The organism is Niallia sp. M35 (genome assembly GCF_050971705.1).
Classification (GTDB): Bacteria; Bacillota; Bacilli; order Bacillales; family Cytobacillaceae; genus Niallia; species Niallia circulans_A.
Map to the genome: position 1 here is coordinate 1 of NZ_JBPCEP010000005.1, position 55507 is coordinate 55507.

Consider the following 55507-nt stretch of genomic DNA (forward strand, 5'->3'; position numbering starts at 1 on the left):
TCCAGCTGCTTTAAGACTTGCGGCATTATCGTTTATCTTTGCTAATAGGTCATCGGCTCGGCTGTTTACGCTAGCAAAATCATCTATTATTTGTGACTCTAATTCACTAGCTTTATTAATAGCATTTGTTGCGCTTTGTTTCGCTGTATTAGCAACATTAACTGCATCAGCAGCTATACCATTAACCGCGTCTGCTTTATCGAATGCTTCTTGTGCTATATCAAAAGATTCTTGTGCTTCAACGATAGCCTTTTGGGCATTTTCGGTTGCTTCATTAGCTCTGTTAAAAGCATCCTCTGCTCGTTCTGACGCTTCTGCTGCTTCTTGTTTTGCTGTGTTGACATCTATATCCACGATAAGCTGCCATTGTTCTCCATTCCATCGATACGTTTGTGTATACTCTCCATCGATTACCTTAAACCATAAATCGCCTTCTATGAACTCTCCGACTGGCTCTACTGCACTGTAATAGTTTTTATTTTTCCCATTAGCTGAGTCGATTACTTTAGTAGCTTTATCCCAAATGCCAGAGCGATCATTGATTTTGCGTTCTAGCTGGTCAATACGATTATCTATCTCCGTGTCATATAAATTAATAAACTGTCCAAGTTCGACTTTTCCACTGTTATCTGGATCCGCAACATCATACTCAAACGAAATTACCCTTTCTTCTGCTTCAATTGGTTTGGCAAAAGAACGATCTATAGCTACTGTAATATCCCCTAAGCGAACTTTCTCATGTTCATATCCCGTAAGTTCTTCCATTAAAAAAACATCCATTTCATAATTATCGAGTGGATGCTTCTGTTCTTGAAGTGCGTTCCAGGTTTCTAATAATAATTGGGCTGGGTCTTCCTGTTCACTGGATTCGAAAATTCCGAATCGATGGCGAAAAGTACCGTCTTTATTTGGACGGCCATGAATACTTAAAGCTTCCGGATCACCAACCCACTCCTGTCCTTTCGGCTTGTCAACTGGATCTCCTTTAGCTTTTTTCCATTCTACATCGGCAAAAGAAATTTTCCGAGAATATCCACCAGTTGCATTGCCGTCCCCATCTTCTAATTCAAGTGAAGCACCACGGCCATAGAGAGCCGTTTTGGGATAGGATTGTACTTGGTGACGGATACTTAGGATATCTTTATCCATTTCCCAACGCTTACCTGTGTTCGTTCCACGCATGGTTAAAACATCAATATATCTGCCTACAATTCTATTACCCTGTATTTCCACTCTATCGCGGATTTCTCCACCCCAAGTGTTAACGATATTCTCTATCGCTTCTGTTACACTTATATAATAAAAGTTTGTAGAGTTTAATCCAAAGCTATCACTGGTTTGTCCGACTTGCCATCGTACTCCGTTTAATGCTCTCGCAAGCGCATCTCGTAAAGTTGTATTAAACGGTCTTACATCTGTGATAATCTCGTCATTTAGCTCAAGCATAGCAGGCTCACAAATGGCGTGTATCTCTGGTCCATATTCTCCATTGATGCGCTCTGGTTCTTTTATGACAAAAAGCCGAAATGCGCCATCTTTATCCATAAATGCAACTTGGTTTTCAGCAATGATGTATTTGGAGTCTTCATGCGTTCCATCCGCCATAAACTCATATGTTGAGCCTTGATTGATCGCCTCTTTAAAAGGAGCATCCCAAAATGCACATGCTTCTTCGGCTTCATTTGATAAAACAGCAAGCAAATTGTCTGCAGGATCAAATATTAATAAATTGGACATAGGTTTCCTCCTTTCTTTGATATTTATTTCATCATACTATAACCATCTCGGGGTATAGGTTATAGTTGTGGTAGCGACACTAGAAGGCGTAACCGTCAATTTGTTTTCTCCTGGTCTCAATTCAAACCAGTTACTGCTAAAATCTAAACTTGTCATTCTTACAGTATAATTAATCGTGATTTTCCGTTTCTTAAAATCAACCACTAACTTATCACCTGCAACAAATGCCCATATTACTCTAACAAACTTTCCATCTTCATTCTGGACACGAAATTCATTAGCTGCAGAAGTAAATTCGACATTAAAAATCGGTGTACATGGTGCAGATCCCTCGTTAAAGATGGTTGTCGAAGCTGTCATTTTTTCTTGGCCATATTTTAATGGATCAGGACAAAGAAAAGGTAGGGTTCCCCTACCTCTAAAAACAATCTCATCCCATTCAGGATTTCCATTCATTAAACCATAATAAGTTTTGTCTGGTTCATCAGAAAAAATAATCGGTGATGGTTCTGTAACATATAAAACACTATTTAAGGCATCTATTATTTTTCTCGTTTGACTTAATCCCCTACTTGGCAACACAAAATCAACAGGTATCTGTCTTTCTATTAATCTTCTCTTTAAAAAATAACTACCTGGGGAATTGGGTTTAGATTGGCCGATAACTTCTTGATGAATAGGACCTCTTCCCCCAACTTGTCTGACTTTAATAGGGAGAATATGTCCATTAAAAGTAATATTAAAACTCAATATGAAACACCCCCATTAAAATTTCTTTTATCTCTTTTTTTGTTATTACTTTGTTGAGATGAAATATATTCAATCAATCCTCTAGCTTGATATCCTGCAATATTTATCACAGCTTCAACCTTCTGAGCAATGTTTGATTTAGTGTCAGAATTAGAAGAATTATTAACCGTAGCACTTCTAACACGATTTCTTGCAGATAATTGATTGTTTAGCCCAATACCGTTAATACCTACAGCACCTTCTGCAGTAAACTTAGGAATAGATAGCATATTCTTCATCGATTTTTCAACTCTGGATGCATCTGCATCTATTCCGACAGCTACACCCGCAGGAATCCATTTACCGATTTCATCTCTCATAACTCTAGATGGAGAGTGTATACCTAGAACGCTGGAAGCCCAATCTGTAATTTTTCCACCAAGTGAGCTAATTTTATCCTTAACCCATCCAAATCCATTTCCTATTCCTTCTACAATACCTGAGACTATATCCTCACCGATTGAAACCATCTTAGAAATGGTGCTAGTTATACCATCAACAACTTTTCCTGTTATTTCTTTTCCTTTGTCCTTGATTTTTGAAAGCTTATCACCTATCGCTTTTGCTAATTTTATAATCAAGTCTGCTCCTGCTTTTAGCAAAGTACCTATAATACTTAAGATTCCTTGCACAAGCATCTTTAAAATTCTTACTCCTGCAGAAAGAATTTGTGGTAAATTCTTTATTATTGCACCGGCTAAAGTAATGATTAATTTTAAGGCACAGGCAATTAATGCTGGTATCAGCTGAACAATTCCTTGAATAAGAGCATTTAGAATTTTTATACCAGCTGAAATGATCTGCGGCAAAGCTTTTATCAAAGCAGTAGCAAGAGTAATAATTAAAGTGAGCGCAGTTTCGATAAGCATAGGAAGAATTGAAATAATTCCATCAATTAGGGCCATCAGTAATTCAATTCCAGCCTCTAAAATTTGTGGTAAATTGTTTAGAAGAGCTGTTGCTAAAGATATTATAATCGTTAGGGCTGCTGTAAGTAAGGCAGGTAAAGCAGCAATTAATCCGCCAATTAGCGCATTCAAAATTTCAACTCCAACTGATAAGAGTGTTGGCAAGTTATCGATCAAAATACCGAGTAAAGAAGTGATAATTAAAATTGCTGTATTGATAACCTCAGGAAGTACAGTTAAAATACCTTCCAGTAAATTAGTAAGAATTGTTATTCCAACACTAATGATTGTTGGCAAATATTGAGCGATTGTATCCACAAGAAAAGTCACTATGGAAATAATTGCATTAATCATAATCGGCAAATATTGAACTATTCCATTTGCTATTGCTGTGATGATTTGGAGACCAGTTTGAATAATCATTGGTAGATAAGTTGTTATCGCTTCATTAAGCATGTTCATTAATTGTCCTGCGACAGAAACCAATTTTGGAATGCTTTGAGTAATCCCTTCCATCAACTTAACAATTAAATCGGCTCCGATTTTGATAAATTGTGGAATTAAGACTAGTGCTGTATCTAGGATTCCCATAAGCATTTTACCAATATCTTTTAAAGCATTATTTATTCCTTCCGCTGAAAAACCTCCCATTTTAAGGAGTGTAGCAGCGAACGTGATAGCTAAAGAAATTACTAATCCGAGTGGGCCAGTTACTCCTATAAATCCTAAGGCTAATCGACTTAAGAAAGGCACAAGAGTTAATAAAACGTTCGTAATATTTTCAAAAGATAGTTTCAAAGCATTTAAAACTGCTTGTCCGACAGCACTGTTTGCTAGATAATTAAAGAATGTCGAAATTGCATTTCCAGCAATAGTCATTCCTGTAGCAATTGAATTTATTGCTTTTACACCAACAGATCCTAACCATGCAAACCCAGCAATTAGTTTATCTGCTGACCAACTACCGAATGCTTGGAGTGCTGGCATTATCGAAATTAAGGCGGTTTTTATACCATCTATTGATTTTGAATACATGTCAGTAATAAATGCCCACGTTTTCTGAACAGCATTTCTAAATGTTTCATTCGTCTTATATAGAGTAACCAGCATAACAGCTAAACCAGCCAATGCTGCTACAATGGCCACAACTGGATGTGCATTTATTGTAAATAACAAACTTGCAATAGCTGTACGCAAACCAAAAACAGCCTTAGTCAATCCCATATAAGCACTAAATATTGCAAGAGCAGTTACTACTCCTAATAACGCTGGAGATAGTAATTTCAAAGCGTCTACCATTCCTCTTAAACCATTCGCAAACGTTTCACTACCCGTTACACGAGCTACAGCTTTAAAAGCATTTGTTAGACCTTTTAAGGCATTGATAATATCGCCTTTTAATACGTCTGCAACGTTGGCCATTATTTTAACAATCGCAGTTCTCATATTACCGAATGAACCAGAAATTGTGTCTCCTGCTGTTTTGGCTAATCCAGCCATAGCAGCAGTACTTCCTGCTACGCCATCTGTTCCATGCTGGATACCTTCAACAAGCATATCGATTGCTTCGTTTGATTCCAACAAACCTTTAGATGTGTCTTTCTTAATATCAGCTACTGATTGGTTGGTTTGATTAGCGAGCATTTGCCATGCTGGTATCCCAGCATCTACTAATCTATTAATATCATCTGCATAAACCGTCCCAGCTGATTGCATGGAAGCTATAGCGCTTGTAATTTGGTCTATAGATTGAGCGCCATCACCAACTCCATAGGCAGCATCTGCGATGGACTTGAAAACAGGTTTTACCTTTTCAGCTTTCATCCCTGCAGCCACCATTTTCTTTGCTCCAAGGGCAACATCATTTAACGCTATTGGTGTACCGTCAATTGCATCTACAAGGTCGTTCATGACTAGCTTTGCATCTTCTGCAGACCCTGTAAGGACTGTTAATGATTTAGTTGCAGTATCTATCGTATCTACACGACTTATAGCCCGCCCCATTAAATTCATGGCTCCGGTTATTCCAGTTATTGTTGCTGCCATTTTCAGCATGCTTTTAATTGGACTTTCTACAGTACGATCTAAAGATGAGAATTCTTGTCTCATGCGACTGATTGAGTTGCTTGCTGCAGTTCTCATACGACTGAACGCATTCGAAAAACCGCTTGTCATCCGAGAAGTTATACCTCTAGTTGCTGATTGCAATCCAGTAAACATCGAACGAAAGGGATTAGATCGGGTAAATGTATTACGGATTGAGTTGGCTGCAGCGGAAAAAGTATCACTAATGCTAGTTCGTATTTGTCCTAGACTAGTACGTATTTGTCTCATGTTATTACGAAAAGTTTGTGGAAAGTTACTTCCTACACGGTTAAAGTCACGGTCTATATCTCGTATCTGACCAGATACGTCTGAATCATCAAGGGATATCTCAATAACAACTGATCCATCTGCTGCCATCTACTCACCCCTCTCAGCCATCTTTTGTTTGATGTAAGCTTGCTTCTCCGCCAAATCCATTGCCTCAAACTCAATTTCTTCTTGGGATTTCTTTAATGCATATAATTTTTTAAGTTGCATAAGATTGCTTTTCTCTTCAGCAGTCATGTGTTTATTTGGCTTACGTTGTCTAATATCAATAACCCGCTTAAACATCGTGTCATCACTTAAAGAAGCTAACAGTGCATTAAACTTAAACCAATGCATCTTCCCTTGTTGATCGATCAAGTCAATTTGATAATCATATAAAAAAGACGCATAGATATACTGTGCGTCTTCTTCTAGGCTATATAGTTTTTTGTCATCCTCGTCTTCATCAATAACATTACCGGCAAGATCTCTTTTAACCTCTTGCTTTTTCCCTTGAAGTATAACTGTTTCCATAATTAATGTATAAAGTTCCACCATTTGTTCATCTTCAAGTTCATGTGGCTGGGTTAATAACAAATCCATTACCACATCTACTTTAAACAAGTCATCAATATTTTCATCTTTTAGCACATCAAACACTAAAAGGACATTATCAAAAGCTAAATTCAATTTGTAAGTAACGCCATTATAGTCAATTGAGTTCTGTAATTTTCGAGCAAGGGAAAACATTGCCCTCACCTACTTACTTTTTTAGATTTGCTACATAATTATCTTTTTGTTCTCGTCTTGTACGTTTTTCGTACTCGGCCATTACACCATTTGCAACATCGATAAAACTATTAGACAACAAAGTTACATCTGGATACTTGTTGTAAATCTTATCAAAAGCACCTTCCCCGAATAGCGGATCATAGATGCTTTTTAATATAGATTTGGTTTCTTCAATCGCTTTTGTAAATGACTCTTTATCTTTTACTTCACCGATATCTGTATTTCGATTTTCAAATTCTTCGATTAATCCCATTAACTTCTGTTTACCAGCATCTGAGATATCTACATTAAAATCAAACTCCCCAAATCTGACGGGGATAATGGATTGGTTACTTAAATTAATATTAATAGACATATGTTACCTCCTAATTATTCTTCTGTTGTTTGTGTTCCTGTTTCACTAGGCTTTGTATCAGTTGGAAGACCTTTAAACGTAACTGTAAATTCAAAGGTTGCACGAGCATTCGCATCACCACCATGAGGAGTGATATCTTGTAATGTTGCAGGACCTTCAATTACACGTCCATCCGGCTCTGTTACTTGAAAATACACTTCTCTACCTTGACCAAGCGTAAATAATTTGTTTCGAATCAATTCTTGTGCAGGATCATCAGCGTATTTACGGTTACCACTGAATGCATAAGAAGAAGTTAATCCAGTAGTTTCTGTTTCTGTTCCGCCTGCTCCATCATAATAGCTGTATTCTTCCGTAGATTCCTCATTTGATGGATCAACAGTAGAGATACCTGCAGCTAATGGTAATAGTTCTTCTTTTGTTTCACCGATTTTATAGGTAGTCAAATAGTTTAAATGAAATGGCATTGTTAATCCCCCTTGTAAACTAGTAAATTTGCGCTTAGTTGCGCTGTGAAAATGTAATACTTATCATCCTTCATAAGAAGGTTTGGGCTTGTTTGTATGTCTATTCCTTCAAATTCGTAGGAGTTATTTTCACTAGGTATAGACTTTCTAGCCTTTAAAAAATCAACAATCAATTGGCATGTATTATAAGCAACTAATTGTTGATCGTGCTTTGTGCTGATTTGGAAAGCATATCCTTGGCTATATGATCCATCCATGTAGTATTGATAAGTTCTCGAAGGTAAAGTTGTTACAGCAATACTATTACCTGTACCAAGGATTGGAGATAATACTGTTGAGTAATACTTTTGGGCATCTAATAAATAAACTAATCTTTCTAAAAAATCCATTGTCATAGGTTATCTTCCATTTCTTTTTGTGCAAGTCTAGTCCAGTCATCTCCATATGCTGCTTTAGCACGTTCATGCCATAGACCACCCGCTTTTGGATTCTTATCCAAAGAAAAGTTATATTGCGGGTTATAGTATAGATTTCTTGCGTATGGGGTTGACCATTGCAATATTCCTTGCCCAATAATAGAACCACGTATTGAGGAATCACGTAAATTCCATGTATCTGCTGGAATGAATTCGTTATCGTCTTTTAAAATCTGATTATCCAGTGCGTATTGGGTTCTTTGTTTTGCTCTTGATATTTGTCTAGCTATACCGTTTAAATTAGTTCGAATTCTGACCCTACTCATATCAAATTCACCTCATAATGGTGTGGTATATCTGGATCTAATGCATATAAGCTATCGCATTGAATAACTCGATAATCCTTTTCTTTAAATCTAACCTTGGACTTTTCTTTCAAAGGCTTAAAATTTGGTGTGTTCACCGCGTCTAAAAAGATAACTCCAAGCGTTTGGACTTCTTCTCCATTACCATCCCTTCGTAACTTACTGGATGGTTGCACCAATACAAAAGAGATGGTCTCAACTGGTGAAAATTCTTCACCAAACGAGCCATCTCTTACAAATTCCTCATATTCTATTGTGTGAATCAATAACTTTTTAGGAATTGGTTTAACTTTAGCCATTTACATCAATCCCATTATAGAGTAACCCTGTTGGTTTTAAATAGCTTATAACTGCAGGAGACGTACGTAATTGCTCTCTTGTTAACCTAGTAGGGTTTTGCCCTTCGGAATAGTTAAACTTTCCAATAGTGACGCTGGAAATGTCTGAATCACCATGTTCTACTCCTTCACCTTGCAGAATCATGTATTCCACTTGTGCAGCAGTAGCTTTTTTTACTTGTTCTTTAAAGAATGCGTTTAATTTATCGAATGGGAAGGCTTGTTTTAACTTATATCCTGTTATTCCATCAACAATTTCGCTTCCTCTTTCTGATAATCTATTGAAAGTTACTTCGTCCACTTCTGCCCCTTTATAGACATCTTCATAATACCGCTTATCAATGTAAGCCATGATTATTCACCAGCTTTTTCTTCTAAAGCCTTCTTTAATTTTGTGTTTTCTGTTTTTAATATTCTGATTTCCTTTTTCGCCTCTTCTAATTCTTTGGCAGCACCATCACTTTTTAATGATTCTAATTCCTCAACAACTTTATTATACTCAGCTAAAGACACTGATTTGCCACCAGTAGCTTTTTTTACTATCTTTCCCTCTTTATTAATCTGATCAAATCCTTGCACTAAATAACTTTCTAACCGTGTATCTTCAATATTTAACACTTTATTGTTTTTTCTTACTGTTACTTGTCCCATTAGATTACCTCCAATTAATTAAGTAACAAGAGCGTTAAGCCCCTGTTCCTGCCTCTGTAACGTGGATTTTAACACCAGGTACTTTCTTTTCGAATAAGAACACATCCCAATACTTACGCTCGAAGTAGTAGTACTTACCACCAGTTGTTGCACTTGGTGCTGCAAGGTCCACGAAATCATATTTTTGTGGTGTGATAATAGCTGATGGATGAATTAAAATCATATTAATTTGTCCTGCACCAGTAGCTGGGACCGCACCACTTGTAAAGTTATAAGCTGTCTTCATTCGAGAAGTTGGAACAGAAATAATTGTAACCTCATCTAATGAACGAAGATTTCTATTAGCATCATTTGCTGCTGATCCTTTAATGTCCATGTTACGTTGGATTTTTTCAGCGTTTTTCAATAACGTTTTTACTGGAGAAGTAACGTATAGTTTACGACCTTCTTGTGGTACTTCCGCTTCATCCATGTCTTCCATCATTTGATCAAAAACAGTGAGAATGTTATCTACTGTTAATTCTTCTGTTAGAGCCTGTCCTCCATAGTTTGTATACTCACTATAAAGTTTAGATGCTAAGTACTTATCCATTTCTGGGATTTTTTGCTCTGTGTTAAATACTCTTGTGATATTAGCGATAGATAAAACTGTGTTTGTTTCATCTACGTCTTGTGGATCTACAAACATTGGGAATTCACGATCATGTGCTAATGTCTTAGGTTCCCAATCATTATCTGCACGACGTGCAAAATTGCTAGCTACATCTCTATCAACATCAATAAAACCACCTACTGTGATTCTTGGAATTTGAATCGTTTTAGCACCTGTCCATTTAATGTTTTGGTTATTTGGTGTTTCATATAAATCTCGGAAGTAAAGACCTCCAAAGTATGCTTGTTGTACAGCTTGTTGGTATTGTTCAGCGTAATTTACTGGCATTCATATCACTCCATTTAATTTATTGTTTTTTAACTCCAAATGCTTCTAACCAAGCATCCATTTCAGATGATGGTTGTTTTTCATGCTTTCCAAGAGAGAAAGATGGCTTAGGCTCATCTACTTTCTCTTGTTTCTGCGCAAAATGAGGATACTTCTCAACTACCTTTGCAATAGCAGCATCCATGTCTAAATCATCACTTACCATTGTTTTAGCAAGCGTAACTACATCTTCGACCGATTCAGCAAGGACACCAGCTTTCATAGCACTAATTTGTGCTTTCAAAATAGCATTCTCATTGCTTGTATTTGAGTAGTTAGCCTCTAGCTCTTTTAATCTCTCTGCTTGCTTTTCCGCTTCAGTCTTTTGTGACTCTTGCCATTCTTTGAACTTGGTAAGCCCCTCTTTAGCATTGTTAAAATCCTCGACCCCAAGTTGCTTTAAAAGCTTTTCTTGTGCCTTCTTCGCTTCCTTTGCAACAAGGTTATTTACATCTTCTTGTGTAAATGTCTTTGATGGTGGTTCAGGATCCGCTGTCTTTGGTTCGGTTGGTGGTGTCGGTTCAGCAGGAGGAATAGGTTCTCCTGGTGGTGTTGGTTCTGGGTCCGCAAATGTTTGTAAATTTAATCTCAATAACTTCCCTTCAAGATTAGCTGCTTGATCAGCTTTATTTAAAAAACACATATTAATAACCTCCCGTATGGGTAATAATCTTCTGTTTGATTTATAGCGTCCACTACAGATAAAAGGACAAAGAAAAAAGCCATCAAATTTTAGATGACTTCCCAATAACTTTTCCAAGATTCATAAATTCTCCCTTTTAGTACTTAGTTGTTGTATAATAAATCAGTTATTAAAAAAATAGATCTAGGTGATTGCTATGTCAGACGAGAATAACTACAAAGGTTACGACACATCAATAATTTATGACTACAAAGAATATCCAGATGTGCAGGCAGGAATCTGCGATAACTGCGGTAATGCTCAATTCAAAAGTTCAGTTAAAAATTACGTCTTTCTAAGAGAATGTCGTAAATGTGGTATGAAGAAAACTATATGACCCATATTCGGGTCTATTTTTGTTTTATATAGCTAATTGCTCTCGGTTACGTCTTCTTGTTCTTCCTGTTTCATTTATGAACTGACGCATATTCTCTTGTCTAGCTCTCACAAGTTGTTTAGCTGCTTTTATCCCCACTTCATCTCCCATTACACCCATGATATTTAAATCACGTTTTGCATATCGAATCTGTCTTTCTAGGTATCTCTGTTTTTGCGATAGTTTGTAAGATATATCATTTTGCTCATCGTTTATTTGTACTGGTCTTTTAATTGATACACCTTCAATAAACGGATATTTTACATGACCACAATTAATGCCAAATAAACCAGCTATTTCTCCATAGCTAGTTTCACTAAACGGTGGATATTTTGTGCTTTTTCCACTTCTAGAATATATCTTCCCTTGGTATGGGGCACACCGTGGTCTTGCGCCCATATGTGCTGATACTTCTATTAAATCCACACCATATTCATCCATACGATTATCTTGCATAGTATTAGCAACATTATTACTTAACGATCTAGTGACAGTACTTACATATGCTTCTGTTGACCATTGTTTCCCAGCTTTATCTATTAATGCTGGTATGCCTTTCTCAGACCACTCATGCACAGTTTCTCTAAGTGCCTGTTGAGGTGTTATGGTGCCAGTTAATACTTTCCCTACTGTCTTGTTTAAAGTATCAATATAGATTTGTTGCGATTGGTCTAACATCGTTGTATTTATTAAGTTAAATGTATTCATAGCTTGTTGCTGATAACTTAATAATATCGGATGTAGATTAGTTTGTGGTTCTGTTTGTGGCATGACAAGAAAACCTTGTCTTACCGCTTCTTGCAAATCTTTATCTACTCCATTTACTGCATAAAAACCAACTTCTTGAAGTAGCTTAGTAATTTCATCGATTGCTAGACCGCTATATTTAGCAATAGTGATAATATTTTCTTGGAACAAAGAACCAACTTCTAATAAATTGGCCACTTCCCAAGCTTGAATATCATCCAGCAAATGTTTATTCTTTTTCAGCCGCTTAGCAAGATTAATTAAGAGTTGCTCTTCAATAGCTAAATAAACATCTATTGTGGGTTGCGCTAATTTTTGATTTAAACTTGGATTCATTCTGCATCAGCTCTACTCATACCAAAGAAGTCAATCGCTTCTGCTGTAGCTGTTTGATTCTCCTCTGCTATTTCTTGTATTAGTTGCTCTGCTTCTTCTTCGGTTAATCCATGCAGCTTCATGATTGCTCGCTTCCGAGAATTAAGCTTATTAGTGACAAGTTGTATCTGTTTAGCAATTTCAGCATTCTGATCCTCAGCAATAGAATCATCAAAAGTTACTGTTACTTCCCATCCATCTGCTGGCCTATTAAACAGGTTATATAATTCGGCTAACTGTACAATAACCTCAATCAATTCCGTTATTCCAGCTTCAAGAATATTTTCATGAGATTGCTTCGATTTAAATGTCTTACTGTTTTCACTTACAACCTCTGTTGCAGTTTTGACACTTTTTCCATCGAAGTTAAATGTGCCACCACTAAATCCAGTTTGCATGGATAATAAATCTAAGAGTGCGTTTATTGCTGCTATATGTTCTTCCGCTCTAATTTCTACGGTATTGTCATGAATTTTATTAGCATCCATATCACCGAAGTCCATTGCTTGGTATGCTTCATCATCAGCATCGAAATAGCGTTGAGCATTACCATTTTCATCGATTACTACTTTAACTGCAGATGCAGGAACAAGGATTCTTCTTTTTCCAAGCCTAAATTCACGTTGAAAGGAATCAAATGCAATATCGATGGAATGAAGCGTATCAAGTGCGTTAGCAAACAACGGTATTCCTAAAGGGCTTGTCATGTCAATGTTATTAGCAAGGTTTGGCTTAAAATAAACAAAGCACGAGCGCTTTAAATTTTCTATCCTTACCTCTTCTGCCAAATCAGGGAATAAAGTCGCTAAAGGTACTTTCTTGCCAACCTCACCAGAGTTCTTATCAGATACAAAAAGTTCGTTTTTAATGATGTACACTTTTTTATCCCATAAGTGCCACTCTAAGTGAGTATATTTCTTGTCTCCTTTACGGATTTCATTCAAGAACACAGCTTCATGAATACCTTTGTTATCCCAACTAACAGGGATAAAGCAATCGGCAGTTACATAGGAAAGCTTTATTTGGTCATTTTCTACATATGGTTTAATAACCATCCCGCCAATAGCAAATTGAAACTCTAGATAATCTTGAAAGGTTTTAACGAACTTGTTTTCCTTCATGATCTCTTTAATTTCTTTTGACAATCCTTCATCTGAGATATTGATTTCACATCGTTCATTAAAGATTAGAGAAGCCATTTCTTGCGATACCACTTTAGGCATATTCAAGGATGCCATACGACGTTTTTTTGGTCCATTAACTGTTTGATAAGTTAAGTCATGCCAGTCGCTAAAATAGCCTTGGTAAAGTGCTTTCCATTGTTCGATTAACTTGTAAAACTGGTCATCTACTGGAATGTTTTTGATATCAGATAATTGTTTTACTGTTTTCACTATCCCCATTTTCTGCAACACCCCCTTTACTTTGCTTATAAGTGATTTAAACATTTAATCACCGCCTACTAAAATTTAAGTCCTAGCTTTTTCAAATTGTCGTTAACAAAGTACTGGAATCCATCACAAGTATGGTCATCTACTTTAATAACTTTTGGATCATCTGTCTTTTTAGACTCAGCATCCCATTGATACTTTTTGTGCTCTTCGATAAATATCTTGTTGTTATCTGTGTCCAAATAAAAAAACCTACCCTGCGCGAGTAAGTCTTGTACGTTATCAATCATATCGATTTTCTTTTTCTTAGCAACCGGATTTAACCGAAGGTGATAATCTTTGTATATTTGGTTTCTTAATGCTCCTTCTGCGCTATCAATGGTCATTTTATCGATAGGACGATGATATTCTTTTCGAATCTTATCAAGCCATTCTTTATAATCCTTTGATAGTTCACTTGGTGCTTTCTTTTCCACTTTGTTATCTGGACTGTAATACCAGGTATCTAACAAAATAACGTTTCTCCGCTTAGTAAAACCAAAAGCTAAGTGAGTTGTAGCAGATACTTGGTGCCCTGTATCGGATGCTGTACTAATCATTAAGATATCATCATTAGTTGGTAATTCGCTTAACTTGTTGAAATGGTTCATGTTGTATACCATTTCACCTAAGCCTATTACTTCTCCGTTGTACATCCAGCGCCAGTAATCATAATCATTTTCTTTGTACTTCTCGATTTTCCTAATCATCTGGGCAGAAAGGAAACCTTTTGTATCATCAAGATATGTTGAATGATGGATGAAATAATCATCATCAGAAGACTTTCCATCTAACCATTCATTTATCCAACTATATGGATTTCTAGGCGGGTTATAAGAGAAATAAACCTTTACCTCTTTCCCTTCAATCTCTTGACGGATGAATGTATCTTCTACAATGTCTATATCTTCAACACCAGCAAATTCTGCGGCTTCTTCAAACCACAATGCCATTACATAGCCTTTAGCAATCTTTGCTGACTTTAGTTTCATTGGATCATCACAGCCATAGAAGTAAAAGGCTGTATTTGTTGCCTTATGTTTTATCATTAATGGACTCTTACCAAAGTAAAATTCCTCTTCTACTTTAAGCATATAAATGGCCCATTTTATTTGTTCGTAAATAGAAGTTGATAAGTACTTACCGACTTTTCTTAAACATACAACATTGCCCAATGGATCATTTAAAAAATCTGTAACCAGCTTTAAGCTAATTACAGACGATTTCATAGAAGAACGTCCGCCTTTAGCAATTATATGAGATTGTTTAGCCAACCATAAGGAGTAGAAGTTCTTATTGACGAGATCGGTTATCTTAATTAGATTCATCTTCTAAAACCTTCCTCATCTCATCTTCGTTGGTTACGATAACCGTTTTAGATGAATCGATATCATCAATCTTCGTTTCCAGTCTGATTTTCTCAATCTCTGCTTTAATCTTTTCTTCTTGTAATTTGGACTTCTGATGTTCAGGTAATGTCTCGAAGTATTTAAGCAGCTTATCTAGCGCCCACTTTCTATCTTCAAGCTTAATAGACACTCCGTCTTTACCTTGCTTCACTTCTGTTATTAAGGTTCCATCTACAACATTAGAATGCTTGAAATCAACGAAATTAACTTCTTGCGTTATCGGATTATCATTGTCATCTGTTAAAGGACCGAAAGCTCCGATAACAGGCTCTTCTCTTTGACCAAAAGTAAGGAAGTCTGTTATATCAGAGAATGCTATTTTGATTATCTTATTCAAGACATCTACACCCTCTATAAACAGCTCATTGGCCATAGATTGCTTTATTCGTTTGATTTCTTCTCTAACTCTAACATTTGATAACAAGCGTGGACCTTGCACATGAGCAGTTGCTGGAGAGTACCCTGCATTGATTGCTGACTGCGTTGCATTAAATGATCTAACATAATACAAACAAAAAAGACCTTGTTTAAAGGTCAATCCACTATCGTCTATGAAATTGTCAATTGATAAATCTTCGGTTAGCTCTTCTGTCGTAGTAGGCTGTTTTACCTTTTGTTGTACAACATTCTTTTTTTTACTCTTTTTTTGTTGTACAACATTATCTTTGTTATCCTGTCCCCATTTATCACGTGATTTCCAGACAGCTACTTTTTTCTCGTCTATATCGAGTTGATTAGCTATCTCTCTGTTTGTTATTTCTCCATTATGCTCTTTCCACAAGTTATATGCTTTATCTCTGTTTGGATCTCTTGCTCTCGCCATATTACATTCACCTGCCACCTCCGTATTTTAAGATAAAGAAATAGCACTCTTTTATGAGTGCTATTCTAAACCAAACAATGATTTTAGCTGCATTTTCGCTACATCTATTACCATGTCTAATGGGATATTAGATACTTCAATACCTTTTTTTCTGATTGTTTCTTTTGTCTTATTCCAAATACCCTCATCCGATATCGCATCTAGATAGTCGTTACCAATCCATGTTAATTCAGGGACATTTAATAGGGACATTCCACCTTTAAATTTACTTTCTTTGTAGTTAATCAATCCTGCTTGTCTCATAATTTCAAGATGGTAGATGTATTCTTTATCCTCGAGTGAGTTTGCAAAACTGGTTCTTCCCTCACCATTCGAAAACTCAAATAACATCGTTCTAACTTTTTCCATATCTCGCTTCATAACTTTATTCTCCAAAATTAAAAAGTTTTATTGCTGTTGTAATAGTTTTCACCTTTTTCAGTAAGGTGGGTAACGCCTTTTGTAATCCAGGGTCTATTATCAGCATAAAAAACCCCGCCTATATAGCCTTCTCTTTTTAGAAAGTTTACAGCATCATCAAAGTCATTTTCACTAACCCCTAATATTTTTTCGTCCACCTCAGATTTGCTCTCTATTTCTTCTAATATCTTTATTCTTAATTCAATCTTATTCATTTTATCATCTCCTCTTATTCTTTGATTCGACAAAAGGAGATGTTTTCCTGCGTTTTATTATTTCTAAACCAGATATTAATACTACAAGTAAAGTTTCTACTCTTTAGTTAATCATATAGGTTTACTTAATATCTAGTTTACAGATAACAAAAAACATCCCGAAGGATGTTATAGGTTCTGACTAATTTTATCATACTTTTTCAGTTCAAATATATTGTTAAATGTTTGTTCAACTATTTCCAAACTCGATAATATCAATCTTCTTTTCGGAACATTTAATTCATGAACTGTCTGATTACCAATCTTTCTAATGATATGTAGTATGGAAGTTTGTCCCTCAGTTAAAACTCCCTTTTCAATCAATCCATTAATTCTTCCATTAAGACTTTCACTACGTATTACAGTGCCGTCATTTTTCACTTTAATCTTTTTACTTGTTTCATCTATAACATAACCATCTATTATTCCCAAATGATTACATATCCCTTCAGTAATCATTCTTAATCCAGCAGCAGCTAAAAGATAATATTTTAATTCAAAATTAGCAACCACTTGCTTATATAGAGTTTCAAGTAATTCAGGTAAATGCTGAAACTCAACTAATTTATAGTCATCTTGTTTTTTGTTAACTACTGGCTCAGGTGGATATACTTTTATATCATCAAAATCTACATTAATAAAGGAATCACTCTGCTCCTCATACACTGAAAAATGCATAGTACTATCATCGTAATCCTTTATGAATGCAATAGTATCACATCCTAGACATTGAGAAATTATATAATTTTCTGACCAAAAATAACCTGCTTCGTCATCTCCACCACTAATTTCATAGTCATGAATAATCCCATGATTTGTTTTATTATTGCATCTTCTACAATAAACCTTTTCTCTAAACTTCTTTAAACTTTCCATACTTACCTCCTTAATATCTTCAGAATAAGATTCGACAAAAGGAGATATTTTCCTGCACGATAGTTTTTTTAAATCAGTAATGTTTAATACCCAATTGGTAATAAGTAAGCACAGTCTTAGTTATTTTCATCCTCAAAGGTTACCATAACTTGAGGTTTCTTATTAGGCTTATTACTAATCCGATTTTGAATATTTTCTATTTGTAATGGTAAATTGTAAACATAATCCAAAATAATCTTAGTAAAATCAATTAATGAAGGAATTAAGTCGCCCCAATCTTCTTTTTCATCCGCGTGCGCTGCCGCATTCCCAATTTTTCTTAACACAGTAGCCATTTCGTTTAAAATAGGAGGTAATATCCCTTTACTTGATAAAAAAGATAGCATTGAGTATAAATCTCTTCCTTCAGCCTTTTTATCTTTACACATTGTTTCTAATGTTCTACGAATAGCTATAGCGCAGATTGAGCTATCTATTAATCTAACTTTTAAGGCAGCTTCATAGGCACTTAATACATTTTCAGGAACATTACTTACATCAGAAGTACGATAAGGATATAAAATTTTCTCATCAACAATCATTTCTCCGTTATGATCAGCGTCTTCACTATTCGAACTTTTCTGTTTTAAGGTTACGTTATTACATACTTGGCAAAGAAATAATTCCCATTTGTCTTTAAAACTAATTACATATTTAAAATTACTTCCCAAAACATTATTAGTGATTTTTTCTTCTTTTAAGTCTTCATAGGTAGCTATTAGTTTCATTACAGTTTTATTACCACAATGATAACAAGTAAGTACCTCTTCAGCCTTTCTCAACATAATAAATCTCCTTAAATATTCATAATTTTTTATTATTTTGTTAAACTATATTTAATAACTAATTTATCATTAATAATTTCCTTTTTTATACTACCTAATTCTTCTAGTAATGATTTTTTCATATCTTTAAACATCTCTCTCATTTTCTTATGTTGATAAACTGTTCCTTTTTCTTCTCCATTATACTGCTCTACTAAATAAGGAAATACTTCGTATTGTAGTTCTAGCGATTCCTTCACTAACTCATAACACGCTTTCTCAACCTTAGAATTTAAGAAGTCTTCTCCCTCTACAGTTACTACATGCTCGAAGATCTTAGTAAAAACAAATAAAGTAAACACCCTAGATAGCAATGGATAATTAATTTTTTTTAAAGTAAACAATAAATTATCATCCATATAACATTGAGATATCCCGAAATTACTGTGACTAAAAGTAGATAAAAATCCATAAAAATAATAATAGTAACCCTTATCTTTTCCTGCTTTAAATACTGTTGGGTTTAATTGTTCACCTACTACTTCTTTATCTCTATTCACTACTTTTCCATCTTGTTGGACAATGAAATTACCATAAAACACATTTAGTGGGTTAGTTAAAAATTCGTCCAACTTATCTTCATTTTCGTTTAAGTATCTGCAACTTAAATAATTTTCAAAAATGCTCCTAACCAATATGAACACATCTTCATTATTACCCAACTTTAATAAACTTCTAATGCTTTCTAATGTTTTAGTACTTTTTAATATGGAGAAATATTCATGATCATAAGTTAGTTTTTTTGTTTTTTTACCATGAATCAATAAATCTGCCATTCCGTATGGAAACGCTCCCCATTCAGCAAATCCCCTAGACCTATGCAAAAATTTTTTCATTAATTTATCTATTTTTATAATATATTTTTCTTCCACTGACTTTTCTCCCTTTTATTAAGCTAAAAATACCATATATCATATAATTAATATACAAAAAGACTCGTACAATTGCACGAGTCTTTTCTAAAAGTAGATATTAGGAGTTATCAGAAGAATAATCAAATAACAATCAAAAGGTTGTCGAATACTTTAGATAATTTATTTTTGATAATGTTATTATCTTAGACTAGTCTTATCGTTTCATTAATTTATAAGGAAAAATATGATGTAACTTTTAACATCCTCTTCTCCATTTTACACTGCATATTTTTCACCACGCAAAAGTTTGGAAAAAGTCGTATTTGTGCCGATTTGCGCCTTTATGTCAGCTCTTAATTTATCAACAGAATCTCTAGATATCTCTAAATGTACCGCTATTTGTTGCCTAGTCATTCCGCTTAGCATACAATCATAAACAATTTTGAGTATTTCTTTATCTAGAAAGTCTCCAGCACTTTCAATTGCAAAAACTTTTCGTCGATATTCTTGTAATCTCTTAATCTGCTTCTGTTCTCGAATATCCATATCTCTTAACTCAGCTTGGCTTTTTCCAGAACTCCCCTGCGGTAATGTTGCTTCAACTCCATATTGAGCAACTCCCCAGGATCTCATAGGAACAGATTTTCCATAAATAATTCTTTGAAGCCTTTCAATCTCTCTTTTCATCATTCGGTAATCCCTAATTAAGTCCGCAATATTTATCTCCATACATGATTACCCCCTTTGTCTTAATGCACCATTATGCCTTCTATATGTAGGTTTTCTTATGCCCATTAGCTCTTCTAAGTCTCTTTGTGAAAGGATTTCTTTCTTTTCTGCTACAGCCTTTTTCTTAGGTGATTGAGTCTTAAGATGTTGTTTTTCCCATTCTTTAAACTGTGTTTTTAATGGCGGTTTCATCATAATCACCTCAATTGGATAAATAAAAAGGACACCAAACGAAACGGTATTAACCGCTTGTTCAGTGTCCTCCAGCTGGCTGGTAGAACTTATTTATTGGAATATTTCTCTTTTAGTTCTTGGTATTCTTGATAAAAAGTGAAATCTGATTCCTCATAAACATTTTCAATATCTCTTAATTCCCTTATTTTTTCCAATTCATCATAGAGTTTTTTCTTTAAATCTTCATCCAACTGTGTATCCTTTATTAAAATTATTAAACTAAGAAAATGTAGATATAGATTTGTTCTGTAATTTTCTGATTCATACCAATATTTTGTTCCTATGCGCTCTCTGTATATCGGATAAAGTAATGCTACCAATAAAGACAGAGTCGAAAATGTAATTGCTTTAGTTGCTGTATCTAACGAACTATTCCTTACAAATAAAATAAAAAATATTACAAATGCTAATGTCACAACGGACATACGCATTACTGATTTATTAAATGGTTTGGCAAACTTCTTAAGTCTGTACACTAAGAATAGTTCATTATTCAACTTCCTTAACATCTTTTTATTAATTTCCTTACTCTTCAAAAATCTTCCCCCTCATCAAACTTAACCCGCTTCACCTTCCCTTGATGAGTAATGATTTTTGTCTCCCCATGTTCCGGTAGCCTAGCAAGCTTAGCTCGTCCATCACACACAACAATGGCAAAGCTTCCTTTTTGTTCCATTATATCAATTTCTAGGCGCATTGTACTAGCATTTATCTCTATTTCTTTAAGTCTCATGAGGATCACTTCCCTAGATTTATTTATCTGTTATTCTTGTTTGTTGGGTAAAATCCTATTTAATCTTTTACTTTCCTGAAATACGATTTTTTTATTTACTGCCCTTTAGTTATCTTATTTGCTTAAAAATCTAATTAATGGCGGCACTATTAACAATAGCGCAAGTGCTAAATAAGTAAGTTTCTGGTGTTTTTTATTGGATTCCAAACATATTTTTTAAAAAGAATCATCAATTTCCTTCACCCTTCCTTTCTGCTTCCAATATTACTAACTATCCTTCGTATAAATTCTTCTAATTTAGAAAAGATAAACTTAGAAGGAGGTGTACCGTTATGTCAAAAAATAATTCTGCCTTAGGACTTGGTGTATTAGCTATTCTTTTAACAACTTTTTATACTGCGATATTGGCCTCTCAATTAATGGCTACAAAACACAAAGTTGACTACCTTTACTTTAAAAACAAATTTAGTCATAAAGAAAAAACAACTAATTAATTGTTCTAAAAGCCTTCTTTATAAAAAGTGGGCTTTTTATATAGTCCTGTTCCTTTCTGCGGATAAGTTTCGAATTAAAAAGATTAGTCAATGATCTCCCAATATCTATTGGAAATCCCGTAAATAAAAATATCTTCTCCATTAATTTTCACTTCATATGCTTTTCCGTTAGGATAATCGTCTACTCCTTTAATAACGCCAATGTCATTTGGTTTTATAATTGTCGGTGGAATTGATTCGTCTTCTATATCTCTAACGTTCATTATTTTTATTGCTTTAATCTTTTTTCCTATCAATATGACACCCTCTTTCTTAGGTCTCTTACGCTTAAATTTTAAAGGTGGTTCGCCAGTACCCTTACAATTCTGACAAACCTTATTCCCAATCATCCCATGTCCATTGCACATCAAGCATACTGTCATATCTAACAGGTTTGTTATGCTCATAAAGGATCACTCCTAAAATAACGATTCTTGAAAACTTCCTTGTACTGCTGCAATCGGATTTATCCATAAAACTTCTTGCCTTTTTGCTCCTGCTTCGGCAGATACTTCCATAGTTACTCTTCGCCAATGAATTAAGCGTTCATCATAAACCTGATGTGCATATCCCGAAAGAATAACTGGACCAGGATGTTGGTCTAATATATCTAACAACTCAATATGATCTTCTATTGTCATTTCGTGTTTATAGTGTCTTTTAGTTCGAGTTTCCAAAATATAAGGAGGATCTGCATAAATGAGAACTTCTTTTCTCTGATACCTTTCAAGCAACTTTACAGCTGGTTGATGCTCAATTTGTGCTTCCTTTAAACGTTTAGCAACTATTATTATTTTTTCAGGAAGTTTACTCCATTCTTTTGCTACATCTGGACCATTTGAAGAAATAAGACTTCTCCATCCTGTTCTATCACTTGTTTTAGCTCCTATCGCTTGCCAGCACCTAACTAGGAATCTTCTTGCATCTTCGAGTTCATTTCCTGTCTCAAATTCATAGGAGGAATAATATTCTTCTCTTGAAAAAGGTGTCCATTCAATAAGTTTGGCTAACTTTTCCGGATTATCTCTTATGACTTTAAAAAGATTAACCACACTGCTATCCATATCATTTATTGTTTCAATACTTGATTTTGGTTTATTAAAAAACACTGCTCCGGATCCAAAGAAAGGTTCCAAGTATGTCTTATGTTCAGGCATATGGCTAATTATCCAGCTGGCCATACTCCATTTCGAACCTGGATAATGTAAAATTCTTGGTATCACCATTTTTACTCCTTTCTAACCCACATAAATTACTAAACTTCTTCAAATTCACATTTTGTATAACTAGATTCTTTTATTCCTCTCATTGCTACTAGTGATGGTGATCCGTAATGAACCTAGTAAACTTAATAATTCTTATATTATTTGAATAAAATAAAGGAAATTTTATCTTCTTAGCTAATAATTAAATAACGATTAATTTTAGGAGGTCTTATAATGGGTAAATTCACACCACATGTTGCAACCTTGGAAATTCCGGTTTCGAATCTAAAAAAATCACTAGATTGGTATTTAGCTATTTTTGACTTAAAAGTTCATTATCAAGATAGTGTTACTGCTATGCTTACATTTGAATCTAAAGGCGTACCAACAATCTACTTGGTCGAAACAGAAGAATTAAACAAACTATCATTCAAAAATACAATTACAGAAAACGTACATAGCATAATCGACTTCTTCACTCCTTCATTAGCCGAGTTTCATAGTTGGCTTAAAGAGCAAGACGTACTTGTCGGTACATTAAATATTGATCCCAACCACGGCTATGGAGGTTTTAGTTTTCAAGATCCTGACGGAAATTTACTTGGTGCAACAAATGTTTTGCATCCTGGGCAATAAATAAACTGCTTATCATATTAGAATTTCATATTATTTCTTTATCCTCTGTATTTTCCAAAGCATATCAAGTGGTAAAATCACTTGATATGCCTCCATCATTAAATATGTGTTTCTATCTTTACCATAGGTAATCCCAGATTTTTTCTATTTTCATTGATGCGTTCTAACCCAACCTCGCAATATTCTTTCTGTAATTCAAACCCTATCCATCTTCTATTTGTATTGTCACAAGCTACCGCCGTTGTAAATCCGCCCATACAATTATCCAAAACTATTTCCCCTTCATCTGTGTATGTTTTAACGATGTACTCAAAAAGCGACAAAGGTTTTTGAGTGGGATGAAAGGTTTTACTATCTCTTGGAAAATCCAAAACGCTCTTAGGAAAGTTTTTGTATCTTACATAATGTGATTTTGTTAATGTTGCATTTCGTTCGCCTAGAACTTTCATTTTAGGACTTTTTTTCACTTTCTTAGCCTGTATTGGTATTAAGCCCTGCGGATGATACGTTGGTAGTTTTTTATAAAATACACATACATTTTCATGATTTTTCAATGGCATTCGGTTTGCATTTGGAAATCCTGTTATATGATTACCTTTCTTCCAAATCCATTCGTATCGAAACCACTTCATATTTGATGCAATTAATGCCGTAGTAAACGGTTGACTCGCCGTAAGAACAATAGCACCATTTTCTTTAATAACCCTTTTGTATTGTTCCCAAAGTGGTTCAAACGGAATAATGCTATCCCAATTACATTGTGTCGTTCCGTAAGGAAGATCACATAGAATAAGATCGATTGAATTATCAGGAATAGACTTCATTCCTTCTAAGCAATCCATTTGATAAATAGTGTTTTCTTTTAAACTCATTTTCTTTTCTCCTCTCAAAGATGTATAATAGGTATTATCCGAACACCTGTTCTATCTTTGAGAGACTTTTAAAGTCTCTTATTCTATTAATCCCTCTTCTTTTAATCAAATAGGGATAACTGTTCATATCCATTTATAACTCGTTCTGTGACAACTATTTGCTCCTTCTCACTAAACTCTTGGTTATAAGTGTCTAGTACTTCCTCCATCTCTCCAAACCAATGGAGTGGAAAACATCCTCTAAAACCTTCGAATTGTCCGTTTTCGTATTGATCATAGAAGTAGCAGCTATCCACCAAATTAATCTTTAATTTCTGTTCTGGATACTCCACTTTCAAACGAATAAAATACTCTTTTAGCTCCGTTCCTCTATATCCTGGCTTCCTCCATACCAGCTGTGCTTTATAGACCTTCTCTTTGTCATAATCACTTACCAAACATGGTCCTTTCGGTTCTGCTGGCCATTCTTCTTTAATCTTTTTTATGATTTGAAAACACCTTGATTGGTAACAGCCCTTATGCGCTTTACTATCTGGGAATACCGATACATAAAAGTAGTTAGGACCATTAGGAAATAAAAAGTATGTTTGGCCCTCTATTAGTACTGTTGTATTGGCGGTATCCACGCATATTCCTTGGATTATTTCACTTGTATTCATAACTTTTACCTCTTGGGTATAGCACCCCATGTTGCTTGCTATACGGATTTTCCTTACGTACTTCTTGTTTGCCTAATCCTTCCTCGTATACTGTTAGGACTTGTAATACTTCGCAATCGAGACTGACTGCTTTTGTTACTACGACTCTTCTTGCCACTAACAGCACCCTTTCTTAGTTTTTTTAGTTTATCTAGCTCAATAAAGCCCAATGATTCCTCGTAAGCTAGTACCTTTAGTGGAATATCGAACTTGTATTCATAAATCTTTTTCTTAAGCAAAAACTCCTTTGTCTCTGCTCCTTTGATATCAATCACTTCCACGGATCCATCCAAGTTATGAATCTCAAAATCTGCTACATATTCAATCTTCCGGACTTTCTTTCCATCCTGTTTTGTATATGCTTCCTGAAGAAGAAATCTTGGTTGGCATTTAAAAGACTTAATTTGTTTTGCTTGTAATAGCCATTTGAGCTGCAAGTAATATGTAGCTTCGGCTTGGCTGTCAAAGGTGATATTATCTACCACTGTCTTTTTATTGCCATACTTATTTCTTGCCATATATGTGCTCCTTTCAGGCTCACTTCAATGCTCTTATACGTTCTTGTAGTGCAACTCTTCGTTTTTCTAATTCGTCAGAATCCATTTGCTGCTCTTCGTGAGAATTTTCGCTGTCCCAATACTCTGGTATTTTTTCTTTTCGTATAGGAGCAAAGCCCTTCTTTTGGCTAACTTGTTGCTGACGATTAGCCTCAAATTGTTCTTGCTCTTTTTGGACATCCTCAGCAGTTCGTATTCCTTTTTTAGACCAGCTATTTAAGATAGACCTGGCATAAGGATACTTGGCTCCATTCTCTGAAGCTTTACGGAATGCTAAGCAAATTACCTCTTCTTGTAGACCATCTTTGTCTATAAAGCTATTTATCTCCTGAATCTGTATTGGAGAAGGTTGTCCACTAAAGCAGATCATGTATTCATCAAAATAATTTGAACGCTTAGTAACAGCAGCTGTATTTGTTTCGTTTGGTTTAGTTTCTTTTCTTTTATTTAATGCGGAACTATCTCCGGCACTACCTACGGAACTACCCTCGGCACTAACCCCGGCACTATCTGCGGAATTTATTTCCGTAGGTTTATTTTCTTCGGAACTATCCGCGGAATTATTTTCCGTAGAGTAGAAGGAAATGACTCTATATATTGGAGCCCTTCCTCCTTTTCTAGAAATAAAATCAATTCTATTCTTTTGCTTCAATTCGTTTCTTACTTTTCGAAGGGTACGATCGGTTAAACCTGTCTTAACGCATAACACCGATTCGGCTACCGTAAATGTTTCTGCCCATGCAGCCTTATTATTTATGTGCATCAATGCATACCATAAATTAATCGCTGATGGTGACAGTTCATTTATTTCGAGCCAATCATAGAATGCGTTAAGCTCTTTTATGTAGTTCATGCTGTTTAACCCCTCCTATCTCCTATAACATATCGCAAAACCATCTCTAACAGATTTCACAACATAATCTGGATAATGTCGCATATACAGTAGGACAAGTGTCTTTAAATGGTCCCTATCCTGCGCTTCTTTAAACAGTCTTTCTGGCAAGAGCACACGATAAGGAACTTTATTACCTATCATTCAAAATCAATACTTCCTTGATCAAAACTAGGCTTTTCTTCTTTTGATTCATTATCTATTTCATAATCAATAATGTTTGCATTATCATCTATTGTTGATTCTTCTACTTCATCTGTTATATTCTTTAATTCACGTTCTTCATTTTCGTCTTCTGAAACAGCCTTCTGCATTTCAACAGAAAGAATTCCCCATTTACTTAGCATATTTCTCACTACCGTTTTCATGGCCATTGCATCATAATCAGACTTCCATACGTTATTCATAGCCTTCTTATCCTTCATCTTATTGTGCTTAATACGATGAGCTTCTACTTCATCTCTTGTCCAATAGACTGTCTTTTCAAAACCGTTTGTTAGTTTAAAAAAACCGCAATAACCGATTACTTTCTCACTAGCCTTTCCGTCTAGGTCTAACTCCAGTTCCTCCGTAATTCTGTTCCAACGCTTTAACTCACCTTCATATATAGGACTAACGTTAATATTCTTATATTGACCTGTCCTAAGGGCCAATTGGATATAGCCTTTATATCCTAATTGAAACTGCGCTGCTTTCACTCCTTTTTTTGAATCGTAGAAAGGAACAATCCATGCATAACCGAGGTTCTTGTCCACTGGTAAGTCTAATGATGCAGCAACCATTGCACTCGAGATAATAGACATTGGTTCTGCAGCTTGAAGCCCTGGATCTCCGTTATATAAGTTCAAAATAGAAGCCATAAACTGTGGTGCTTTTTTTGAAAGAACTTGTTCAAATTTCTTTTGCATGGTCGGTGTATTTAGCAAGGATTTCAACCCTAAATTTTGTGCTGATACTTGCTGTGGTGTTCCACTTTGTTTATTTGCTAATTGGTTCTTTAGCGCTTGATTAGTAGCCATTATTTAGCCTCCTTCACTGCGAATTTACGGAAGGAAGAAGGTTTCAACACATTCTTATAAACATCTGGGTACTTCTCTTTAAGTGTCTTAGTATCCACTCTGTTTTGAACTTGATTCTTCCAAGAAACGATGTAGCTATCAACTATACCTGTTTCAGCATCTTTTAACTCAGCTTTTATTTTGTTTTCAATTTCAGTCTTTGCTGTTTTAACCAGCTTTTCATCTGATTTAATCTTTTCATATTGTTCAAGTAAAGATTTATAATCTGCTGGAAGAATAATTTCTTTATCTTTCTCCGCTTTATCGTATTTTTCTTTTAAATACTGTTCAGCTGCACTCGAACCATCAAGTTCTGGTGGATTACCTTGCTGTACGTGGTGCTCCCAAAAATGCCTTTCTGCTTCGAAAATCATATGGATAAGTTCTTCATCACGCTCTATTTCTTTCCAAATAAACTTGTTACCACCGACTAAAACAGCAATGTATCCTTTTTCTTTTCCAGTTACTCCAAGATAGTGTTGGACCTGAACTAGATAAGTTGCTGGAATTTCATCTGCTTCCCACTCCTTAGCAAGATATGCTGAAGCTGTTTTACATTCTAAAATGGCGGATTCTCCAACAACCATGCGATCTAAGTTAGCCATAATATATGGATAATCTGGATGACTGTACATATAGTTGGAGCGACGTACCTTCTTCTCTGTTCTTTTTTCAAACTCTTTAGCAACCACATTTTCCATTTCATTTCCCCAGTAAATTGCCTCGTTACTGATTTCAGCTGGCTCAACTTGCCCAGTTTTTTCAAGCCATAATTCAAATGCAGTACGATATTTATTTAGTCCTAAGATTATCCCTGCATCACTTCCGCCTATACCTTTTGTTCTTGCTAATAACCAATCATGCCGAGACATTTCTTTCGTGGGAATTGCATTTTCATTAATTGCCATTAAACATTCCTCCAACATTGATTTTTTAATAGAATCTGTTTACTATAGAAGTAAGTGTTTTAATACATGTGCTTTACTTAAGCCCACTCTGCCAAGTGGGCTTTTATTCTGCTGTTTTGAAGATAAAACCAAACTCTTCATTCAAGTATCTCTGCAAATTACTTTGCAGAATGGTCTCTCCGTTATATTCAGCCACTGAATCCCCTTCAATAATTTCATCACCGTAATAATCTAATCCAGCATGTTCTATTTCTTCTTCCAATTCTGCTGGGTAACCAAGTTGATTGATTTGTGTAATTAGTGGATGTTCTAGCAATCTAATTCCTCCTTTCTATAACGTTATCAAAGATCAATGTGGTGCTTATTCACACCATGACAAACAGGAAAGTATCTTCAAATGAGGGGGATATTTGAATTTCCTATTCATCATGGCAGGAACAAGAGTTCTTGCCACACTGTTTTAAGAGTGATAAAATAAAGCTAATCTATTGTTTGAGATTGTGCAGTTAGTTAAGTTGCCGCTTAGCTAGCTGCTTTTTCTTTTTGTAAATCATAGATTTTCTTACGATATTGAAACTCTATATCAAGTAATAAAGCTGGATTAGCTTTCATTTCTCTACAAAGTTTACTTACTTCCCTAGCCTTCATTAATTTGCTTGCAGATAAGATAAATTTCATCTTGTTTCCCTCCTTATATTTTCATTACAATCGCAGATAGAATACCTTGGCTTTTTAATCTTTCCGTTACTTCAACTAGTTTTTCCCGGTCCACTTTTCGTTGCTCCAATCTCTTTAGTTCACGTACCGACTTTATATAATCAATTGCATATCTTTCTGCTTTCTTTAAATCTCCAAGCATTAATGCATGTTCACTTATACTAAGGCATGCCATAGCTGCTCTATGCTCTGCTATTACTTTTTTCTTGTCCTGCTCCAAGAATTGATTGATTTCCATATTTACCTCCCTGCACGTTCCTGGAAAAATGTTTCTTTTCTAATCGTTTCAAACTGTGATACAGACGGAATGATGACTCTGTCAGCAATCGCTTCTTGAATCCAGTTCTTTACGAGGATTTCGTAATCTAGATCCCAATTTATCCGAAGTGCAGCTAATACACAGTCAGATGCTTGTTGGACGTCTAGAACTTCTTCCGCATATTTAAGCATGTCATGCCTCATAGACTCTGAAATGGGATCGTTGTATCTTAGTTGTTTACTCATATGTAGCAATTTCTTAGCTGCTTCAATCGCACCAGTAGCTTGTTGAATAAAATTAGTTAATTGATTAGGAATTGATTGCAGAAGCCATGGATCTACTGGCGGTAATGCTAGTCCGTATATATGCTTGATTTTTTTCAATGCCGTATAATCTTTTAGAATGGAGCACCATTCTTGGGCAATTTCAAAGGGAACTTGCGATGTTCCTTGCTCCATTCTTGTTAATCTTTCAACTGTAATTCCAAGGGCTTCGGCCATATACTTTTTCGTGCGTTGTTCCTCTTGACGTGCCCGCTCTCTTGAAATTCTTAAGATATCTCCTATCGCTGAAGGAGAGTAAAGTCTTGTTTTGCTCAAAGTGTTCGCCACTCTGTTCGCCTCCATCTATTTAGTTTTCAAGAATACAATATTAATAGGTTAAGATACTTTTCTAGGTATCCAATTTTCGATATAGCGTAAAGCTGCCTGTAATTCTTTTCGTTTTACATCTTTATAACTAGCGACGCCAAAACGATCCTTTATTTCTCGGTAAAGTTCTCTAAATAATTTTGGCCGCAATTGAGGGTCATCACAGACTTCATATACTTTGGTTGCCACACCTTTTTGAAGTCTTCGTTGCTCTCCATAATCTAAGGTTATTTGTTCGTCTACCTTCTGATCTACTTGACTAATTAATTTTCGAATTTCATGTTGTTCTTTAATTATGGACTCATGCCCCTCAACCAAATCTGCTGTAGTTCGTAATACAGTCACAAGTGCTTGGTCTTTTGATAATGGAACAACATTTTCCTGAATGGTATAGTACTCATCAACTAACATTTCATAGGCATCCCATGCCTGATCAGTATTGAGTGACTTTGCATGAAGCCATGCCCCTTTTTCAGTCCATAGATAAAGTTTGTTTACTCTGTTTAACGATTCATCAAATTGATGATTCCTTTTAAATTCTTTTAAATCTGTTCCTTCTAGAAGGAAGTAATGTTTCTCTGCCTTGTATCTGCTGATATTACGCCCGAAATTATTATTAATAATTCTTGGTTCAGTTCTATAAGCTTCAGCTAATTGAACAGTAGTTAAAACTCTTTTTCCATTTAGAATAGTTGGTTCTAATTGATTCATTACATGGCCTCCTTGTTAGTTTTTAAGGATTCCTTTTTTAGTTTATCGCTGATAATTCGGTAAATTATTTTGTGGGCTTCCCTCTCTGCTAATTTATAATTGGGGCCCTTAATGACTGTTACTTTCACTTTGGTACCACCTTTCTTACTACCTTTTGTTATATTTTTAAAATTACAGTCTGAAAATTTCACATTATTCATTTGTTAAAGCCCATTAACGCTTTGAAACAATAGAAGGATTTTCCACTTCCTTGTCGAATTTTGACACTGGAAGGAGGTGGAGAAGTTGGATAATAATAATCAATTGAGTTTTCAAGATTTTCTACACTACTTTACAAATTTTTGTTCAGAAGATCTTATTAACAAACACGCTGAAAGTTTTAAGCAGGCGTTAATTGATAAATCTGATGATGGTAAGCTTGATTTAACAATTAATGAAAACTTACAATTTGTTTTTAAAGAATTTTTCCTAACGTCGACTATGGCTAATCTTGAAATTTTGAATGAATATCATCGTTTTCTTCTTGCAAACGTTGACGAAATTCTTTCCCAATCTGACTAAAATCTAATTTCTTTACATCCACTAAAACAGGCAGTATACTAACTTCTTTTTCAGCAGCATCTTTGTGTGGTGTAACTAATTCCAAGACAATTTCAAATGACTCTAAGCAAGTCATTGTTTTTAGAACTTCTTCTAGTTGATCAGCCGCTAACTGAATTAACTGTTGAAGTTCTTCTAAATTTGAAATTTTGTAGATGCTGGTATTTTGTTTACTTATGGGAATCGCCTCCTATTCTGAGTTGAGTTACCTGCTGTCTAATTTGTTCTATCTTTTGGTTCAAATCGTCACCACCTCTAAATAAAAATACACACTTCGTGACATTAATCTTCAAAAAAAATTATCCAGTCGAAATCTAAAGCCTGAGAGATTTTTTTGGCAACAGTTACTGATGCATTTCTATCTCCCGACTCTATCATTGCATAAGTTGATCTTGCTATTTCGGCTTGTTTAGCGACCTCCGATTGAGTTAAGTCTTTCTTAACTCTTAAATCAATTAACCACTGTCTCATAAACCGCCTCCTCTCTCCATGTCACATAATGTGTAACTAAAATATACTACACATTATGTGACTTGTAAATATAAAATTACACATTTTGCAGAAAAACTTTTCAAGTCACATTTTGTGACGTTATAATAAAATAAAAGTATGGAAGGGAAAGGAAAATACATGCTTGGTAAAAGGCTCGAATCATTAAGAAAAAAAGCCAAATTAAGACAAGAAGATGTTGCTAAAATTATTGGTGTAGGTAGAACTACATACGCTATGTATGAACAAGGAAACCGTCAACCTGATTATGATACCTTATTAAAAATATCTAAATTTTTCGAGGTAACTACCGATTATCTAATTTCAGGACATAATAATATAACTATTGCAGGTCAGCAGATTAACCTTACTGAAGAAGAATATAAAATTTTCGAAGAACTGAAGAAACACCCTATCCTTTTCCATGACCTTGCTAAAGATCCAGAAAAGAAAATTAAAGAACTCATCAGATTACAGAAAGCTAGAGATATGTTTCTAAAAGAAGATGATGATGAGAAAAAGGGATATGGATTTGGAGAGTTGGATGATGAATAATACTAACTCTATTATTATTTAAAGTTGGTGATTGTCTTGGAAGGTAAACCAGTTAGCATTGAAATTAAACTATGGAGCACAATATATACTGTTATTTCGGTCATAGCTACTTTATTCACTATATATTTTGCAATTATAAACTTTAAACCAACTATAGTCATAATAATCTTGCTCTCTTTAATTATCATTATACTCAGTGTTCTAATATTTAAAGGATATTTCCTTATTAAGAAATATGCGAAGAATTATAATGACCTATTAACTAGACATAATAAAGCAAAGGATAATCAAGATAGTTTAGAAAAAATGATAGAACAAAAAAATAATGAGATAGACCAGCTTTATCATAGTTTATCCATACAAGATGCTAAAAGCAGCTTACTATTTCATATTTTATATCAGAAAGAAGACAAACCAAATGAAACTACGTTAAAAAATGCTCTTAATATAGATTCAAAAGGAGTAATAAATCATGACTGATAAATTTAAAATTGTAAAGATTATTGATGAATACACTGTGATAATTAACGCTGGGTTAAGTAACGATGTCAATATCGGTGACAAATTCCAAATATTAGATGAAGAAGGAAGCGAAGTTAAAGATCCCGATACTGGTGAATTATTAGGTTATATGCATTCAATAAAAGATACGGTTATAGTATCAGAAGTTCAAGAAAAAATGTGCTATTGTAGTAGTAACTCTCTTACAAGCGACGCTCTCCTGTCAAGTATTTACAAATTAGGAGATAACTTGAATTTGTCGCAGAAAAAACGATTAAATATTGATTACACTCAAGTAACAGGTGGTCTTAGACTATCAAATAAACCAATACAGGTGGGTGATACTGTTAAATTAATAAAGACTCCCAAATAGAATTTTCCATATAGTTAATCTTTGATTGTGTTTATTTTCTAATTCTTCTTTTATTTTTTGAAGTTCTATATCTTTTAAAGCCTGGAATGCCTTTGCTTTAACTATCTCTTCATTTGTAAGCTTTAATGTTGAATTTGCTCTTTTTTCTGCTAGTTCTGAATATAAAGAATAGTTCTTTGAAAATTCTTGTTCAAAACCTTTTAACATATTTAATTCACCTCTTTTGTATATAATTATACAAAACTAAGTCAATCCTATAAAGTTTTCTGTGACTTAGATTAGTAATTTAAAACGATAATAACACGATTACTTGTAATCGTGTATATTTTTAACATACATATGGTAATTAAGCACTAATTTTGGATTTACAGGAAAACAGGTCTATATACTCGTCTTTTCAAAATAATCCTTCAACTTCCTTCCAAAATTAATTGAAATCTATGAAAACATCTACTATAGGAGTTAGATAATGCAACAAATCAAGACAACCACAGATAGATGGGAGAAAAAAGCAAATATAGTCCTTTCACATTTTAACTACCTACAACCAGATGAAATTGATATGTACGATATTTGCTGGCGGTATGGAGTCAATATAAAACCATTAGACGTTAACTTCTTTGACTCTAATTTTGATTATGAGTCTATCAAACATCTAAAATCCTACGCTATTCCTGACTCTGTGGGTAGACGCGGCACTATCTTCATTCAACCAGAACTTGACCCTATTGAAAAAAGACTTCTTCTTGCAGAAGAGTTTTGTCATTGCTATTCCCACTATTCTTCACAGCTGCTAACTGATGAGTATATTCGCAACAAACAAGAACACCAGGCTAAACGAATGGCTGCCTATCTGCTTATGCCTAATAAATTTTTAAAGGCACTATATAAAACCGCCATCAATGAACCAATCCTTATTTCTGACATTGCGGATCACTTCCTTGTGACAGAGGAATTTGCACACTATCGCTTGGAATTGATTTATCAACATAAGGTAGATGGGTTTGTTCAGATTAAGGAGCGATTGTGGAGTTTGGAGATATTTTAAATACAATGGAGGAAATTATATTTTGGATTCACACATTACTGAAGTAAGCACTATTATTTTAAATTTTATAAGTAAGCCATGGGCAGTAGTAACGGCAATTATTTTAGCACTAACTCCTTACTTCCCTGTTATCAAGCAAATCAATAAGTATAGCACTTATAGCGACTTTGATGCATTGTTTATTCCTAAACATGAGGCATTAACAAGAAAATTTGTTAGATCATTAGGTACAATAATATTTATTGTTCTTGCTTATTTATTAATGGGTATACTAGTAACTTTTGCTCTAAGTTTTCTTTATCAATTAATTTCAAAGCAAGAAATATCTAATATGATTATGATTGTAATTCTCTTTCTCTATTGTCTTACCAGTATCCCGATGCTTATTAATTTCGTCATTATGGGCCTAAAACCCACTAACAAAATTAGAAAAACACATGATAAGATTAAAGAAATGAAAATATTTTCAGTAAATTTTTATATTAATTATACACTCAGTATTATATTTCAAGGTGCAATGACTTTCGCCTTCATAGTCCCAGGAGATACTGATTTGTCTTCTTGGTTTAGTGTGCTTTTCCATCCTATTTTTCTATTATTTTTATATAGATACTATTTTAATTCATCAGCAAATAAAATTAATTACAAAGTTCAAACAATTACAAAACAAGAGTTCAATAACTCTAACACAATAATGCAATATACCCTTGATCAAGATAGATTAGTATTCAAGAGTGAAAATAGTGAAGATGAAAGTTATTACCTTCTTGATCGAAGCAATGAAACATTTTATAAATATAGCCCAGTACAAGAATAAATTCATAAAAAATTCGCACATAAAGGATGGTCATTATGTCTACAATTACTGAAAATGATATTCAACAATATATGTCAGTTTATCAAATTGATAATATAACAAACACTATAAATACAGCTAATATTGGGACTACAGATTTTCAGTCTTTTTTAAATAAAGTTTGCATACAGGATCTAAATGCTAAGAACAAGAAAAGTTATAAATATTCTAGATCAGCTACCGAGCTTGTTCAAATAGTAAATTCTATAATAGATAATCTTAACGAAGAAAATTTCATGTCGATTTTCGAATCTAAAACAAAGAGGCTTGCGGAAAAGTTACTTTATGCTCAAAAATTATCAATGCAAAGATATCCAAATGTACAAGCTCCTAAAAAAGGAAGTTTAGCTGTTGTCCTTTTAATTGAAGAAGAAAAACTGGATATTTTAATTTCTAAAATAGATCAAGCAAACTTTCTTAATCTAGAAGATTCAACTTATAAAGCTGGTTTACCAGAAGAAAAAGCAACTCAAAAAACGTGTAGTATTTCTTACAAACTAGAAGACGAAAAATATGAGCTAGTAAGTATTGAAGTTTCAGATACACAAGCTAAAATAGCCACTTTTTGGTCCACAGATTTCTTGGAACTTACTGAATTACATAACAATGAAAAGAACACACTAAATGCATTTAATGCAATAGATAGTGTTCTTACTAATTATGTAAAAAAGAAATCACCCCGTGATTATACAGAGTTTAGAAACAATTTGACCGGTTATTTTACTACAAATACATCATTTAAACTAGATGATATGATAAACTACGTTATAGGTGATTATAAGCCTTCAAGTATTGATGTAAATACAGAAGTTTTAAAGAATAAGTTTAAACAATTACCAACGAATAAGAATTTTGACGCTGCATTTGATATTGATAATACAAGAATTAAAAATAGATTTAAACGTTCTTATAAAGTTTCTGATAAAATTGAACTACGCACATCAGATTATATAGAAGATCTAAAAAAAGTAATTTTGGCTAAAGAAGATGATGAATCAGGAGAAAAAGTATTAGTCATTAAGAACATAAGTAATAAATTATATGAACAATTTAAAGAATAGAGGTGAGAATTAAGTGATAAACATATTGGATTCATTTCAACAGTACTCTTCAAATATAAAAATCCTTGATAAGTCTGAAACATTTGAGTCCTATAAATTGGTTTTTGAACTTTACGACATACAGGAAGAATTAAAATGGGATGAGTTAGTCTCTTTGCTTCCTCATGTCAATTCTCGAGACTCTGTAACTTTAAATCTATCTATTGATGATGGAGAACCATTTTCATTTCAGATAAATAATTCAACTGTTCCTGATTTTTTGGTTTTGGAAAGTATTAACAAAAATATTGAGTCTGATTCTATTTTAAAGTTTACTTATGAGATAACTAAAAATATGTCAAATAATATCAGATCAATATATGATATATCCTTAATTTATGAATATTTAAATAGCAGGAAATTAAAATTTTTATTAAATATTATTCAAAAACATGTGGATTTCGATCATTATAATGTATTTGAAGTCCAAAACGATGCGGAATCAAAAGTTTATTTTAGAAGTAATCTTTTTATTATAGCTTCACAGAATATTCAATTCCAAAACAACAACCCTTTCTATTTAGACCAAAGAAAAAAAACACTTGAACTTCGAAAACTAAATACAAATCCGCAAATGTTATCTGACTATCAAGTTATACCTGAAGACTTTTTGAATTTAGAGAATTGTTGTAATAATTTATCTAATCTATTCAACAAACTAAAAATAATTTTTTCCGCATCATTTTTAGCAAATGCATCAGATATCGTTAATAACCAGGATTTTCAATTTTCTTTTATTGGACATAAGTTTGTTGATTTTAAAGTTAACTTTCAAACAACCAATTTTTTAGAATGTGATGTATTTTATAAAATTTATCAGTGGGTATACAGTAATGAAGATATCCATGATAAGCTAGATCTTTCTAGAAATATCATTTCAAGATATTTGATCTTAGAAACCAATAAGTTAATTTTAATAAATGATACTTTTAATTCCATTCAGTCTGCTCATGCAATTTATTTAAAAGAAAATGTTGAAAAATATATTGAAACAAAAAATAAAGTTGCAGAAGTTGCAACAGAACTTTCAATCAAAAGCACTGAAATTTCTCAATTTTTCATTGCAGGATTCAAAAATAACAACTTAACAGTATTAACATTTTTCACATCTATTTTTATATTTAACTCATTATCCGATAATTTTTTGAAAAACTTATTTACTGGTCAAATATATTATTTATCATTAGTATTTTTGTTAATTTCTGTAATTTACCTTTTTATTATCAGATGTCAATTAATGAATGACTTAAAGAAGAATATTGTTTACTTTTACAGAATTAAAAGAATATATAGAGATCTTTTTGATAAAAAAGAACTCAATAACCTGTTCAATTATAGACACTTAAGGGATACTAAAAAGTATGTACTCAATACAGTAAAGCGATATACATTTTTATGGTTAATTGAGGTCTTAATCCTATTGATAACTATAATTTTTTTCAATTTATTTTTATAATAAATAATTAAGGCGAGTTATCTTTTTTGTTACTCGCCCTCCCCTACTGTAATAAAGTTTTCATTCTCAATACATCGAGCAGCATAAGTAGCTAATTTTGTTCCTTTTCCTTCAGAAAAGCTTTCTATCCCTTTTATTAGTCCAATGGTTCCAATCGAAATTAGATCCTCTGAATCTTCACCTGTATTTTCGAATTTTTTTACAATATGAGCAACTAAGCGTAAATTATGCTCTATTAACATATTTCTTGCATGCGAATCTCCTTCAGCCATCAATCGTAAATATTTTTTTTCATCACTCGCTGATAATGGTTGGGGAAATGCATTATTCTTTACATAGGACACAAGAAAAACTAATTCTTTGAGTAAAGCTCCAATTGACAATAAGATTCCAGACATTTTTCCACCTCCACATTCAAGGACATTTGCCTATACTTCATTACTATGTGAAAAGAGAGTAGGTTTTGCATGTCCAACCGACAATAAACTTTGGAAAATATATTTTATTTTGGTTTATTGTCTGCATATTGTGGGTAGTGTCAGGAAATACCTTTCTACGATAAAAAAGAGCTGTAAAGGTTCGATTTGCTGCTAGTAGTTCACAGGCTGAACATAGAAGAATCTCCCAGTTTGCTACGAGGCTACGTTTTATTTTCCATTTATTATTAAAATCTTATTAAAATCTTTTTATTACCTTGTATAATACATATATTAATAACTTTTTTCTATTACTCGGGGGTGGACCAAATGGATACGAAATATTTAGATTTGCTTACAGAAAAGTATGATTCGGAAGAAAAAGTAGTAACAGAAATCATCAATCTGGACGCAATATTAAATCTTCCTAAGGGAACGGAGCATTTTGTCAGCGATTTGCATGGTGAGTTTCATGCTTTTCAACATGTATTAAGAAATGGTTCAGGAAATGTGAAAGAGAAAATTCGCGATTTATTTAAAGATGAGCTTTTAAGTGCTGAAATCGATGAATTCGCCACTTTGGTTTATTATCCAGAAGAGAAATTGAAAAGAATAGTGAATTCATTTATACATACGAAAGAACTAGATAAATGGTATGCAGATACCATTGAAAGAATGATTCGCTTAGTTTCTTATGCATCCTCCAAGTATACCAATTCCAAAGTTCGTAAAGCATTACCACAACAGTTTGTTTATATTATTGAAGAATTATTATATGAAAAAAATGAATTAAATAATAAAACAGATTATTATTCAAGCATCATTAACAGAATAATTTCACTAGGACAAGCTAATAAACTAATTATCGGACTTTCCTATACTATTCAAAGACTGGTTGTCGACCATTTGCATGTTGTTGGCGATATATACGACCGGGGGCCTTATCCTGATAAAATTATCGATACATTAATGGATTATCATTCCGTGGATATCCAGTGGGGTAATCACGATGTTCTATGGATTGGTGCATATGCAGGATCTAAAGTCTGTCTTGCTAATATTATTCGGATATGTGCTAGATATGATAATTTAGATATTATTGAGGATGCTTATGGGATAAATTTACGTCCACTCTTAAACTTAGCAAATAAATATTATAAAGATAACAAAGCTTTTCGTCCAAAAATGAATGCCAAAGAAAATACAGACGAAAATATTTTACAAATCACAAAAATTCACCAAGCTATTTCTATTATTCAATTTAAACTTGAAATACCTATTATTAAAAGGCGACCTGATTTTCAAATGCATCACCGCCTGCTTCTAGAAAAAATTGATTATGAGCATAATACCATAGATTTAAACGGTAAAATTTATTCGCTTGAAAATACCTGTTTTAATACAATTGATCCGAAAGATCCATCTCTCCTTTTAGAAGAAGAAGAGCAAGTTATCAATAAACTGCTTTTTTCGATTCAACATTCTGAGAAACTAGCAAAACATATTCATTTTCTTATAAATAAGGGGAGTTTATATTTAAGATATAATAGCAATTTATTAATCCATGGTTGTATTCCATTAAATAAAGATGGATCAATGAAATCGATGCGTATAGACGGAAAAGATTATCGAGGAAAAGAATTATTTGATCTATTTGAATATTATTTACGTTATAGCTTTAATCATCCTGAAATAACTGATGACTTTGCAACAGATTTAGTTTGGTATTTATGGACTGGGGAAAATTCCTCGTTATTTGGCAAAAAAGATATGACTACATTTGAACGTTATTTTATTAAAGAAAAGGAAACACATAAAGAAAAAAAGAATCCTTACTACTCCTTACGGGAAAACGAAGAGGTCTGCCGCCATATTTTGGAGGAATTTAATTTAAACCCTGATCAGGGACATATTATAAATGGTCATACACCTGTTGCAGAAATTAATGGAGAAAATCCAATTAAAGCGAATGGAAAAATGATTGTGATAGATGGCGGATTTTCCAAAGCCTATCAATCTAAAACAGGAATTGCCGGCTATACCTTATTATATAATTCCTATGGCATGCAATTAGTTGCCCATAAGCGCTTTACTTCAAAAGAAGATGTGTTAGAAAATGGCACCGATGTCTTATCGGTAAAAAGAGTAGTAGACAGAGAATTAAAACGGAAAAAGGTACTTGAAACAAATGTAGGGCAAAAGTTACTTGAGCAAATGAATGATTTAAATCGATTATTAGAATATCGCTATCTAAAAAAATAAGAAAAGAACAAGCAGTGTGGCTTACTGTTTCCCACTGTTTGTTCTTTTCTTATTTCTTCATGCTTGGTGGCTTGCTACATTATATTTCTTTCCCTACGTTAGTCTGTGTCTTTATCCGCCCATAAGATTGATTGTCGACTCTGTAAAATAATTAAAAACATTTTTATCCACCTCTCCTTAATTTTTATTTTTTTCTATTTTTTTAGAAACGTATGATTGAATATTGTTTTCTTCTATTTTCTTCCATGATTTCTTCAATCATTTGCTGATGAGTAATTTCTTCGGCTGTCATCTTTTTGGGATGAACGGTAATGGTAAAAAACAGCATATTTATTATCATAGTTAATACCTCCTATTTATTATTAGTAATGGAAATTTGAAAAATATCCAGAACGAATTTGCTTTGTTTTCGTTTCTTCGAATATTTGCTCGATCTCCTGTAAATGATTCTGTTCTTCTTCCGTCGGTCTTTTCCTATTTATAGTTATGGTAATAAAGAAAATATTTAAGGTCATGTCTTCACCTCCTATATGTGAATGTTTTACAACCTATAGCCCATTTCATGGAGTTTTCTGCGATTTTCTTCTATTCTCTTTTCCATTTCAATTTCTTGTAAAAATTCAGCATTTGTATATTGCTTTTTCTTAAACGTAACTGTTAAAAAAATTAGATTTAATGTCATTTTTCTTTCACTCCTAGTTTAAATTTTTCCATAAATGGAATTTTTTTCTGGTGAGTGCACAAAAAAACCGCAAATAGACTGATCTGCGGCTTAAAAAGGGCATAATAAAACCGCAGGACACGACTACCCTGCGGTTGGATAATTTTAGTTAAATGAAAACTAAGATAAATAATCCCATTCCGAAGCGGTTGAATTCGTGTACGTTAAATATTCAATTAGTACTACATTGTTTAATTCTGGTAAAATTCTGATCATTTTATTCAACCTCCTTCGATTTTTTTTGTTCTCACATTGGTAATTATATCCTCGAATGCCAATCTTGTAAACCTTTTTTTAAAAAAATGGATATTCCACACGCTTTTTTAGGGTTTTTGTTATTCCTGTGTGCTGTTCAAATGGAAGGAATAATGTTATTTCATTGATGTACACATATACATGCACCAGGGGAAAATCTTAGTGTGCAAAACTCGAGGAGGTATCCGATTACCAAGCAGTATTTCTCCAAAATCAAGGAAGGTACTTGATTTTAAACTGCCAAACGTGGAAAAGGAAAGTAATTTTCAATTCGTTGCTTTTCCCTTTCGAATCCAATTTGGTACAGAAAATTATAAAAGTCAACAAACCTTTGGTTCTTTTAGATATTCATTCAAAATAGCGATTGAATATAGTTAGAGGGATAATAAATTGTTTAACATAATTTGTATTTACAATTATTTTTATCATCATTATGTTTTTAACTATGGTTAAAAACAGTAAAAGATAATTCAAAAAAATAATACCTCAAAAATTTTTAGTTAGAATGACTTTTAATCACAAACGTTAAATTGTGAAAAGGGTAATTGAAGAATTAGTTATTGTAGACAGTGAGACTATAAATAAATCTTTTAATGTGGAACTATTATTATTAAGAATGAATCTTCTAAAACTTATATCGTTAAAAAGAGGGATAAAGCCACAAAAATTGCTAAAGCACTTAATACTACTCCTGCTAAGTTTAAAAGAGGTTAAGCCTTCTAAGAAAAACTGGAATTTAGACTATCCTGAAGACAAAATGCTATAAAATGATCTGAATAGATATGTTATACAATATGATTACCTCACACATCCCTGTTCTTTGGAATGGGCATTTTTTCTTTATTAAATCAAAAAATTAAAGAAATATTTCATACTTAGAGTTAATATGAGGATAATAAAATACAAAAAGGGAGAGAATTGGAAATGAACAGATATAAAAATAGTATAATTTTTTATTTTATAATGATAGTTTTTTTTGTAGTGTATGTGAAGTTAGTAGGTTATGTGTTCAATAGATGGATTCCATTAAGTCCGACAGCTGATTTATTTACTATTATAATTATTGGGCTTATTGTTATACCGATATCCGCAATCTCTGCTCATCATTTAATAAAATTAATCCAAAAGTAATGAAGGCTTTCCTTTTTACTGGCATTATTGTTGTAGATGCAGCATTTTGCAGGGTGATCATTATGGTAAATAGTTCCATTTATTTGGATTGATTATGTTACCTGGACTGTTAAAGAGAAATATCTAATATTTATTTTGACTAAAATTAAAAATCGTAGAAAACCTTCACCTTAATTGGTGAGGTCTTTTTTAATCAAAAAAAATAAGGCACAATGCCTTATTCTTCTTCTTCATAAGGTTTATGTTTGATTTCAATGGTACGTTGGTCATCGAAACCAACTACAGGATGTAGATTATAAGATGTGTGTTCAAAATCTACATGAGAATTAGAAACTGTAAAGATAGTAATTGTTTCATTATCTGAGTCAACAACTGAGTATTTAAATTCATTGGCTAAATCTTTGAATAAGGAATATTCTTCGTGGATTGTTACAACCCAATTATAACCTATTGTAAATTGTTTTGTTTTCATAATACCTCCAAATATGGTCATTTATACCTTTTATTGTAAGTGATTTGGTGAAGTTTGGCAATTAGAAGATTTACTATTTGGTATCTTTTTTATTATGTTTTTTATTATTTTAAAGTAAACTAAAACCATTGGTTGGTCATGGTGATTAGTCTTATTACCAGAAATTAATGCTGTGTCTCATGCATTAGAATTTAAGCCTAAGTTAATAGAAATGATGTTAGAGGGACAACAAGGTATGTTAACTATTTTTAATGAAAAAAACAAGAATAATGATAAATTCGAAAAAAGTTGCAATGTATTATAAAAAACTAGTTGGATGTTGTAATTACCGGCAGCTAATGTATCAGATTTGGTGATGAACAGACAATCATTAATTTAAATTTCCTAATAATAAAAGTAAAATTGAAAAAAGTCCTTGCTTTTGACGTAACGTCAAGTGTTAAAGTTCAATATGAAAGGGAGTGATAACAAATGTCAATGGAGAAAAATTACTCTATTGGAGAATTTGCAAAGCTAACTGGAGTCACTGAACGAACACTGCGTCACTATGATCAGATGGAGCTATTGAAACCTTCTGGATACACAAAACATGGACATCGGATCTATAACAACAATTCCATCGCTCAGCTTCAAAAAATATTATTACTAAAGTTTTTGGATTTGTCACTTGGAGAAATTTCAGAATATCTTAAGCAACCGGAGCAAAATTTAGCAATGACACTGGTCAATTATGCACAGATGCTGGAAGAAAACGAAAACAGATTGAAACGGTTTTACAAGCCATTACCCGCGTTCAAAGTATCGTTTCCGGACCCGAACCCGTCAATCACGATTCGTTGCTTGTACTCATTCATGCTTTGAAAAATGAGGAAGCTCGAAATCGTTGGATTAGTGAACATTCGTCCGATTCGGTGCATAATAAGCTACACTCGCTTACTGTGCAACTTGAATTAGAAAAGGAAATGGCCACATGGACTGGTAAAATGAAACGATTTATTCAAGAAGGAAAGGCACCTAATGATACTAACGTTCTTGCACACATTGAAGAGTTGGTATCTGTTATGAAACCTAAAGTAGAACCACTATTAGATGATGTAGCGAGAAAACAGCTCGAAAATAATGAAGGTTCTTTTGAGGAGCCAAATCCTTACTTATTTCCTAGTGCTTTTAACAAAGAAGAAGAGATGTTTATAGGAAAGGCTATGGATGAATTGATTCGCAGTAAGGTATATCTTAATCAGCAAGATAATAGTAATTGATTATGTTCATCAAATATTCTCCAGCAAGGGGATAAAGGCAATTTATTGTTTAGTCTTTAATTTTAACCCTGCACTTCGATAAAAGCTCGAAGTACAGGGAAAGATATTTTTATTTTGCTTGTGTTTCTAATCGAATTCCTTTTCCTGTCCCTCTAAGGGCAAGGATTTTGGGCGGTCGCACGTACTTTTCATCAGATAATGCTGACCATTATCTGATGAATCATGGAAGCCATACATCGCCTCTAAAACGTGATACGCTAAATCACTATTTGCGCGATATTTTCCACCTTCGATAATCGCTCTAGCCATGTCAGCAACGCCTAGACCTCTATTGTTTTGGGTATATCCATAAGTAAGAGGAACTTCTTTAAATTCTTTTTCATCACGTTTTCTTATTTTCACAGGACCGCTGAAGGTGTTAGGGTCAGGAACAAGTAATGTACCTTCACTTCCATAGACTTCAATAGGAGGTAACGATGTACCTCCGAAAGCATCGAAGCTCGTCGTAATGCTTCCAATTACACCTGAAGCGAAATCAATCACTCCTGAAATATGCGTAGGTATTGATACTTTCAATTTCGTGCCCGCTTTTGGTGTACTAAGTATCGTTCTTTCTGGGTAACTAATGCGAGTGGAACCAGAAATTCGTTTAATCGGTCCTAATAGAGCCACTAATGCTGTTAAGTAGTAAGGTCCCATATCAAACATAGGACCCCCGCCAGTATCATAATAAAAGGCAGGGTCTGGGTGCCAATGCTCATGACCACGGCCAATCATAAAGGCAGATGCACCAATTGGTACTCCTATTTCTCCTTGTTCAATCAGATTAACAGCAGTTTGAATACCAGCACCTAAGAAGGTATCTGGCGCACTACCAACGAGCAGATTATGCTTTTTAGCGGCTTCTAAAATTAGTTGTCCTTCCTCGCGTGTCACAGCAAGTGGCTTTTCTGTATAGACATGCTTACCGGCCTCTAATGCCTGAATGGTTACGGAAGCATGCGCTTTAGGAATCGTTAAGTTTATCACTAGTTCTATCTCTGGATCCGAGAGTAATTCTGCAACGGAATAAGCCAATGGTATACCAAATTTTTTGGCTTGAGTACGGGCACGCCCTGTATCTAAATCTGCACAAGCCACCAGCTCGAGATAAGGAAGCTTCGGGCAGTTTTCCATATAAACGGAACTAATATTTCCACAACCAATGATGCCAATTTTAAGTTTCCTCATAAGAGATCCTCCGCTTCATTATGTTTCTGATAGTATTTGCTGTATCCTTCCTTATTGACTGTCCCCCATACCTGTATAGTTACGTACGTTTTCATAACTAGAAGCTGTGTCTACATTTTCGATACGTTTTTTTCCTTCAGCTGCCCATAGAAATCCGCGGCGCATAATGAGTGAAACTTCTGGCATAGCAACGATATTAGCTTGATGCCCTAATGAATTATAAAATACATTTCCAAAGCCCCAGCGTTTGGTCCAAACTACAGGCATATCTACCGCTTTATTAGCAGAGTGTGGTCCATGAATAACTGGGAAGCGGGTGGTAGCGAGCACTTCAACAGCTGGATCGTAATGAAGGTAATATTGCTCACTGGTAACTTTAAAATCCGAGAGCCCTTCTAATAGTGGACTAGAAGTATGTTTTATGTTGACCATGTACTCCACACCATCATTTCCAGGATGGGCAACCCAATTACCGCCAGTCATAAATTGCCAGTCAACATTATTACGAAAGGAATCACACATTCCCCCATGGCATCCAGCTAGACCAACACCAGAAGCAACTGCTTCAGAAATATTTAAGATATACTTTTTTTCAATTTCTCCCATTGTCCAGTGGGGAACAATTAGATCTAAGCTTTTTAATTTTTCTTTGTCTGCGTAGGAGTCTAATGAATTAGATACTTCTACTTGGAAGTTCTCTTCTTCGAGGATTCTTTTAAAAATTTCTGCTATCTGTTCAGGCTGATGACCATCCCAGCCACCCCAAACGATTAATGCATTTTTTTTCATAGTATAAGCAGCTCCCTTAACTTTTTTAAACGTCAGAAATTCGTATCCATTGACGATTTTTAATGGATACATCAACGGCTTCTAAGACTTCCTGGCACTTTACACCATCACGAAAGTTCGGAACAGGCTGTCGATCTTGCTGGAAGGCTTCCATAAGTTCAACCATCTCGTGAATAAACGTATGCTCATAGCCAATTGTATGCCCTGGCGGCCACCAATTTTCAGCAAAGGCGTGCGAAGGGTCAGTTGCTAATACGCGTCGAAATCCTTGCACATCATCCTTATCATCTGTAAAATACACTTGTAGCTCATTCATACGCTCAAAATCGAAGATAACGCTACCTTTACTTCCATTGATTTCAAAGGAATTGGTACTGCGATGCCCTGTAGCAAAGCGAGTTGCTTCAAAGCTTCCTAAAGCACCGTTCGCAAAACGAGCCAAGAACAGTGTCGCGTCATCAACAGTTACTTTACCTTTTTTATCACTATCACTACCTTTTGCTGATAAGCCCATCATTTGTGAAGGAATTGGTCGTTCTTTTATAAAGGTCTCATTCATACCAATAACCTCTGTAATATCTCCGATTAAAAAGTGAGACAGATCTATAAGATGCGCCCCAAGGTCTCCATGAGAACCGGAACCAGCGATTTCCTTTTGAAGTCTCCAGGCTAGAGGGAAATTGGGATCTACAAGCCAATCCTGTAAATACCAAGCACGGAAATGATAGATCTCTCCAAGACGTCCTTCCTCTATAAGCTTCTTAGCCAGCATAACAGCAGGGGCAAAGCGATAGTTAAATCCAACCATATGTTTAATACCAGCAGCTTCCACTAAATCAAGCATTTCACGTGAGTCTTTTAATGTAAGCGCTAACGGTTTTTCGCAAAAAACATGCTTGCCGGCCTTAGCAGCGGCAATGGTAATTTCTTTATGTACATTACTAGGTGCGTTTATATCGATTAAATCAATGTCATCTCGTTCTAACAGGCTCTTCCAGTCGGTTGTATATTCCTCCCAGCCAAATTGCTTGGCTGCAACTGTCACACCATTTTGATCCCGTCCACAAATTACCTTCATTTCAGGGTGAACAGTATTTGGGAAAAAGAGTGGAAGATCCCGATATGCATGACTGTGTGCTTTACCCATAAATTTATAGCCGACCATTCCAATTCTAAGTTTTTCCATAGCGTGTCTCCTTTTCATATAATAAAATAACGATGTTACCAATAAATCTATCATCAATAGGTTTGACACAACAAGTAAAAACTTATATAATCCTAGACAAAATTTAGTATTCACTAAAGGATGGTTTTTTTCGTATGCTAATATATGAAGCACACCATTTTAATTTAATAGCAAACTATCAAACCGTTGATTTAAACTTTCCAAGTCATCTCCACCGTTGCTTTGAAGTATTATTCCTCCTTGAGGGGGAAATGGAAGTTATTATTAGTCAAAAAAATTATCATGTGAGTGCTGGACAATTTTTATTAATACTGCCTTATGAAATTCATTCATTTATTACAAAATCTCATTCTCGTGCTAATATTTGTGTCTTTTCGCCTGAATATGTCCCCACTTTTTATAAAATGATAGAAAATAGTTCCCTAAAAAATCCGATTTTTAACCTATCATTGGCAGCCAACACCCTGTTCACTAAGGCGCTTTTTAATGATAATGCAAATCTTCTTGAACAAAAAGCATCACTTTATCTGTTATTATCTGAGCTAATGGGACAAACAAGCTTAATTCAAGGAGAAAAGCAAGATCAAGAATTATTACATAAATTATTAACTTATATCCAGAATCATTTTACCGAAGCAATTTCTTTAAAAAGTATCGCTAGTAACTTAGGGTACAATTATAATTACTTATCGAAATATTTTAATAATAATGTTAATATGTCTTTTGTTGATTTTTTAAACGGAACAAGAGTGAATCATGCATCCTATCTTTTAATCTATTCAGAGAAAAATATCTCAGAGATAGCTTTTTTATGTGGTTATGAAAGTATACGTTCATTCAATCGAAACTTTCTAAAGATAAAACAATGTACACCAAAGGAGTATCGAGAAAGGCACCCTCGGCCGTTTAGTGATCTGGATCCTTTTCTTACTATTTGATTTCTAAATCAAGGTTTTGGAAAATGAGACTTTTAGTTTGTATGCATCCGCTTTTGGGCATCCCCGCAAGGATTTTTGGATCTGCTTAAGTAAATGAACTTAGAAAAGAATAAGACTGTCCACTTTTGCGGACAGTCTTATTTTTAAACAGTTGATGAAGAGGAAGAATAGTCTTTCCATTCGGCTATATAAAAGGGAATAAAGGACAATAAAAAAGAAGCTCGCGGCATCCACTAAGTTTATTTCCTTTGCATAGAAATTATGACAGCATGGTTCTTCTGTTATTTAATCTATTACTTTAAAAAACTCGAAACAATTACAACGATAATTATAACAGAGAGAATAAGTATAGCTGTCCCTTTGTTGTCTTTCATTTAAACATCTCCTATATAATTCTAAATTTCAAATAAATAACCATTAACTATATTGGGCTATTCTTCCCCTGTAGACTTATATTTCAAAAAGCGTTAATCCATCTTGGATAAACGAACCTGGTTACTTTACATGTAATGTTGCAAATAATTTTACTGATAAGATTAGAAGATTAATTTTTAATATTATCCAGTATAACATTTATTACTTCTGCTGCTTGTAATGTACCATCAACAACAAAGTCTGCATCAGGTTTAATTGTTTCAAGCATATTAAGATAACCACGCCTACCTCTAGATGTGTAATTTTTCATATCAGATAAAATATCCTCCGTTGAGCTATTGCAAAAATCTCTAGTTACTCTCCTTGCCAAAGCAATGTCTAATGGAGTATCAATAAATATGGAGAAATCAATGAATTTACTTACTTGACCATGTTTATAAGAAAATGGAAAGTCTAAGATTATATAATCAAGCGATTCCGTTAATAAAACTTGTAAGTCCTTTATTAAAGGACTTACATCCCAATCATTAGCGTCTCCGCCATTATCTACCCAGTTAATAATATCATCTGGACCATTGAAATCATATTCATCAAAGAACAGTACCTTAGAATTATGTAATTTCTGATTTAGAAGTTTTGTTATTGTTGTTTTTCCACCACCAGATACAGCAGAAATGGCAATAACAAATGGTGTTTTTTCTTTTATCATATTGTCTCCATTCACTTTAATAATATATTTATTCTTTATTAATCCAAATTTCTCCTGCTTGCACTAACCTGCCCTGTTTATTATATAAGAAAATTTTCCACACAACACTTGGGGAACTGCACCAAGTGTTCAATAAGCAGTTATATAGGGATTACCAGATAGTTAGTAAACAAAGCAATGACTTTCTTAATAGAGCCTTCAATTCTAAGTACGAGCCATCACCGCATATAAATGAATGAGGTGATGACAACATGAAAGTCTATCGAGGGCCCTATTACGAATAAAGTTATCCAAGATTGCTATCATTATATTGTAAAAAAATATAGAGAGGAGCAAAATAATCTTGATAGGGATTTACGCACGGGTATCGACAGAGGAACAATTAAAGGGGTTCAGCATAAACGGTCAGATTGAAGAGTGTATTCAATTGGCTGAAAATGAGGAATAACTTAAATATATTGATGAAGGAATAACTGGGGAAATAATGAATAGGTCAGCTTTGACTAGGTTACAAGATGATATTGAAACAGGACTTATTCACAAAGTGATTTGTTATGATCCTGACAGGTTATCTAGAAAATTATTAGTAGAGCTAATGATCACAGAGACATTGCAAAAGAATAGCGTAGAATTGCAATGTGTCAGAAGTGATTCCAAAAATGATACAGAAGGACAATTGTAATCTTTATTACAATAAGGTACTGCGGATTCACAATTAAACGAGTGTAAAAGATAGATCCGTATAAATGAAAAAGAGTAATCCCAAGTCTCTTTTCATTGATCAGCAATCACTCTGTTACCTTCTCCCTCTTCCTTTCGAGCGCATATGGCGATAACAACAAACATCATAAAGCAATCTTTAAACAAATTAAAAACCCAAACAATTATACGAAGTTTCCACACTTCCTATAAGTTCGGGTGTTGCTTTAGCTGGCATCTCATTGTCTAACATCCTATTCCTCTCCATCACGATTCTTTCCATTCATCCAAAAGTTTTTTTAATTTCTTCGCTTTGGCAAAGAATAAAATCGAAACACTTAAGAAGACAATTGAAGTAATAAGCATGCCTTCATTATAACCTGTTACCTTATCCATTTTAGGAATAATTACTCCTATATAAAAAAATGCTCCAACAGCTAGCAAAACGGTGCCAAATTGCTGATAATCAGATATCTTATCTGTTAAAATTTTTATCTTTTTCTCCATTTCTTCCCCTACTTTCTACTAAACTATATAATTACCATAACATAGGAATAGTAGATTAAGCTTTATGAAATCAATAGCTAAATTGCGATATTATGGAAAAAATTATTGCGCTTCATCACGATTCATCCATAAAAAAAAGAGATTTACAAATAGGTTTCCTATCCGTAAATCTCTTGTCGATCATTATTGTAATGCCTGTTTTAGATCTTCCACTAAATCTTCTACATCTTCTAATCCAACAGAAATTCTTACAAGACCATCTGTTATCCCTAGCTCTGCTCTTCTTTCAGGCGGAATGGAGGCATGTGTCATTCTTGCTGGAACAGAGATTAGACTTTCTACAGCTCCTAAACTTTCTGCAAGTGTAAAATATTTCACTTTATTTAAAAGCTTATCAGCATTCTCTGCACTTCCCACATCAAAACTTACCATTCCTCCAAAGCCATGTGCTTGTTTCTTGCTAATTTCATGGTTTGGATGTGTAGGCAGTCCTGGATAATATATTTTTGCAATGGCTGGATGTTTTTCTAGAAAACTAACGATTTGCCTTGTGTTGCTTTCATGCTCTTCCATTCGAATTCCTAGTGTTTTCATCCCTCTTATTAATAGCCAAGAATCATGTGGTCCTAACACTCCACCAGTTGAATTTTGCACAAAATGAAGCTCTTCTCCTAATTTTTCGTCCTTTACAACAACAAGCCCGGATACCACATCACTATGACCACCAAGATACTTTGTGGCACTATGAAGGACAATATCTGCTCCCAATGTTAATGGCGTTTGCCAATAAGGAGTAGAAAAAGTATTATCAACAATCGTTAATAATCCCTTTTCTTTTGCAATCCGTGAAACGGCTTCAATATCTGTGATTTTTAATAATGGATTTGTTGGTGTTTCAATATACAAAGCTACTGTATTTTCTTTTATAGCCTCTTGGATATTGTTAATATCACTTGTATCGATAAAGGTTGCCTCTATTCCAAACTTATTCAGAACCTTTGTCATCACACGGAAGGTTCCCCCATATACATCGTCTGTTAAGAGGATATGGTCCCCCTTCTTAAATAGCATCATAACCGCAGTGATTGCTGCCATACCAGAACTAAATGCAAAGCCTCTTTTCCCTTCTTCTAAATCCTTGATAAGCTCTTCTAATGCATGGCGAGTAGGGTTTCCAGTTCTAGAGTATTCAAAGCCTTTATGATTGCCAATACCGTCTTGTTTATAAGTGCTTACTTGATAAATCGGAACGTTCACTGCTCCTGTATGCAGGTCTCCAGGAATTCCACCATGTATTAATTTTGTTTTTCTTTTCATTTAAATCCCTCCATCAAATATTTTTTTGCTCATATAACGATCACTAGAGTCTGGAAAAACCACAACGATATTACTGCCACTTTCTGCTTTCTGCGCTTCCTGTACAGCGGCATATAAAGCGGCTCCAGAGGAACTCCCTACAAGCAAACCTTCTTTTTGAGCTGCAAGCTTCACATACTCAAATGCATCTTCATCAGAAACGGTATAAATTTGATCAATATAGCGGGTATCCATATAGACTGGGATGAACTCCATCCCAATGCCTTCCGTTTTATGTGGTCCACTTTTCCCACCATTTAAAATAGAGCCTTTTGGTTCTACTACTACCGCTTTGACAGCTGGATTTTGTTCTTTTAAATAGCGGGCTGTTCCCATAAAAGTACCGCCTGTTCCAGCACCAGCAACAAATACGTCAACCTGATAATTTAATTGCTTCCATATTTCTGGCCCCAGTGTTTTATAATAAGTATTTGGATTTGCTTCATTTTCAAATTGTCCTGGTACATAAGCATTAGGTATGTTCCGCTGCAATTCTTTCGCTTTTTCAATTGCCCCTTGCATGCCAAAGGAAGTAGGCGTATGAATTATCTCCGCCCCTAATGCCTTCATAATTTCCTGCTTTTCGATACTAAATTTTTCCGGCACACAAACTATTACCTTTATTCCTGTATTTAATGCGGCAAGAGCTAACCCAATACCTGTATTTCCTGCCGTAGGCTCAATAATGGTACCACCTTTAGTAAGCTTTCCACTTTTTAACGCTTCTTGAATTAATTCATAACCCAGTCTATCTTTTATGCTTCCACCCGGATTACAAAATTCTAATTTTGCATATAAATGAACATTTTTAGGTAATGAAAAATGAGTCAATTCAAGCATTGGTGTATGACCTATTAACTCATGCACATTTCGATAAACATTCAAACTCCACACCACCCACTTATTTTTCCCCTATATAACAAGTTTCTTTCTAGACAAAAATTTCTCTATAACTTATTATTCTTAGTTGTTTACTTGCATTTAGAAGAAAAGAAAGGAAGGGTTTCCCCTTCTGCTCTTCTTTATATTCTCTCAACGATTCCTAACACTAGATTTGCTGAATGGACAGCCGCTTTTTCTAAATACTGATCAAAAGATAAATGGGATTCCTTCCCAGCAATATCAGATAAAGAGCGAATAATAACAAATGGAATATTATGTTGATAAGCAACCTGAGCGATTGCAGCTGCTTCCATTTCAACAGCTTGCAGATTCTCGAATTTTGATTTTATAAAGGCTGCCTTTTCTGGTTGATTGATAAAAGAGTCACCAGTTGTAATTAAACCTGTCACTACAGAATGATTGCCAATTTCCTTTGCACTTTGTTCTGCTGCTGCAATTAATCTTTCAGTCGCCTTAAAGCTTGCTGGCATTTGTGGAACTTGGCCGTATTCATAACCAAAAATAGTGGCGTCTACGTCATGATGACGTACTTCACTCGAAATAACAACGTCTCCTACTTCAAGAGTTGGATTTAATCCTCCTGCTGAACCTGTATTGATTAGATAGTCTGGTTTAAATGTTTGCATTAGAATCGTTGTACTCATTGCGGCATTCACTTTTCCTATGCCAGAACGAAGTAAAACAACCTCTTTCCCAAATAATTCACCTTCAATAAACTGAAATCCAACGATTGTCTGTTCTTTCTTATTTGCTATTTTTTCACGTAGTAAAGTTACTTCTTCTTCCATTGCACCGATTATTGCGATTTTCAATTCACTTACCTCTTTCGCTTATTTTTTCCCCTTCCATCATCCATACAAAGTCATTCAACTTCTTAAAATATGCGGAAAAACCGTACTTCTCTAAAATTTCCGTTAGAAAGGGGATTGTTGTATAATACTCTCTTTGCAAGTCTTCTGCTAAATGGTGATGCTCCTTTTCCTTGGCATTCTTAATTGCCTCATCGTACGCATCTTTAGTGACATACATGGTATCTGCAAACACTATTTTACCACCTAAAGGGAGGAGATTACTATACTGTTTAATCGCTTCTTCTTTTTCTTGGTCGGTTAAGTGATGAAAAGCATAAGTACTTACAAAGGTATCTGGTTGCTGATCTAGCTTAAAGTGTAGAAAATCCCCATCTATTATGGTTGCTTTTGTATTAATTTTCTCCTTCGCCAACTTCCTCATTGCAGGAGATGGTTCTATGGCGGTAACCGTTAACCCCTTTTCAATCAGTTTAACAGTTAAATTTCCTGTACCAATCCCAAATTCAACAACATGCCCTGTGGCACGTTCTGCTACCATTTTTAATATATAATCATACTTGTGAAAAACAGCTTCGTATTCTTTATTGTTAGTGAGACTGTCATCGTAAGAATCCGCCCATTGTTCAAAAATCTCAAGAAACTCTTTTCCCATAGCATTGCACCCCTGTTTTCTTAAATATATAATTCCTATAAGTATACTATGGTTTTAAATTTTTCTTGTTCTTAATTTATCATATCTTTCTTTTTGTTATCAAGATGCAAAAAATAGTAAGTTTATTCCCTATTTTCAATCTTTATCAGACTGTTTTTATGTATTAATATTAATCCATTGTCTCCTTATGTTATGATATTTTTACTGTTAGGAAGAAAGGAAGATTTAAGCATGAATATCCAATTAGAAATGATAGAAGATAAGGTAGAGTTTTTTGAAGGAGAAAGTCTAAAAGCAATCGAGAAAAAAATCAATGAACAAGTAGAAGTCAATAAAGCTATATTGCTTTCTGTTCATTCTGTCTCCCATCAAGTTACTTTACTAGAGAATGGTCGGCCTTATTACACCGCCGTTGTCCATTTTAAAATGAAAAAGCAGTTTTAAAAAACAATAAAAAAGAACTGGAGCTTGATTCTCCAGTTCGAGTTTAACGAATATTTAAGTCTTTTATTTCTTCTACCTTCGTTGGTTTCCATCCACTTCCATCTACCCATTCTATATATACTCTATATTTTTCAGATTTATCTTTAGATGATACTGTTCCAATAGACTTCTGAGGATCATGATTATTATTACCAAGGAACCAAACAGTCATATTCCCGCTATCTAAGCCGGTTGCATAAGATAATGCTTTAATTTGTTCGTTCCAGTCTGCCCCTTCTGAATAAGTAGCTACATGCTCCCCTGTTTGGGATGTTCCAACAGGCTTCCAGGAAGGATTCTCAATCGTTTTAATAACATTCGAGTCACTGCCACCTTCTGTGACAATTTCCTCCCCATCAGATTCTTTTTCTTCTTCTGAAGTAGTGTTCTCCTCTTTATTATCTGATTTAGTCGTCGAAGCAGCTGTTTTATTCTCATCCGATACTTCTTGACCTGATTTCGGTTCGTTTGCTTTATTTTTAGCTGTATTTTTTTCATCATTTGTATGAAAAATAGAATATGATACAAATACAATTAGTAAAATCACAGCAACGATTAATCCATTTAAAATAAGATTCGTTTTCTTTCTTTTAGAACGTTGTGCATATCTCGTTTTACCTTCATTATTTATTTCATTACTCAAGGTGTTTCTCCTCCTATTTTCTTTCCATTTCCTCTTTATATA

73 protein-coding genes and 1 pseudogene are annotated in these 55507 nt (G+C 34.1%); 18 read left to right on the forward strand and 56 right to left on the reverse strand.

Annotated features, from left to right (window positions below; genetic code table 11):
• From NiCM35_RS07485 to NiCM35_RS07545, 13 genes are all read right to left on the reverse strand, one after another.
• The coding region (locus NiCM35_RS07485) for a phage tail spike protein (RefSeq protein WP_433779071.1) at nt 1-1737 on the reverse strand (1737 nt) is incomplete at its 3' end.
• A 36-nt stretch (nt 1738-1773) separates the two neighbouring features.
• Nucleotides 1774-2487: a distal tail protein Dit gene (locus NiCM35_RS07490; RefSeq protein ID WP_433779073.1), complete on the reverse strand. Its 714-nt coding sequence runs from the start codon at nt 2485-2487 to the stop codon at nt 1774-1776.
• The gene (locus NiCM35_RS07495; RefSeq protein WP_433779074.1) at nt 2484-5897 is read right to left on the reverse strand and encodes a tape measure protein; all 3414 of its coding nucleotides are present in this window, start codon (nt 5895-5897) and stop codon (nt 2484-2486) included. Before NiCM35_RS07495 ends, NiCM35_RS07490 begins: the two co-directional genes overlap by 4 nt.
• A complete protein-coding gene (locus tag NiCM35_RS07500) occupies nt 5898-6536 on the reverse strand; it encodes a Gp15 family bacteriophage protein (protein ID WP_433779076.1) in 639 nt (212 codons plus the stop codon).
• 13 nt (nt 6537-6549) lie between these two features.
• Complete coding sequence (locus NiCM35_RS07505; protein ID WP_336044888.1) at nt 6550-6933, reverse strand: DUF6673 family protein; 384 nt, start codon at nt 6931-6933, stop codon at nt 6550-6552.
• Nucleotides 6934-6947: 14 nt separating this feature from the next.
• On the reverse strand, nt 6948-7400 hold the full coding sequence (locus NiCM35_RS07510) for a phage tail tube protein (protein ID WP_336044889.1): 453 nt from the start codon (nt 7398-7400) through the stop codon (nt 6948-6950).
• Between the two features lie 2 nt (nt 7401-7402).
• Nucleotides 7403-7795: a hypothetical protein gene (locus tag NiCM35_RS07515; RefSeq protein WP_061801159.1), complete on the reverse strand. Its 393-nt coding sequence runs from the start codon at nt 7793-7795 to the stop codon at nt 7403-7405.
• A complete protein-coding gene (locus NiCM35_RS07520; RefSeq protein ID WP_433779078.1) occupies nt 7792-8142 on the reverse strand; it encodes a minor capsid protein in 351 nt (116 codons plus the stop codon). Before NiCM35_RS07520 ends, NiCM35_RS07515 begins: the two co-directional genes overlap by 4 nt.
• Nucleotides 8139-8480 (reverse strand): putative minor capsid protein, encoded by a 342-nt coding sequence (locus tag NiCM35_RS07525; protein WP_433779079.1) that lies wholly within the window; start codon nt 8478-8480, stop codon nt 8139-8141. The genes NiCM35_RS07520 and NiCM35_RS07525 overlap by 4 nt, the downstream gene beginning before the upstream one ends.
• A complete protein-coding gene (locus NiCM35_RS07530) occupies nt 8473-8871 on the reverse strand; it encodes a head-tail connector protein (RefSeq protein WP_433779081.1) in 399 nt (132 codons plus the stop codon). Before NiCM35_RS07530 ends, NiCM35_RS07525 begins: the two co-directional genes overlap by 8 nt.
• 2 nt (nt 8872-8873) lie before the next feature.
• On the reverse strand, nt 8874-9170 hold the full coding sequence (locus NiCM35_RS07535; protein WP_433779082.1) for a hypothetical protein: 297 nt from the start codon (nt 9168-9170) through the stop codon (nt 8874-8876).
• Nucleotides 9171-9204: 34 nt separating this feature from the next.
• Nucleotides 9205-10110, reverse strand: a complete 906-nt coding sequence (locus NiCM35_RS07540) for a capsid protein (protein ID WP_433779084.1) — start codon at nt 10108-10110, stop codon at nt 9205-9207.
• A gap of 19 nt (nt 10111-10129) precedes the next feature.
• On the reverse strand, nt 10130-10792 hold the full coding sequence (locus NiCM35_RS07545) for a hypothetical protein (RefSeq protein WP_433779086.1): 663 nt from the start codon (nt 10790-10792) through the stop codon (nt 10130-10132).
• 196 nt (nt 10793-10988) lie between these two features.
• Between NiCM35_RS07545 and NiCM35_RS07550 the strand changes: the two genes are divergently transcribed.
• A complete protein-coding gene (locus NiCM35_RS07550) occupies nt 10989-11168 on the forward strand; it encodes a DUF8096 family protein (protein ID WP_433779087.1) in 180 nt (59 codons plus the stop codon).
• 24 nt (nt 11169-11192) lie between these two features.
• Here the strand turns inward: NiCM35_RS07550 and NiCM35_RS07555 are convergent, their stop codons facing one another.
• The 13 genes from NiCM35_RS07555 to NiCM35_RS07615 form a co-directional block, all read right to left on the reverse strand.
• Entirely contained in the window at nt 11193-12290 is a 1098-nt protein-coding gene (locus NiCM35_RS07555; protein ID WP_433779089.1) for a phage minor capsid protein, read from the reverse strand.
• Nucleotides 12287-13777 carry a phage portal protein gene (locus NiCM35_RS07560; protein ID WP_433779091.1) on the reverse strand — a complete coding sequence of 497 codons (1491 nt, stop codon included), beginning with the start codon at nt 13775-13777 and terminating at the stop codon, nt 12287-12289. Before NiCM35_RS07560 ends, NiCM35_RS07555 begins: the two co-directional genes overlap by 4 nt.
• A gap of 14 nt (nt 13778-13791) precedes the next feature.
• Nucleotides 13792-15087 (reverse strand): PBSX family phage terminase large subunit, encoded by a 1296-nt coding sequence (locus NiCM35_RS07565; protein ID WP_433779092.1) that lies wholly within the window; start codon nt 15085-15087, stop codon nt 13792-13794.
• Nucleotides 15074-15991, reverse strand: coding sequence for a terminase small subunit (locus tag NiCM35_RS07570; RefSeq protein WP_433779094.1), 918 nt, complete (start codon nt 15989-15991; stop codon nt 15074-15076). Before NiCM35_RS07570 ends, NiCM35_RS07565 begins: the two co-directional genes overlap by 14 nt.
• 60 nt (nt 15992-16051) lie before the next feature.
• Nucleotides 16052-16411, reverse strand: coding sequence for a DUF2513 domain-containing protein (locus tag NiCM35_RS07575; protein ID WP_433779096.1), 360 nt, complete (start codon nt 16409-16411; stop codon nt 16052-16054).
• A 17-nt stretch (nt 16412-16428) separates the two neighbouring features.
• Entirely contained in the window at nt 16429-16665 is a 237-nt protein-coding gene (locus NiCM35_RS07580) for a YjcQ family protein (protein WP_433779098.1), read from the reverse strand.
• 168 nt (nt 16666-16833) lie between these two features.
• A complete protein-coding gene (locus tag NiCM35_RS07585) occupies nt 16834-17580 on the reverse strand; it encodes a DUF4145 domain-containing protein (protein WP_433779100.1) in 747 nt (248 codons plus the stop codon).
• A gap of 116 nt (nt 17581-17696) precedes the next feature.
• Nucleotides 17697-18404 carry a DUF4145 domain-containing protein gene (locus tag NiCM35_RS07590; protein ID WP_433779102.1) on the reverse strand — a complete coding sequence of 236 codons (708 nt, stop codon included), beginning with the start codon at nt 18402-18404 and terminating at the stop codon, nt 17697-17699.
• 32 nt (nt 18405-18436) lie between these two features.
• Nucleotides 18437-19315: a DUF5677 domain-containing protein gene (locus NiCM35_RS07595; protein WP_433779104.1), complete on the reverse strand. Its 879-nt coding sequence runs from the start codon at nt 19313-19315 to the stop codon at nt 18437-18439.
• Between the two features lie 258 nt (nt 19316-19573).
• Nucleotides 19574-20026 (reverse strand): sigma-70 family RNA polymerase sigma factor, encoded by a 453-nt coding sequence (locus tag NiCM35_RS07600; protein WP_433779106.1) that lies wholly within the window; start codon nt 20024-20026, stop codon nt 19574-19576.
• Nucleotides 20027-20032: 6 nt separating this feature from the next.
• A complete protein-coding gene (locus tag NiCM35_RS07605; RefSeq protein WP_433779107.1) occupies nt 20033-20221 on the reverse strand; it encodes a hypothetical protein in 189 nt (62 codons plus the stop codon).
• Between the two features lie 86 nt (nt 20222-20307).
• Nucleotides 20308-20796, reverse strand: coding sequence for a hypothetical protein (locus NiCM35_RS07610; protein WP_433779108.1), 489 nt, complete (start codon nt 20794-20796; stop codon nt 20308-20310).
• Nucleotides 20793-20993 carry an XtrA/YqaO family protein gene (locus NiCM35_RS07615; RefSeq protein WP_433779109.1) on the reverse strand — a complete coding sequence of 67 codons (201 nt, stop codon included), beginning with the start codon at nt 20991-20993 and terminating at the stop codon, nt 20793-20795. The genes NiCM35_RS07610 and NiCM35_RS07615 overlap by 4 nt, the downstream gene beginning before the upstream one ends.
• 332 nt (nt 20994-21325) lie before the next feature.
• On the opposite strand from NiCM35_RS07615, the gene NiCM35_RS07620 reads away from it, so the two are divergent.
• Complete coding sequence (locus NiCM35_RS07620; protein ID WP_172867330.1) at nt 21326-21487, forward strand: hypothetical protein; 162 nt, start codon at nt 21326-21328, stop codon at nt 21485-21487.
• Nucleotides 21488-21570: 83 nt separating this feature from the next.
• Here NiCM35_RS07620 and NiCM35_RS07625 read toward each other — a convergent pair whose 3' ends face one another.
• Together NiCM35_RS07625 and NiCM35_RS07630 are read right to left on the reverse strand one after the other, a co-directional pair.
• A complete protein-coding gene (locus NiCM35_RS07625; RefSeq protein WP_433779111.1) occupies nt 21571-21933 on the reverse strand; it encodes a hypothetical protein in 363 nt (120 codons plus the stop codon).
• A 12-nt stretch (nt 21934-21945) separates the two neighbouring features.
• Nucleotides 21946-22752: a DNA adenine methylase gene (locus NiCM35_RS07630; protein ID WP_095259020.1), complete on the reverse strand. Its 807-nt coding sequence runs from the start codon at nt 22750-22752 to the stop codon at nt 21946-21948.
• Between the two features lie 213 nt (nt 22753-22965).
• On the opposite strand from NiCM35_RS07630, the gene NiCM35_RS07635 reads away from it, so the two are divergent.
• Nucleotides 22966-23367 carry a VOC family protein gene (locus tag NiCM35_RS07635; RefSeq protein ID WP_047944069.1) on the forward strand — a complete coding sequence of 134 codons (402 nt, stop codon included), beginning with the start codon at nt 22966-22968 and terminating at the stop codon, nt 23365-23367.
• 98 nt (nt 23368-23465) lie between these two features.
• Here NiCM35_RS07635 and NiCM35_RS07640 read toward each other — a convergent pair whose 3' ends face one another.
• The 11 genes from NiCM35_RS07640 to NiCM35_RS07690 form a co-directional block, all read right to left on the reverse strand.
• Nucleotides 23466-24239 (reverse strand): DNA-methyltransferase, encoded by a 774-nt coding sequence (locus tag NiCM35_RS07640; protein WP_047944068.1) that lies wholly within the window; start codon nt 24237-24239, stop codon nt 23466-23468.
• Between the two features lie 101 nt (nt 24240-24340).
• A complete protein-coding gene (locus NiCM35_RS07645) occupies nt 24341-24898 on the reverse strand; it encodes a hypothetical protein (protein WP_433779114.1) in 558 nt (185 codons plus the stop codon).
• Between the two features lie 53 nt (nt 24899-24951).
• A complete protein-coding gene (locus NiCM35_RS07650; protein WP_433779115.1) occupies nt 24952-25455 on the reverse strand; it encodes a DUF1064 domain-containing protein in 504 nt (167 codons plus the stop codon).
• A gap of 19 nt (nt 25456-25474) precedes the next feature.
• Complete coding sequence (locus tag NiCM35_RS07655) at nt 25475-26347, reverse strand: DnaD domain-containing protein (protein ID WP_433779117.1); 873 nt, start codon at nt 26345-26347, stop codon at nt 25475-25477.
• 179 nt (nt 26348-26526) lie between these two features.
• Entirely contained in the window at nt 26527-27405 is an 879-nt protein-coding gene (locus NiCM35_RS07660; protein ID WP_433779118.1) for a recombinase RecT, read from the reverse strand.
• Nucleotides 27405-28352, reverse strand: coding sequence for a YqaJ viral recombinase family nuclease (locus NiCM35_RS07665; RefSeq protein ID WP_433779119.1), 948 nt, complete (start codon nt 28350-28352; stop codon nt 27405-27407). The genes NiCM35_RS07660 and NiCM35_RS07665 overlap by 1 nt, the downstream gene beginning before the upstream one ends.
• Before the next feature lie 103 nt (nt 28353-28455).
• Nucleotides 28456-28668, reverse strand: a complete 213-nt coding sequence (locus tag NiCM35_RS07670; RefSeq protein ID WP_061801140.1) for a YqaI family protein — start codon at nt 28666-28668, stop codon at nt 28456-28458.
• Nucleotides 28669-28874: 206 nt separating this feature from the next.
• The gene (locus NiCM35_RS07675) at nt 28875-29030 is read right to left on the reverse strand and encodes a hypothetical protein (RefSeq protein ID WP_167555745.1); all 156 of its coding nucleotides are present in this window, start codon (nt 29028-29030) and stop codon (nt 28875-28877) included.
• Between the two features lie 13 nt (nt 29031-29043).
• A complete protein-coding gene (locus NiCM35_RS07680) occupies nt 29044-29307 on the reverse strand; it encodes a hypothetical protein (protein ID WP_061801139.1) in 264 nt (87 codons plus the stop codon).
• Nucleotides 29308-29309: 2 nt separating this feature from the next.
• Entirely contained in the window at nt 29310-29939 is a 630-nt protein-coding gene (locus tag NiCM35_RS07685; protein ID WP_172867339.1) for a helix-turn-helix domain-containing protein, read from the reverse strand.
• A gap of 48 nt (nt 29940-29987) precedes the next feature.
• Complete coding sequence (locus tag NiCM35_RS07690) at nt 29988-30689, reverse strand: ORF6N domain-containing protein (RefSeq protein WP_061801137.1); 702 nt, start codon at nt 30687-30689, stop codon at nt 29988-29990.
• Between the two features lie 285 nt (nt 30690-30974).
• On the opposite strand from NiCM35_RS07690, the gene NiCM35_RS07695 reads away from it, so the two are divergent.
• Complete coding sequence (locus tag NiCM35_RS07695; RefSeq protein WP_061801136.1) at nt 30975-31250, forward strand: hypothetical protein; 276 nt, start codon at nt 30975-30977, stop codon at nt 31248-31250.
• A 321-nt stretch (nt 31251-31571) separates the two neighbouring features.
• Here the strand turns inward: NiCM35_RS07695 and NiCM35_RS07700 are convergent, their stop codons facing one another.
• A complete protein-coding gene (locus tag NiCM35_RS07700; RefSeq protein ID WP_047944055.1) occupies nt 31572-31760 on the reverse strand; it encodes a helix-turn-helix transcriptional regulator in 189 nt (62 codons plus the stop codon).
• A 159-nt stretch (nt 31761-31919) separates the two neighbouring features.
• Between NiCM35_RS07700 and NiCM35_RS07705 the strand changes: the two genes are divergently transcribed.
• The 3 genes from NiCM35_RS07705 to NiCM35_RS07715 are packed head-to-tail and all read left to right on the forward strand — an operon-like array spanning nt 31920 to nt 33207.
• A complete protein-coding gene (locus NiCM35_RS07705) occupies nt 31920-32333 on the forward strand; it encodes a helix-turn-helix domain-containing protein (RefSeq protein ID WP_047944054.1) in 414 nt (137 codons plus the stop codon).
• A gap of 36 nt (nt 32334-32369) precedes the next feature.
• On the forward strand, nt 32370-32813 hold the full coding sequence (locus NiCM35_RS07710; RefSeq protein WP_433779124.1) for a hypothetical protein: 444 nt from the start codon (nt 32370-32372) through the stop codon (nt 32811-32813).
• A complete protein-coding gene (locus tag NiCM35_RS07715; protein ID WP_433779126.1) occupies nt 32806-33207 on the forward strand; it encodes a hypothetical protein in 402 nt (133 codons plus the stop codon). Before NiCM35_RS07710 ends, NiCM35_RS07715 begins: the two co-directional genes overlap by 8 nt.
• On the opposite strand, the gene NiCM35_RS07720 is transcribed toward NiCM35_RS07715, so the two are convergent.
• Entirely contained in the window at nt 33187-33414 is a 228-nt protein-coding gene (locus NiCM35_RS07720) for a hypothetical protein (RefSeq protein ID WP_433779127.1), read from the reverse strand. The genes NiCM35_RS07715 and NiCM35_RS07720 overlap by 21 nt on opposite strands.
• Nucleotides 33415-33676: 262 nt before the next feature.
• Between NiCM35_RS07720 and NiCM35_RS07725 the strand changes: the two genes are divergently transcribed.
• From NiCM35_RS07725 to NiCM35_RS07740, 4 genes are read left to right on the forward strand one after another with little or no spacing between them, the layout of a single operon-like run.
• Complete coding sequence (locus NiCM35_RS07725; protein WP_433779129.1) at nt 33677-34255, forward strand: ImmA/IrrE family metallo-endopeptidase; 579 nt, start codon at nt 33677-33679, stop codon at nt 34253-34255.
• A 22-nt stretch (nt 34256-34277) separates the two neighbouring features.
• Nucleotides 34278-35072 carry a hypothetical protein gene (locus NiCM35_RS07730; RefSeq protein WP_433779130.1) on the forward strand — a complete coding sequence of 265 codons (795 nt, stop codon included), beginning with the start codon at nt 34278-34280 and terminating at the stop codon, nt 35070-35072.
• A gap of 35 nt (nt 35073-35107) precedes the next feature.
• Nucleotides 35108-36172, forward strand: a complete 1065-nt coding sequence (locus tag NiCM35_RS07735; RefSeq protein ID WP_433779132.1) for a hypothetical protein — start codon at nt 35108-35110, stop codon at nt 36170-36172.
• Nucleotides 36173-36185: 13 nt separating this feature from the next.
• A complete protein-coding gene (locus tag NiCM35_RS07740; RefSeq protein ID WP_433779134.1) occupies nt 36186-37667 on the forward strand; it encodes a hypothetical protein in 1482 nt (493 codons plus the stop codon).
• Nucleotides 37668-37726: 59 nt separating this feature from the next.
• Here NiCM35_RS07740 and NiCM35_RS07745 read toward each other — a convergent pair.
• A pseudogene (locus NiCM35_RS07745) lies at nt 37727-38065 on the reverse strand (sigma factor); the annotation flags it as partial.
• Between the two features lie 348 nt (nt 38066-38413).
• On the opposite strand from NiCM35_RS07745, the gene NiCM35_RS07750 reads away from it, so the two are divergent.
• Entirely contained in the window at nt 38414-40345 is a 1932-nt protein-coding gene (locus tag NiCM35_RS07750) for a fructose-1,6-bisphosphatase (RefSeq protein WP_433779135.1), read from the forward strand.
• 202 nt (nt 40346-40547) lie between these two features.
• On the opposite strand, the gene NiCM35_RS07755 is transcribed toward NiCM35_RS07750, so the two are convergent.
• Genes NiCM35_RS07755 through NiCM35_RS07765 form a run of 3 tightly spaced genes read right to left on the reverse strand, consistent with a single transcriptional unit; the run spans nt 40548 to nt 41027 of the window.
• On the reverse strand, nt 40548-40685 hold the full coding sequence (locus NiCM35_RS07755) for a YrzI family small protein (protein WP_082138421.1): 138 nt from the start codon (nt 40683-40685) through the stop codon (nt 40548-40550).
• 22 nt (nt 40686-40707) lie between these two features.
• Nucleotides 40708-40860, reverse strand: coding sequence for a YrzI family small protein (locus NiCM35_RS07760; protein WP_095258116.1), 153 nt, complete (start codon nt 40858-40860; stop codon nt 40708-40710).
• A 26-nt stretch (nt 40861-40886) separates the two neighbouring features.
• Nucleotides 40887-41027, reverse strand: coding sequence for a YrzI family small protein (locus NiCM35_RS07765; RefSeq protein WP_095258117.1), 141 nt, complete (start codon nt 41025-41027; stop codon nt 40887-40889).
• Nucleotides 41028-41483: 456 nt separating this feature from the next.
• Between NiCM35_RS07765 and NiCM35_RS07770 the strand changes: the two genes are divergently transcribed.
• Nucleotides 41484-41699: a hypothetical protein gene (locus tag NiCM35_RS07770; RefSeq protein WP_433779137.1), complete on the forward strand. Its 216-nt coding sequence runs from the start codon at nt 41484-41486 to the stop codon at nt 41697-41699.
• A gap of 970 nt (nt 41700-42669) precedes the next feature.
• Here the strand turns inward: NiCM35_RS07770 and NiCM35_RS07775 are convergent.
• Nucleotides 42670-42924, reverse strand: coding sequence for a hypothetical protein (locus NiCM35_RS07775; RefSeq protein ID WP_095322344.1), 255 nt, complete (start codon nt 42922-42924; stop codon nt 42670-42672).
• Nucleotides 42925-43395: 471 nt separating this feature from the next.
• On the opposite strand from NiCM35_RS07775, the gene NiCM35_RS07780 reads away from it, so the two are divergent.
• Nucleotides 43396-43785 (forward strand): MerR family transcriptional regulator, encoded by a 390-nt coding sequence (locus tag NiCM35_RS07780; RefSeq protein WP_433779138.1) that lies wholly within the window; start codon nt 43396-43398, stop codon nt 43783-43785.
• The gene (locus NiCM35_RS07785) at nt 43782-44183 is read left to right on the forward strand and encodes a hypothetical protein (RefSeq protein WP_433779140.1); all 402 of its coding nucleotides are present in this window, start codon (nt 43782-43784) and stop codon (nt 44181-44183) included. The genes NiCM35_RS07780 and NiCM35_RS07785 overlap by 4 nt, the downstream gene beginning before the upstream one ends.
• A gap of 126 nt (nt 44184-44309) precedes the next feature.
• On the opposite strand, the gene NiCM35_RS07790 is transcribed toward NiCM35_RS07785, so the two are convergent.
• Genes NiCM35_RS07790 through NiCM35_RS07800 form a run of 3 tightly spaced genes read right to left on the reverse strand, consistent with a single transcriptional unit; the run spans nt 44310 to nt 47388 of the window.
• Nucleotides 44310-45413 (reverse strand): Gfo/Idh/MocA family protein, encoded by a 1104-nt coding sequence (locus tag NiCM35_RS07790; RefSeq protein WP_123258023.1) that lies wholly within the window; start codon nt 45411-45413, stop codon nt 44310-44312.
• Nucleotides 45414-45464: 51 nt separating this feature from the next.
• Nucleotides 45465-46202 (reverse strand): ThuA domain-containing protein, encoded by a 738-nt coding sequence (locus NiCM35_RS07795; RefSeq protein ID WP_249878123.1) that lies wholly within the window; start codon nt 46200-46202, stop codon nt 45465-45467.
• A gap of 25 nt (nt 46203-46227) precedes the next feature.
• Nucleotides 46228-47388, reverse strand: a complete 1161-nt coding sequence (locus tag NiCM35_RS07800; RefSeq protein ID WP_163188139.1) for a Gfo/Idh/MocA family protein — start codon at nt 47386-47388, stop codon at nt 46228-46230.
• 134 nt (nt 47389-47522) lie between these two features.
• On the opposite strand from NiCM35_RS07800, the gene NiCM35_RS07805 reads away from it, so the two are divergent.
• Nucleotides 47523-48326, forward strand: a complete 804-nt coding sequence (locus tag NiCM35_RS07805) for a helix-turn-helix transcriptional regulator (RefSeq protein ID WP_095334334.1) — start codon at nt 47523-47525, stop codon at nt 48324-48326.
• 544 nt (nt 48327-48870) lie between these two features.
• Here NiCM35_RS07805 and NiCM35_RS07810 read toward each other — a convergent pair.
• A complete protein-coding gene (locus NiCM35_RS07810) occupies nt 48871-49410 on the reverse strand; it encodes a nucleoside/nucleotide kinase family protein (protein WP_123260809.1) in 540 nt (179 codons plus the stop codon).
• Nucleotides 49411-49867: 457 nt separating this feature from the next.
• Here NiCM35_RS07810 and NiCM35_RS07820 point away from each other — a divergent pair, with 457 nt between their 5' ends.
• Entirely contained in the window at nt 49868-50092 is a 225-nt protein-coding gene (locus tag NiCM35_RS07820) for a recombinase family protein (protein WP_433779272.1), read from the forward strand.
• A gap of 284 nt (nt 50093-50376) precedes the next feature.
• Here the strand turns inward: NiCM35_RS07820 and NiCM35_RS07825 are convergent, their stop codons facing one another.
• From NiCM35_RS07825 to NiCM35_RS07845, 5 genes are all read right to left on the reverse strand, one after another.
• The gene (locus tag NiCM35_RS07825) at nt 50377-50616 is read right to left on the reverse strand and encodes a YrhC family protein (protein ID WP_095331731.1); all 240 of its coding nucleotides are present in this window, start codon (nt 50614-50616) and stop codon (nt 50377-50379) included.
• 183 nt (nt 50617-50799) lie between these two features.
• The gene (locus NiCM35_RS07830) at nt 50800-51933 is read right to left on the reverse strand and encodes a bifunctional cystathionine gamma-lyase/homocysteine desulfhydrase (protein ID WP_433779143.1); all 1134 of its coding nucleotides are present in this window, start codon (nt 51931-51933) and stop codon (nt 50800-50802) included.
• Entirely contained in the window at nt 51934-52857 is a 924-nt protein-coding gene (gene cysK / locus NiCM35_RS07835) for a cysteine synthase A (protein ID WP_433779145.1), read from the reverse strand. It abuts the gene before it with no gap.
• A gap of 137 nt (nt 52858-52994) precedes the next feature.
• Nucleotides 52995-53687 carry a 5'-methylthioadenosine/S-adenosylhomocysteine nucleosidase gene (mtnN, locus tag NiCM35_RS07840; protein WP_095331727.1) on the reverse strand — a complete coding sequence of 231 codons (693 nt, stop codon included), beginning with the start codon at nt 53685-53687 and terminating at the stop codon, nt 52995-52997.
• A gap of 1 nt (nt 53688) precedes the next feature.
• Nucleotides 53689-54339 carry a class I SAM-dependent DNA methyltransferase gene (locus tag NiCM35_RS07845; protein ID WP_433779147.1) on the reverse strand — a complete coding sequence of 217 codons (651 nt, stop codon included), beginning with the start codon at nt 54337-54339 and terminating at the stop codon, nt 53689-53691.
• Between the two features lie 231 nt (nt 54340-54570).
• Between NiCM35_RS07845 and NiCM35_RS07850 the strand changes: the two genes are divergently transcribed.
• Nucleotides 54571-54783, forward strand: coding sequence for a YrzA family protein (locus NiCM35_RS07850; protein WP_095331723.1), 213 nt, complete (start codon nt 54571-54573; stop codon nt 54781-54783).
• Between the two features lie 43 nt (nt 54784-54826).
• Here the strand turns inward: NiCM35_RS07850 and NiCM35_RS07855 are convergent, their stop codons facing one another.
• The gene (locus NiCM35_RS07855) at nt 54827-55465 is read right to left on the reverse strand and encodes a DUF1510 family protein (protein WP_433779149.1); all 639 of its coding nucleotides are present in this window, start codon (nt 55463-55465) and stop codon (nt 54827-54829) included.
• Between the last annotated feature and the right edge of the window lie 42 nt (nt 55466-55507).

Bases quoted from the DNA above. Each gene is read 5' to 3' on its own strand.
- NiCM35_RS07495 (WP_433779074.1), bottom strand. From the start codon at position 5,897: ATGGCAGCAGATGGATCAGTTGTTATTGAGATATCCCTTGATGATTCA.
- NiCM35_RS07500 (WP_433779076.1), bottom strand. From the start codon at position 6,536: ATGTTTTCCCTTGCTCGAAAATTACAGAACTCAATTGACTATAATGGC.
- NiCM35_RS07505 (WP_336044888.1), bottom strand. From the start codon at position 6,933: ATGTCTATTAATATTAATTTAAGTAACCAATCCATTATCCCCGTCAGA.
- NiCM35_RS07510 (WP_336044889.1), bottom strand. From the start codon at position 7,400: ATGCCATTTCATTTAAACTATTTGACTACCTATAAAATCGGTGAAACA.
- NiCM35_RS07515 (WP_061801159.1), bottom strand. From the start codon at position 7,795: ATGACAATGGATTTTTTAGAAAGATTAGTTTATTTATTAGATGCCCAA.
- NiCM35_RS07520 (WP_433779078.1), bottom strand. From the start codon at position 8,142: ATGAGTAGGGTCAGAATTCGAACTAATTTAAACGGTATAGCTAGACAA.
- NiCM35_RS07525 (WP_433779079.1), bottom strand. From the start codon at position 8,480: ATGGCTAAAGTTAAACCAATTCCTAAAAAGTTATTGATTCACACAATA.
- NiCM35_RS07530 (WP_433779081.1), bottom strand. From the start codon at position 8,871: ATGGCTTACATTGATAAGCGGTATTATGAAGATGTCTATAAAGGGGCA.
- NiCM35_RS07535 (WP_433779082.1), bottom strand. From the start codon at position 9,170: ATGGGACAAGTAACAGTAAGAAAAAACAATAAAGTGTTAAATATTGAA.
- NiCM35_RS07540 (WP_433779084.1), bottom strand. From the start codon at position 10,110: ATGCCAGTAAATTACGCTGAACAATACCAACAAGCTGTACAACAAGCA.
- NiCM35_RS07545 (WP_433779086.1), bottom strand. From the start codon at position 10,792: ATGTGTTTTTTAAATAAAGCTGATCAAGCAGCTAATCTTGAAGGGAAG.
- NiCM35_RS07550 (WP_433779087.1), top strand. From the start codon at position 10,989: ATGTCAGACGAGAATAACTACAAAGGTTACGACACATCAATAATTTAT.
- NiCM35_RS07555 (WP_433779089.1), bottom strand. From the start codon at position 12,290: ATGAATCCAAGTTTAAATCAAAAATTAGCGCAACCCACAATAGATGTT.
- NiCM35_RS07560 (WP_433779091.1), bottom strand. From the start codon at position 13,777: ATGTTTAAATCACTTATAAGCAAAGTAAAGGGGGTGTTGCAGAAAATG.
- NiCM35_RS07565 (WP_433779092.1), bottom strand. From the start codon at position 15,087: ATGAATCTAATTAAGATAACCGATCTCGTCAATAAGAACTTCTACTCC.
- NiCM35_RS07570 (WP_433779094.1), bottom strand. From the start codon at position 15,991: ATGGCGAGAGCAAGAGATCCAAACAGAGATAAAGCATATAACTTGTGG.
- NiCM35_RS07575 (WP_433779096.1), bottom strand. From the start codon at position 16,411: ATGAAGCGAGATATGGAAAAAGTTAGAACGATGTTATTTGAGTTTTCG.
- NiCM35_RS07580 (WP_433779098.1), bottom strand. From the start codon at position 16,665: ATGAATAAGATTGAATTAAGAATAAAGATATTAGAAGAAATAGAGAGC.
- NiCM35_RS07585 (WP_433779100.1), bottom strand. From the start codon at position 17,580: ATGGAAAGTTTAAAGAAGTTTAGAGAAAAGGTTTATTGTAGAAGATGC.
- NiCM35_RS07590 (WP_433779102.1), bottom strand. From the start codon at position 18,404: ATGTTGAGAAAGGCTGAAGAGGTACTTACTTGTTATCATTGTGGTAAT.
- NiCM35_RS07600 (WP_433779106.1), bottom strand. From the start codon at position 20,026: ATGGAGATAAATATTGCGGACTTAATTAGGGATTACCGAATGATGAAA.
- NiCM35_RS07605 (WP_433779107.1), bottom strand. From the start codon at position 20,221: ATGATGAAACCGCCATTAAAAACACAGTTTAAAGAATGGGAAAAACAA.
- NiCM35_RS07615 (WP_433779109.1), bottom strand. From the start codon at position 20,993: ATGAGACTTAAAGAAATAGAGATAAATGCTAGTACAATGCGCCTAGAA.
- NiCM35_RS07620 (WP_172867330.1), top strand. From the start codon at position 21,326: ATGTCAAAAAATAATTCTGCCTTAGGACTTGGTGTATTAGCTATTCTT.
- NiCM35_RS07625 (WP_433779111.1), bottom strand. From the start codon at position 21,933: ATGAGCATAACAAACCTGTTAGATATGACAGTATGCTTGATGTGCAAT.
- NiCM35_RS07630 (WP_095259020.1), bottom strand. From the start codon at position 22,752: ATGGTGATACCAAGAATTTTACATTATCCAGGTTCGAAATGGAGTATG.
- NiCM35_RS07635 (WP_047944069.1), top strand. From the start codon at position 22,966: ATGGGTAAATTCACACCACATGTTGCAACCTTGGAAATTCCGGTTTCG.
- NiCM35_RS07640 (WP_047944068.1), bottom strand. From the start codon at position 24,239: ATGAGTTTAAAAGAAAACACTATTTATCAAATGGATTGCTTAGAAGGA.
- NiCM35_RS07645 (WP_433779114.1), bottom strand. From the start codon at position 24,898: ATGAATACAAGTGAAATAATCCAAGGAATATGCGTGGATACCGCCAAT.
- NiCM35_RS07650 (WP_433779115.1), bottom strand. From the start codon at position 25,455: ATGGCAAGAAATAAGTATGGCAATAAAAAGACAGTGGTAGATAATATC.
- NiCM35_RS07655 (WP_433779117.1), bottom strand. From the start codon at position 26,347: ATGAACTACATAAAAGAGCTTAACGCATTCTATGATTGGCTCGAAATA.
- NiCM35_RS07660 (WP_433779118.1), bottom strand. From the start codon at position 27,405: ATGGCTACTAATCAAGCGCTAAAGAACCAATTAGCAAATAAACAAAGT.
- NiCM35_RS07665 (WP_433779119.1), bottom strand. From the start codon at position 28,352: ATGGCAATTAATGAAAATGCAATTCCCACGAAAGAAATGTCTCGGCAT.
- NiCM35_RS07675 (WP_167555745.1), bottom strand. From the start codon at position 29,030: ATGAAATTTATCTTATCTGCAAGCAAATTAATGAAGGCTAGGGAAGTA.
- NiCM35_RS07680 (WP_061801139.1), bottom strand. From the start codon at position 29,307: ATGGAAATCAATCAATTCTTGGAGCAGGACAAGAAAAAAGTAATAGCA.
- NiCM35_RS07690 (WP_061801137.1), bottom strand. From the start codon at position 30,689: ATGAATCAATTAGAACCAACTATTCTAAATGGAAAAAGAGTTTTAACT.
- NiCM35_RS07700 (WP_047944055.1), bottom strand. From the start codon at position 31,760: ATGAGACAGTGGTTAATTGATTTAAGAGTTAAGAAAGACTTAACTCAA.
- NiCM35_RS07705 (WP_047944054.1), top strand. From the start codon at position 31,920: ATGCTTGGTAAAAGGCTCGAATCATTAAGAAAAAAAGCCAAATTAAGA.
- NiCM35_RS07715 (WP_433779126.1), top strand. From the start codon at position 32,806: ATGACTGATAAATTTAAAATTGTAAAGATTATTGATGAATACACTGTG.
- NiCM35_RS07720 (WP_433779127.1), bottom strand. From the start codon at position 33,414: ATGTTAAAAGGTTTTGAACAAGAATTTTCAAAGAACTATTCTTTATAT.
- NiCM35_RS07725 (WP_433779129.1), top strand. From the start codon at position 33,677: ATGCAACAAATCAAGACAACCACAGATAGATGGGAGAAAAAAGCAAAT.
- NiCM35_RS07735 (WP_433779132.1), top strand. From the start codon at position 35,108: ATGTCTACAATTACTGAAAATGATATTCAACAATATATGTCAGTTTAT.
- NiCM35_RS07750 (WP_433779135.1), top strand. From the start codon at position 38,414: ATGGATACGAAATATTTAGATTTGCTTACAGAAAAGTATGATTCGGAA.
- NiCM35_RS07755 (WP_082138421.1), bottom strand. From the start codon at position 40,685: ATGATAATAAATATGCTGTTTTTTACCATTACCGTTCATCCCAAAAAG.
- NiCM35_RS07760 (WP_095258116.1), bottom strand. From the start codon at position 40,860: ATGACCTTAAATATTTTCTTTATTACCATAACTATAAATAGGAAAAGA.
- NiCM35_RS07765 (WP_095258117.1), bottom strand. From the start codon at position 41,027: ATGACATTAAATCTAATTTTTTTAACAGTTACGTTTAAGAAAAAGCAA.
- NiCM35_RS07775 (WP_095322344.1), bottom strand. From the start codon at position 42,924: ATGAAAACAAAACAATTTACAATAGGTTATAATTGGGTTGTAACAATC.
- NiCM35_RS07780 (WP_433779138.1), top strand. From the start codon at position 43,396: ATGTCAATGGAGAAAAATTACTCTATTGGAGAATTTGCAAAGCTAACT.
- NiCM35_RS07790 (WP_123258023.1), bottom strand. From the start codon at position 45,413: ATGAGGAAACTTAAAATTGGCATCATTGGTTGTGGAAATATTAGTTCC.
- NiCM35_RS07795 (WP_249878123.1), bottom strand. From the start codon at position 46,202: ATGAAAAAAAATGCATTAATCGTTTGGGGTGGCTGGGATGGTCATCAG.
- NiCM35_RS07800 (WP_163188139.1), bottom strand. From the start codon at position 47,388: ATGGAAAAACTTAGAATTGGAATGGTCGGCTATAAATTTATGGGTAAA.
- NiCM35_RS07805 (WP_095334334.1), top strand. From the start codon at position 47,523: ATGCTAATATATGAAGCACACCATTTTAATTTAATAGCAAACTATCAA.
- NiCM35_RS07810 (WP_123260809.1), bottom strand. From the start codon at position 49,410: ATGATAAAAGAAAAAACACCATTTGTTATTGCCATTTCTGCTGTATCT.
- NiCM35_RS07825 (WP_095331731.1), bottom strand. From the start codon at position 50,616: ATGGAGAAAAAGATAAAAATTTTAACAGATAAGATATCTGATTATCAG.
- NiCM35_RS07830 (WP_433779143.1), bottom strand. From the start codon at position 51,933: ATGAAAAGAAAAACAAAATTAATACATGGTGGAATTCCTGGAGACCTG.
- NiCM35_RS07845 (WP_433779147.1), bottom strand. From the start codon at position 54,339: ATGGGAAAAGAGTTTCTTGAGATTTTTGAACAATGGGCGGATTCTTAC.
- NiCM35_RS07850 (WP_095331723.1), top strand. From the start codon at position 54,571: ATGAATATCCAATTAGAAATGATAGAAGATAAGGTAGAGTTTTTTGAA.